The organism is Cellulomonas sp. RIT-PI-Y, assembly GCF_025642745.1.
Classification (GTDB): domain Bacteria; phylum Actinomycetota; class Actinomycetes; order Actinomycetales; family Cellulomonadaceae; genus Cellulomonas.
In genome coordinates, this window is record NZ_JANZKP010000016.1 from 1 (window position 1) to 57,206 (window position 57,206).

The window sequence follows — 57,206 nt, forward strand, 5'->3', positions numbered from 1 at the left end:
CGGTCGTCCCCCTGGCGACCGCGGCCCGTGGGCTCGTCCGGCGGTGTACGACCGCCGACACACCGGGCTGCTAGTCGGGCTGCTGCTCGTGCGCTCCGCGCTGCCCGGTCAGCCCGGTCGGCCCTGCTGCACCCGGCTGTCCCGGCGACGGGTCGACCGCGGCGGTGTGAGCGCCCGTGCCGCGGGAGGCGGCCGCCGACTCCACGTCCGTCGCCAGCGTGCCGAGGTACAGCTCGATCACCTTCGGGTCGTTCATCAGCTGCCGCCCGGGACCGGAGTACGCGTTCGACCCCTGGTCCAGCACGTAGGCCCGATCGCAGATCTGCAGGCAGCGGCGCGCGTTCTGCTCGACGATCACCACGGACACCCCGGCCTTGTTGATCTTGCGGGTCCGGATGAACGTCTCGTCCTGGCGCACCGGCGACAGCCCGGCGGAGGGCTCGTCGAGCAGCAGCACCTTGGGGTCCATCATCAGCGCCCGGGCCATCGCGACCATCTGCCGTTCGCCGCCGGACAGCGATCCCGCGCGCTGGCGTCGCCGCTCCCCGAGCACCGGGAACAGGTCCACGATGAACTCGAAGCGCTCGGCGAACCGCTTGGGCGCCTGGAACAGTCCCATCTCCAGGTTCTCCTGGATCGACAACGACGGGAAGACGTTGTTGGTCTGCGGCACGAAGCCGACCCCGCGCCGGACCAGGGAGTCGGCGCGGTGGTTGGTGATGTCCTCACCGGAGAGCACGACCGTGCCCGACCGGACCGTGACCAGGCCGAACAGCGCCTTGAGCAGGGTGGACTTGCCCGCGCCGTTCGGTCCGATGATCCCGACCAGCTCCCCGGGGTGCACGACCAGGTTGCAGTCGTTGAGGATGTTCACGCCGGGCACGTAGCCGGCGATCAGGTCGGTCGCCGCCAGCAGGGGCTCGCCGGCCGGTGCGCCCCGGTGGACGGTGTCCGCGGTGACCGCGGTGCTGCTCTCGCTCATCGGTTCTGCTCCTTGGCCTCGAGCCGTTCGATCCCGTCCTCGAGCAGGGCGTCGTCGCCCAGATCGGTGTCGTGGTGCGCCCCCAGGTAGGCGTCGATCACCGCCTGGTCCGCCATCACGTCCTCCGGCGGGCCCTCCGCGACGATCCGGCCCTCGGCCATCACGACCACCCAGTCCGAGATGTGCCGGACCATGTGCATGTCGTGCTCGACGAACAGCACCGTGGTGCCGTCCTCGCGCAGGGACTGGATGTGCCCGAGCAGCGACTGGGTCAGGGCCGGGTTCACCCCCGCCATCGGCTCGTCCAGCATCACCATCGTCGGGCGGCTCATCAGGGCCCGGGCCATCTCCAGCAGCTTGCGCTGACCGCCGCTGAGCGACCCGGCGTAGTCGTCGCGCTTCGCGTCCAGCTTGAACCGGGCCAGCAGTTCCTCGGCCTGTTCGGTGATCTCCTTCTCCCGGGCCCGCCACAGCGGCGGGACCAGTGCGGTGAACAGGTTCTCCCCGGGCTGGTGGGTCGCACCGAGCCGCATGTTCTCGATCACGGTCATCCGGCTGAGCGCCTTGGTCAGCTGGAAGGTCCGGACCATGCCGGAGCGCGCGACCCGGGCCGCGGACACCCCGGACAGCGAGCGGTTGTCGAAGGACCAGGTGCCGGTCGACGGCCGGTCGAATCCGGTCAGCAGGTTGAACAGCGTGGTCTTGCCGGCCCCGTTCGGGCCGATCAGCGCCGTGATCGCGCCGCGCTGGACCTCCAGATGGGCGACGTCGACGGCGGTCATGCCGCCGAAGTGCCGGGTCACCTGGTCGGCCACCACGATCGCGTCGGGCTTGATCACCCCGGGTGTGCGCGCCACGTGGGACAGGTCGGCGGTCACCCGGTCGCGTCCGGCGGTGGTGGTCGCGAACGGGACCGGCTCGGGGACGGTGTAGTCAGCGGACATCGATCGCCAGCTCCTTCTTGTCGCCCAGGATGCCTTGAGGTCGGAAGATCACCAGCACCATCAAGGTCACGCCGACGATCACCCACCCGAACTGCTCGATCTGCTCGGTCCGCATGATCGACTCCGGCACGCCCACCCGCATCACGGACTTGATGAACATCAGCGACACCCAGAAGATGATCGACCCGAGCAGCGGGCCGAAGACGGTGGCGGCGCCGCCCAGCAGCAGGATCGTCCAGACGAAGAACGTCATCGGGCGGCCCATCGAGTCCGGCTGGACCGCGCGGGGGAGCACGTAGACGATCCCGGCGAGCGCGCCGATCACCCCGCCGAGGACCAGCGCCTGCATCTTGTACGAGTAGACGTTCTTGCCCAGCGAGCGCACCGCGTCCTCGTCCTCCCGGATGCCCTTGAGCACCCGGCCCCAGGGCGAGCGGATCAGCAGCCAGATCAGCAGGCAGGTCAGCGCGACCAGCCCCCAGCCGACGATCCGGATCCACCACGAGTTCGACGCGTTCATCGAGTACTCGAAGGGTCCGAGCGCCACGGTGCCGTCCGCGAACGGCGAGGCGTCCTGGAAGGTGTGCTTGTAGCTGTTGCCGCGCAGTCCGGAGGAGGCCCCGGTCAGCTCGGTCAGCGCGGTCGAGCGCCCGACCAGCCGGACGATCTCGGCCGCGGCGATGGTGACGATCGCGAGGTAGTCGCCGCGCAGCTTCAGGGTCGGGATGCCCAGCAGCAGTCCGAACAGCGCCGCCGCGGCCAGGGCGACCAGCACGGCGGCCCACAGCGGCCAGCCGGCGATGGTCGAGATCGCGAAGCCGTACGCGCCGATCAGCATGAACCCGGCCTGGCCCATGTTGAGCAGACCGGTGAGCCCGAAGTGCACGTTCAGCCCGATGGCGGCCAAGGCGTAGGCCGCGGTGGTGGGGGCGAAGATCTCGCCCGCCGTGTTGACCAGGATGCGTGTCCAGTCCATGGGGATGCTCCTAACCGATCCGCTCGGCGCGGCCGAGGATGCCCTGCGGACGCAGGAGCAGGACGAGGATGAGGATGAGCAGCGCGCCGGCGTAGCGCATGTCGCTCGGGATGACCAGGTTCGACATCTCGACCACCAGGCCGATCACGATCGATCCGGCCAGCGCGCCGAACGCCTGTCCGAGCCCGCCCAGGGTCACCGCCGCGAACATCAGCAGCAGCAGGGCGCCGCCCATGTTCCAGTTGGTGGCGTTCAAGTACAGGCCCATCAGCACGCCGCCCAGTGCGGCCAGCGACGACCCGAGGACCCAGACCAGCCGGACGATCCGGTCCACGGTGATGCCCGAGGCCGACGCCAGCGCCGGGTTGTCCGACACCGCCCGGGTGGCCCGGCCGATCCGGGTGCCGAGCAGGAACCAGGCCACGGCGGCCAGCACCAGCGCGGACAGCACCAGCGAGACCACCGAGGTCATCGTGATCCGGACCGGCCCGAGGGTCAGCATGGTCGGGTTGGTGGTGACGATCCGCAGCTGCCCGCCGCCCAGGAAGAACTGGTACGTGTACTGCAGCGCCATCGACAGACCGATGGTCACGATCATCTGTTGCGTGATCCCGACCCGGCGCCGGCGCAGCGGATGCCACAGCCCCGCGTCCTGCACCCAGCCGGAGGCTGCGCCGACCAGCACCGCGATCAGCCCGGACACCAGCAGCGGCAGGTGCAGGAGCTGGCAGCCGACGTAGGCCATGATCGCGCCGAGGGTGACCTGCTCGCCGTGCGCGAAGTTGCTCAGCCCGGTCGTGCCGTAGATCAGCGAGAGCCCCACCGACGCCAGAGCCAGCAGGACGCCGAACACGAGTCCGTTGGTCGCCTGCTGCGCCAACCGCGACCAGGAGAAGCTGCCGCTGGCACTGCTGCCCACCGGTGCCCCCACGTCGGAGCTGGCGTCGTCGGAGGGCTCCGAGGCGTCGTCGGTGGCCTGGTCGCCGGGTGCGGTGCCGGCCGGCTCGCCCAGCGGGAACAGCGCCCCGGCCGACGACCCGAGCTCGACGGTGACCGTGCGGGGGTTGCCGGACGGATCGCGCAGCTGCTCGCCGGGCGGCAGCGTGGTGGTGTCCAGAGTGACCGTGTACTGGCCCGCGGCGGTGACCGGAGCGGACCAGCGGCCGTCCGTTCCCGTGCTGGCCTGCACGGTGCCGCCGGGTCCGTCGACCTCGAGCACGACGCCCACGGCGGGCTGGCGGTCGGCGGTGGTGACGGTCCCGTTGATGCAGCCGGTGGCGGCGTCCGCCACGCAGGGTCCGGCGGCGGCCGCCCCGGCCGACGGGGCGGGGACGAGCGTGAACAGTGTGGTGAGGACGAGCACACCGAGGGCGAGCAGCACCCCTGCGGCGGTGGAACGGTCCCTGGTCGCGGCTGAGCGCACCTGGTCCTCCGTCCGGTCGTGGTCGGCAGAATGTCGCGCACGTCCGCCGAGATCGGACGATCGGTTCGGCCGTCCGGGCCTGCGAACCCGGCAGACGCTAGGGACGGCGTGTGTCGAACGCGTTTCGGTCGTGTTGTGCCCGATGAGTTTCTGGTCACGATTCGGATGACCGGATGTGACATCGAGGTTTCCGGCCGGCGGACTAGGCACGGACCCCCGATGTTTGCCATGATGCCGGGGCACCACGCGGGGGGAACCGTTCGGGGCGCGAGGCCACCCCAGCCCCTCGTCGTCCGCGCAGCGCTCTACCCACTCATCGCATCGAGGAGGTCGTGGAACCGTGCGTTCAGCCGCCGTCGTACGTCCCGCCCGTCCGGATGACGTGGAGCGGGTCATCGACCTGTGCCTCGCCGCCCGCGCCGAGTCGCTGCTCGGCTCCCAGCTCTGCACCGACGACCCCGACCGCCTGCGCCACCAGGTCGGCGCGCTGGCCGTCGAGCCGGGCGCCGTCGCCCTGGTCGGCGAGCTGGACGATCAGGTCCAGGGTCTGGTCCTCGCCCGCGTGGTCGGCCCCAGTCTGTTCACCGACGAGGTGTCCGTCGCGATCGAGGCGGTGTACGTCGGCGAGTCCGCCCGTCGTCGCGGCATCGGGCACGCGCTGCTCACCGGGGTGGCCGAGGAGGCCGAACGGGTCGGCGCGGTCGAGGTCTACGCGGTGCCGCTGCCCGGCGCCCGTGGGGTGCTGCGCTTCCTGTCCCGCCTCGGGTTCGCCCCCGCCGCCGCGCACCGCGTGGTGAGCGTGGAGACCCTGCAGCGCAAGCTCTCCGGCGAGCAGTCCGGTCCCCGCGCCCGGGGGATCGACGACCTGGTCGCCCGGCGTCGCGCCGCCCGCGCCGGCCGGGCCGACTCGCGGACCCGTGCCGGACGGGCGGTGGACCCGTCCCGTGCGGCGGGTCAGCCCAGCGGCTTGGTCTCGATCAGCATGCAGGTCAGCCGGGCCGTGCAGAGCCGGCGCCCGCGCGGGTCCTCGACCACCACCTCGTAGGTCGCCAGGGTCCGGCCGCGGTGCAGTGCGGTCGCGGTCCCGACCACCTCGCCGTCGGTCGCCGACCGGTGGTGGGTCACGCCGAGCTCGATGCCGACCGCCTGCCGGCCGAACTCGGCGGCGTGCACGTTCGCGGCGTAGGACCCGAGCGTCTCGGCCAGGGCCGCGGTGGCGCCGCCGTGCAGCAGGCCGAAGGGCTGGGTGTTCCCGGCCACCGGCATCCGGCCCACCGTGCGGTCGGCCCCGACCTCGTCCAACGTCATGCCCATCCGGGTCATCAGAGTGCCCTCGGGGAAGGCGGTCGGGGCGGTGGGCGCGGTGTCAGCCATGACGGATAGGTTGTCACCCGTGACTGCTGCGACGCGACCGCGACTCCTGCTGGTGGACGGCCACTCGATGGCCTACCGCGCCTACTTCGCCCTTCCGGTGGAGAACTTCGCCACGGTGGGCGGGCAGCCGACCAACGCGGTGTTCGGCTTCGCGTCCATGCTGGCCAACCTGCTCCGGGACGAGCAGCCCACCCACGTCGCGGTGGCCTTCGACCTCGGGCGCGTGACCTTCCGCACCGAGCGCTACCCCGAGTACAAGGCCACCCGCGACGCCTCGCCCGAGCCGTTCCGCGGCCAGGTCGACGTGATCCGCCGGCTGCTGGACAGCATGAACATCCCGGTGCTGACCAAGGCCGACTACGAGGCCGACGACATCCTGGCCACGCTGTCCCGGCAGGGTGCGGCCGCGGGCATGGACGTGCTGGTCTGCACCGGCGACCGGGACGCCCTGCAGGTGGTCACCGACGACGTCACCGTGCTCTACCCGGTCCGCGGCGTCTCCGAGCTGGCCCGGATGACCCCGGCAGCCGTCGAGGAGAAGTACGGCGTCCCGCCGGAGCGCTACCCGGACATCGCCGCTCTGGTCGGCGAGACCTCGGACAACCTGCCCGGCGTCCCCGGCGTCGGCCCGAAGACCGCCGCCAAGTGGATCACGACCTACGACGGGCTCGAGGGCGTGATCGCGCAGGCCGGCGACATCAAGGGCAAGGCCGGCGAGTCGCTGCGCGCCCACCTGGACCAGGTCGTGCTGAACCGCGAGCTGAACCGTCTGGTCGACGGCCTGGAGCTCCCGCTGGGCCCGGAGGACCTCGCTCGGCGGCCGTGGGACCGCCCCGCGGTGCTGGAGCTGCTCGAGGAGTTGGAGTTCCGCGGTCAGCTGCGCGAGCGCCTGCTCGCGGTCGCCCCCGGTGACGACGACGACCCGCAGGGCGCGGTGGACGAGCCGCTGGGCGTCGACGGCCCCGAGCTGGTCACCCCGGCCGCCGGTGGGCTGTCCGGCTGGCTCGGCGCGCACGCCGGGCAGCGGATCGGCCTGGACGTCCAGGGCTCGCACGCTCCCTCCGGCGGCGACGCGTGGGGGGTGGCGCTGTCCGCCGGCGGCGAGGCGGTGGCCTACGACCTGCTCCGGATCGACCCCGCCGACGAGTCCGCGCTGGCCGGGTGGCTGGCCGACGCCGCCGCGCCCAAGCTCGTGCACGCCGCGAAGGAGGCCTGGCACGCGCTGGCCGGCCGTGGCCTGGCCCTGGACGGCGTGGTCTTCGACACCGAGCTCGGCGCCTACCTCTGCCAGCCCGAGCGCCGGGGCTACGACCTGGCCGACCTCGCGATGGCCTACCTGCACCGGGAGCTCACCCCCGCGGAGAAGAACGACGACGCCCAGGGTGCGCTCGACCTGGGTCTGGACGGCACCGAGGAGCACGAGCGGGGCGCGGTCCGGGCCGCCGCCGTGCTCGACCTGGCCGACGTGCTGACCGGCGAGCTGGACGACCGCGGTGCCGCCCACCTGCTGGCCGACGTCGAGCTCCCGCTGGAGCAGGTGCTGGCCGGAATGGAGCACCTCGGCATCGCCGTCGACACCGACTACCTGGGCGAGCTGGAGCGGCAGTACGACGCCACTGTCCAGCAGGCCGCCACGGAGGCGTACGCGGCGATCGACCGGGAGGTGAACCTCGGCTCGCCCAAGCAGCTGCAGGAGGTCCTCTTCGACCAGCTCGACATGCCGAAGACCAAGAAGACCAAGACCGGCTACACCACGGACGCCGCGGCCCTGGCCGACCTGTTCGCCAAGACCCAGCACCCGTTCCTGGCCGCCCTGCTCGCGCACCGGGACGCGATCAAGCTCCGGCAGACGGTGGAGGGCCTGCTGCGGTCGGTCGCCCCGGACGGGCGGATCCACACCACCTTCCAGCAGACCATCGCGGCCACCGGTCGGCTGTCCTCCACCGACCCGAATCTGCAGAACATCCCGATCCGCACCGAGGCCGGCCGGCAGATCCGCCGCGCGTTCGTGGTCGGCGCCGGGTACGAGACGCTGCTCACCGCCGACTACTCGCAGATCGAGATGCGGATCATGGCGCACCTGTCCGGCGACGAGGGCCTGATCGAGGCGTTCCGCGGCGGCGAGGACCTGCACAGCTACGTCGGCTCCCGGGTGTTCAACGTCCCGACCGACCAGGTGTCCGGCGCCCAGCGCTCCAAGATCAAGGCGATGAGCTACGGCCTGGCGTACGGGCTGTCCTCCTTCGGCCTGTCCCAGCAGCTCAACATCGCGGTCGGCGAGGCCGCAGCCCTGATGGAGGACTACTTCCACCGGTTCGGCGGGGTGCGCGACTACCTCGGCACCGTCGCCCAGGAGGCCCGCGGGGTCGGCTACACCGCCACCATCCTCGGCCGCCGTCGTTATCTGCCGGACCTGACCAGCGACAACCGGATCCGTCGCGAGTCCGCGGAACGGATGGCCCTGAACGCCCCGATCCAGGGCTCGGCGGCGGACATCATCAAGCTGGCCATGCTCGGCGTGCAGCGCGAGCTCACCGCCCAGGGCCTGAAGAGCCGGATGCTGCTCCAGGTGCACGACGAGCTCGTGCTGGAGGTCGCCGCGGGGGAGCGGGACGCGGTCGAGGCCCTGGTCCGGGAGCAGATGGGTGCGGCGTACACGCTGGACGTCCCGCTGGACGTCTCGGTCGGGGTCGGGACGTCCTGGCACGAGGCCGGCCACTGATCCGCCACTGATCGCCCGCGCCGGGCCGCTGCCGGTCGAGGGTGCACGAAGGACGGCCCGTAGGCCCGCGAGCCCCGCGTCCGTGCACGCTCGCCCGGGTCAGTCCGGCCGGTGCGCAACCAGGATCGCGGTGCCGGGGATCCGCTCCCCGCGCACCCGGCTCCAGCCGCCCCAGGTGCGGTCGTGCCCGGCGGGCCACTCCGGCTCGACCAGCCGGTCCAGCACGAAGCCTGCTCCGACCAGGTCCGCGAGGTGGTCGCCCAGCGTGCGGTGGTACTCCGCGTAGAGCACCCGGCCCGCCGCGTCGAGCTCCACGTAGGGCCGGCGGTCGAAGTACGACCGGTCGGCGGTCAGCCCGCGCTCGGAGGGATCGTCGGGGAACGCCCACCGGATCGGATGCGTCACCGAGCACACCCAGCGCCCGCCCGGTCGCAGCACCCGGAACGCCTCGGCGTGCACCCGCGCGGCGTCCGGCACGAACGGGATCGCCCCGTAGGCGGTGAACACCACGTCGAAGCTCGCGTCCGGGAACGGCAGCGCCCGCGCGTCGGCCTGCACCAGCGGGAAGTCGCCGCCGATCCGCGCCGCGGCCGCCAGCATCGCTCCGGAGACGTCCGTCGCGACCACGGACGCCCCCTGCCCGGCCAGCCAGCGGGAGCACTGCGCCGCCCCGGACCCGACCTCCAGCACCCGTCGTCCGCGCACGTCGCCCAGCAGGCGGGCGTCGGCCTCGCGCAGCCCTTCGGGACACCAGCAGAAGTCGTCGTCGCCGAGGAACGCGCCGTGCTCGTCGAGGTACTCCGCGGCGTTCGCGTCCCACCAGAGCCGACCCGCCCCGGTGGCGGCGGAGTCGGCGACATCGCGGTATCCGGCGTCGGCCATCGGGCCCGGCTGTTCAGGGTTCACCCGGGTGACGGTAGATCACGGCGCGCCGCGCGACCTTCGACCCACCGTGCGTTCACCGGAGCCGGATAGCCTGGTCACGCCCGCGCGCCGCTGCGTCGGGCAATCCTCCCCAAGTTGATGAAGGAGACTTCAGCGTGCGAGTCGGACTGCTCACCGGTGGCGGCGACGTCCCGGGCCTGAACGCCGCGATCCGGGCCGTGGTCAAGCGTGGGGAGGGCGAGTACGGCCACTCCATCATCGGATTCCGGAACGGCTGGCGTGGCGTCGTCGACGGCGACATCATCCCGCTCACCCGCAACCACATCCGCAACGTGCTGCCGGTCGGCGGCACGTTGCTGGGCACGGCGCGCTTCCACCCGCATTCCTCGGACGGCGGCGTCGACGCGGTGCTGTCCACCCTGGAGGCGGAGCGGATCGAGGCCCTGATCTGCATCGGCGGCGACGGCACCCTGCACGCGGCCTCCAAGGTCGCCGAGGCGGGCGTCAAGATCGTGGCCATCCCCAAGACCATCGACAACGACGTCTGGGGCACCGACCGCTCGATCGGCTTCGACACCGCGGTGGAGATCGCGACCGAGGCGATCGACCGGGTGCACACCACGGCCGAGTCGCACAACCGCGTGATGATCGTGGAGGTGATGGGCCGTTCCGCGGGCTGGATCGCCGTGACCGCGGGGATCGCCGGCGGCGCCGAGCTGGTCCTGGCGCCGGAGGAGCCCTTCGACATCGACAAGGTGGTCAAGTTCCTCAAGCACCGCCACCGGGCGCACGCCAACTTCTCGATCGTGGTGGTCGCCGAGGGCGCGATCCCGGCCGAGGGCACCTCGATGTCCTACGAGGCGCCGGTCGGCAAGTTCGGCGAGATCGTGGCCGGCGCGATCGGCGAGCGGGTCAAGCACGAGATCGCCGAGCGCACCGGCTTCGACACCCGGGTCACGGTGCTGGGCCACGTGCAGCGCGGCGGTTCCCCGGTCCCGGCGGACCGGATCCTGGGCAGCCGGTTCGGCGTGGCCGCGATCGACGCGATCAGCCGGGGCGAGACGAACGTGATGACCGCGCTGCGGGGCGAGGACGTCGTGCTGGTCCCGTTGTCGGAGATCGCGGGCAAGGTCAAGCACGTCCCGGCCGATCTGCTGGACGTCGCGCGGGCCCTGGCCTGAGTTTTCCGCTTTGACCCGTTGTCAAATCCGTCGGTAGGATGGTCGACGGTGTCGCGTGCCCGCGCGGTTCGATCCGTGCGCCGCCGACCACCGCATCATCCCCGGACCACCGCCGCCTGGCGGATCGGCCCGATTCCTGTCCGCACAACGTATCTGTCCGCATCGGAGCCCACCCCTACATGAGCATCTCCACCCCCGCCAAGTCCGGCACCCCCCAGGTCGCGATCAACGACATCGGCTCCGCCGAGGACTTCCTCGCCGCTGTCGACGCGACCATCAAGTACTTCAACGATGGCGACATCGTCGAGGGCACGATCGTCAAGGTCGACCGCGACGAGGTCCTGCTGGACATCGGCTACAAGACCGAGGGCGTCATCCCGTCCCGGGAGCTGTCGATCAAGCACGACGTCGACCCCGGTGAGGTCGTCCAGGTCGGCGACGCGGTCGAGGCCCTGGTCCTCCAGAAGGAGGACAAGGAGGGTCGCCTGATCCTGTCCAAGAAGCGCGCCCAGTACGAGCGCGCCTGGGGCACGATCGAGAAGATCAAGGAGGAGGACGGCGTCGTCACCGGCACCGTCATCGAGGTCGTCAAGGGCGGCCTCATCCTCGACATCGGCCTGCGCGGCTTCCTGCCCGCCTCGCTGGTGGAGATGCGTCGTGTCCGCGACCTCGCGCCCTACGTGGGCAAGGAGATCGAGGCGAAGATCATCGAGCTGGACAAGAACCGCAACAACGTGGTCCTGTCCCGCCGCGCCTGGCTCGAGCAGACCCAGTCCGAGGTCCGCTCCACCTTCCTGCAGACCCTGCAGAAGGGCCAGGTCCGCCCCGGTGTCGTGTCCTCCATCGTCAACTTCGGTGCCTTCGTGGACCTGGGTGGCGTCGACGGTCTGGTGCACGTCTCCGAGCTGTCCTGGAAGCACATCGACCACCCGTCCGAGGTCGTCGAGGTCGGCCAGGAGGTCACGGTCGAGGTCCTGGACGTCGACTTCGACCGCGAGCGGGTCTCGCTGTCGCTGAAGGCGACCCAGGAGGACCCGTGGCAGGCCTTCGCCCGGACCCACGCCATCGGCCAGGTCGTCCCGGGCAAGGTCACCAAGCTCGTTCCGTTCGGTGCGTTCGTGCGCGTCGAGGACGGCATCGAGGGCCTGGTGCACATCTCCGAGCTGGCCGTCCGCCACGTGGAGGTCCCGGAGCAGGTCGTGCAGGTCGGCGACGACGTCTTCGTCAAGGTCATCGACATCGACCTGGACCGCCGCCGGATCTCGCTGTCGCTGAAGCAGGCGAACGAGGGCTTCGACCCGACCTCCGAGGACTTCGACCCGGCCCTGTACGGCATGGCCGCGGAGTACGACGAGGAGGGGAACTACAAGTACCCCGAGGGCTTCGACCCGACCACCAACGAGTGGCTCGAGGGCTTCGACACGCAGCGTGAGGCCTGGGAGGGCCAGTACGCGGAGGCGCACTCCCGCTGGGAGGCCCACCGCAAGCAGGTCCTGGACGCGACCAAGGCTGACGCCGAGGCCGCCGCGGGTGAGGTGGCCGGCTCCTCGTCGAGCTCGTCCTCTTCCTCCTCCGCCTCGTCCGCCAGCTCGTACTCCTCGGCTCCGGCCCAGGAGGCCACCGGCACCCTCGCCTCCGACGAGGCGCTGGCTGCTCTGCGGGAGAAGCTGACCGGCAACTGACCGGTTCACGCATCACGGTCCGAGGGGCCGGTCACCTGCGGGTGGCCGGCCCCTCGGCCTGTCTGAGGTGCATGAGAAGATCCTGAACAGTCCCCGAGATCGGCTTCGAGAGGTCCTGTCGTGCCACCCCGCTCCACCCCACGCCGTCCCGCCACGCTGACCGGATCGGTGACCCGGAGGTCCGCCCTCCTGCTCGGCCGGGGGATCTCCTCCCAGCCGGGCACCTATGTCCTGGCGATCGGCACCTCGGCGGCCTTCGGCGCGTTCACCGTGGCGGTCAGCCGGGTGCTGGGCTGGGCGACCGACACCGTGGTGGTCCCCGCCCTGAACGGCGACGCCGACGCCCGCGGACGAATCTGGCTGGCCGGGGGAGCGCTCGCCCTGGTCGCGTTGTCCCTGGCGCTGTCGGTGGCCGGGCGCCGGGTGTTCGCCGGGATCGGCGTCTCCGACCAGCAGGCGATGTGGCGTCGCGGGGTCACCCGGCAGTACCTCAAGCTGCCGATGTCCTGGCACCGCCGTCACCCCACCGGGCAGCTGCTGTCCAACGCGTCCTCCGACGTCGAGGCCGCCACCAACGTGTTCAACCCGCTGCCGTTCGCGCTCGGTGTGGTCGTGATGATCGCGGTCGCCGCGGTCGCCCTGTTCACCACCGACCCGTACCTGGCGGTGGCCGCGCTGATCGTGCTGCCGTTGGCCGTCCTGGCGAACGTGGTCTTCCAGCGCAAGATGTCGCCCGCGGTCACCCGGGCGCAGGAACTCCGCGCGGACGTCGCCGACAACGCCCACGAGTCCTTCGAGGCCGCACTGCTGGTCAAGTCGCTGGGCACCGAGGACCGCGAGGAGCGCCGGTTCGCCGACCGGACCGACCAGCTGCGGGCGGCGAACGTCCGGGTGGGCGTGGTCCGGGCGTACTTCGACCCGGTGATCGACATGCTGCCCAGCCTGGGCTCCGTGCTGGTGCTGATGGTCGGCGTCTGGCGGGCCAGCACCGGCGCGGTCGACACCGGCGACGTGGTCTCCGCCGCGTACCTGCTGACCCTGATGGCGGTGCCCGTGCGGGCGTTCGGCTGGGTGCTCGGCGACCTGCCGCGCGCCCTGGTCGGCCAGGAGCGGCTGGCGCGGGTGGTCGACGCCGAGGGCGAGCTGGCCCTCGGCTTCACGCCGCTGACCCGGACCGCACAGGGCGCCGCCCTGCGGATGACCGGCGTCGGCGTCGAGGTGCCCGGCCCGGCCGGACCGGTGCCGATCCTGCGCGGGGTGGACGTCGACATCGCCCCCGGGCGGGTGGTGGCGCTGGTCGGCTCGACCGGTGCGGGCAAGACCACCCTGGTGTCCCTGGTGCCGCGGCTCTCCGACCCGACCACCGGCCGGATCGAGGTCGACGGGACGGACGTGCGGGACCTGGCCGCGGACGACCTGACCGCCCAGGTGGTGCTGGTCGGGCAGCAGACCTTCATTTTCGAGGACACCGTGCGGGGCAACGTCTCGCTGGCCGATCCCGGCGAGTCCGGCGCGCCCACCGACGACCAGGTGTGGGACGCGCTGCGCCTGGCGCGGGTCGACGGCGTGGTCTGCGACCTGCCCGGCGGCCTGGACGCACCGCTGGGCGAACGCGGATCGAACCTGTCCGGGGGGCAGCGCCAGCGGCTGGCGATCGCCCGGGCGCTGGTCCGGCGGCCGCGACTGCTGATCCTGGACGACGCGACGAGCGCGGTGGACCCGCGGGTGGAGCGGGACATCCTCTCCGGGCTGCGCTCGCACACCGACGGCGCGGGCCCCACCGTGCTCCTGGTCGCCTACCGGATGAGCTCGGTCGCGCTGGCGGACGAGGTGCTGCACCTGGAGGGCGGCCGGGTGGTCGACCACGGCACCCACGGCGAGCTGCTGGCACGCGACCCCGGCTACCGGGCGCTGGCGACCGCGTACGAGCAGGAATCCGAGCGCCGGGCCGAGGCCCGCGCCGACGCACTGGACGACGAGGCGATGGCGGGGGACGAGCGATGAGCGCCCAGGAGCGCGGCCACACGCTGGGCGACACCGAGCAGCTCGGCGTGCTCGGCACCCTGCGACGGGGTGTCCAGGTGTCCCCGCAGCTGGTGCGCGGCATCGGGATCACCCTGCTGCTCGCGGTGCTGGCCGCCGGCGGCAAGGTGGTGGTGCCGATCGCGGTGCAGCAGACGATCGACTCCGGGATCCTCGCCGACGGCGGCCCGGACGTGCACCGGGTGCTGTGGCTCGCGGCGGGCGCCGTGCTGGCCCTGGTGCTCGGCGGCCTGTGCTCCGCGGCGGTCAACATCCGGCTGTTCCGGGCCTCCGAGGCCGGGCTCGCCGAGCTGCGGGTCCGGGCGTTCCGGCACGTGCACGACCTGTCGGTGCTGACCCAGAACACCGAGCGCCGGGGGTCCCTGGTCTCCCGGGTGACCAGCGACGTCGACACCATCTCCCTGTTCGTGCAGTGGGGCGGCATCATGCTGGTGGTCTCGGTGCTGCAGGTCGGCGTGGCGACGGTGCTGATGCTGGTCTACTCCTGGCAGCTCGCCGTGCTGGTCTGGGTCTGCTTCCTGCCGCTGGCCGTCGCCCTGCACCCGCTGCAGAAGAAGGTCAACCGGGCGTACACCCGGGTCCGGGAGCGGGTCGGCGCGATGCTCGGCGCGGTCTCCGAGTCCGTGGTCGGCGCCGAGACCATCCGGGCGTACGGGGTGCAGGCCCGCACCCAGCGCACGATCGACGCCCGGGTCGGCGACACCCGGAACGCCCAGGTCCGGGCCCAGAACACCGTGTCCGTGGTGTTCTCCTCCGGCGTGCTGGTCGCGAACCTGGTGCTGGCCGTCGTCGTGGTGGTCGGCACCCATCTGGGCATCGGCGGCGCGCTGACCGCGGGCAAGCTGCTGGCCTTCCTGTTCCTGGTGCAGTTGTTCACCGGACCGGTGCAGCAGGCCACCGAGGTGCTGAACGAGCTGCAGAACGCGGTGGCGGGCTGGCGCCGGGTGCTCGGCATCATCGACACGCCGGTGCAGGTCGCCGACCCGGGCCCGGCCGGCGTGCCCTCGCCCCGCGGTCCCGCCGAGGTGCGGCTGGACGGCGTGCGGTTCGCCTACCCCAGCGGTCCGACCGTGCTGCACGACGTCGACCTGGAGCTGCCCGCGGGGCGCTCGGTGGCCGTGGTCGGTGCGACCGGCTCCGGCAAGACCACCATCGCCAAGCTGGTCACCCGGCTGATGGACCCGGTGGACGGCGCGGTGCGCCTGGACGGCGTGGACCTGCGGCAGATCCGGACCGAGGACCTGCGCCGACGGGTCGTCATGGTCCCGCAAGAGGGCTTCCTCTTCGACGCGACCCTGGCGGAGAACCTGGCCTACGGGCTGCGCGACGGGGCCGCCCCCGACCGGGGTGCCCTGCTGTCGGCGCTGGACGAGCTGGGGCTGACCGGCTGGGTGAACGAACTGCCCGCCGGGCTGGACACGCCGGTCGGGCAGCGCGGCGAGTCGTTGTCGGCGGGGGAGCGGCAGCTGGTGGCCCTGGCCCGTGCCTACCTCGCGGACGCCGACCTGCTGGTGCTGGACGAGGCCACCTCCGCGGTGGATCCCGCCACCGAGGTCCGGATCGCCCGCGCGCTCGACTCCCTGACCACCGGGCGCTCCACCCTGACCATCGCGCACCGGTTGTCCACCGCCGAGGCCGCCGATCTGGTGGTGGTGGTCGACGCCGGACAGGTGGTCGAGTTCGGCCCGCACGAGGAGCTGGTGGCGGACGACGGGGTGTACGCCTCGATGCACGCCGCCTGGGTCGCGCAGACCCGCTGATCGGCCCATGAAAGGATCACCCGTGTGAACGACAGCACCGCGACTCTCGACCCGACCATCGCCGCGCGTCTCAAGCGCGACGACGCCGGACTGGTCGCCGCCGTGATCCAGCAGCACGACACCGGTGAGGTGCTCATGCTCGGCTGGATGGACGACGAGGCCCTGCACCGCACGCTGACCGGCGGTCGCGTGGTGTTCTGGAGCCGGTCCCGCGGGGAGTACTGGCGCAAGGGCGACACCTCCGGGCACGCCCAGTACGTGAAGTCGGTCGAGCTGGACTGCGACGGCGACGCCCTGCTGGTCCGGGTCGACCAGATCGGCGCGGCCTGCCACACCGGCAGCCGGACGTGCTTCGAGGCCGGGGGCGACCTGGGCGCGATCGTGGGGGAGCGGGCATGACCGCCGTCGAGGTGCCCTGGGGCCGGACCTGGCCGACGCTGGCCGACTTCCGCGAGCTGGCCGCCGAACGCCGGGTGATCCCGGTGGTCCGCCGGCTGCTCGCCGACGACACGACCCCGGTCGGGCTGTACCGCACCCTGGCGCAGGGCCGTCCGGGCACCTTCATCCTGGAGTCCGCGGAACAGGACGGCACCTGGTCGCACTGGTCGTTCGTCGGAGTCCGTTCCCGTGCCACCCTGACCGTCCGCGACGGCCGCGCGACCTGGCTCGGCGACGTGCCCGCCGGGGTGCCCACCGAGGGCGATGTCCTGGACGTCCTCGGCCGCACCCTGGACGTGCTGCGCACCCCCGAGGTCCCCGGGCTGCCGCCGCTGACCGGAGGACTGGTCGGCGCGCTCGGCTGGGACATCGTCCGGCACTGGGAGCCCACCCTGCCCGCTGCCGCCCCCGACGAGCTGGACGTGCCGGAGCTGTCGCTCTGCCTGGCCAGCGACCTCGCGGTCACCGACCACCGCGACGGCTCGGTCTGGCTGGTGGCGAACGCGATCAACTTCGACGGCACCGACGAGCGGGTGGACGAGGCGCACGCCGACGCCGTGGCCCGGTTGGACGCGATGGAGCGGCAGCTGCTGTCCGGTACCGCACCGGCCGTCGCCCAGCTCGCCGAGGACGCCCCGACCCCGGAGCTGGAGTTCCGCACCACGCGGTCCGACTTCGAGGACGCGGTGCGTGCCGGTCAGGTCGCGATCCGGGACGGCGACGTGTTCCAGGTCGTGATCTCCCAGCGCCTGGACCTGGACTGCCCGGCCGACCCGCTGGACGTCTATCGCGTGCTGCGCACCATCAACCCGAGCCCGTACATGTACTACCTGCAGCTGCAGGACGCGTCCGGCCGGGACTTCGCGGTGGTCGGCTCCAGCCCGGAGACCCTGGTCAAGGTGGCCGACGGGCACGTCACGACGTTCCCGATCGCCGGTTCGCGCCCGCGCGGCGCCACCCCCGAAGAGGACCGGCGGCTGCACGACGAGCTGATGGCCGATCCCAAGGAGCGCGCCGAGCACCTGATGCTGGTCGACCTGTCCCGCAACGACATGGTCAAGGTCTGCGTGCCGGCCACCGTCGAGGTCGCCGAGTTCATGCAGGTGCACCGGTACAGCCACATCATGCACATCTGCTCCACCGTGACCGGCGAGCTCCGGGAGGGGGCGACGGCGCTCGGCACGCTCACCGCGACCTTCCCGGCGGGCACGCTCTCCGGTGCGCCCAAGCCCCGCGCGATCGCGCTGATCGACGAGATCGAACCGGCCCGGCGCGGCATCTACGGCGGCACGGTCGGCTACTTCGACTTCGCCGGGAACATGGACATGGCGATCGCGATCCGGACCGCGCTGATCCGGGACGGCCGGGCCAGCGTCCAGGCCGGCGGCGGGATCGTCGCCGACTCGGTGCCGGCCCTGGAGTACGAGGAGTCCCGCAACAAGGCGGCCGCCGCCGTCCGGGCGGTGCAGATCGCCGCCCGGCTGCGGCCGGTGACGCCGTGAACCCCACCCGTCGCGGCCCCTGGGTGCTGCTGCTGCTCGTCCTGGCCGGACTCTGTGGCGCGGTCACCCTGCCGGCCTGGCTCACGGCCACCGCCACCGGCCCGGTGATCGGCACCGTCGCGGTCCGGGTCACCGGCGCAGCGGCGGCGCCGGGCGTGATCGGCGCGTCGCTGGTCCTGGCCGCCGCCGCGATCGCCCTCGGGCTGGTCGGCAGGATCGGTCGTTGGGTGGTCTCCGTGGTGGTCGCCGCGGGCGGTGTGCTGGTGGTGGTCGGCGCCCTGGGCGCCCGTTCCGGTGCGGTGGACCGGGCACGTCAGGCCGCGGCGGACCTCACCGGGGTCGGCGTGCTGGACGGCGACGTCACGGTGACCGCCTGGCCGTGGGCCGCGGTCGGGCTCGGGGTCCTGGTGCTCGTCGCCGCGGTGCTGCTGGTGCGCGCCTCCGCGCACTGGGCCGCGCCTTCCTCCCGGCACGAGCGGGCCGGAGCGGAGTCGACGACCCCGGAGCGGGCCGAACCCGCCGAGGACGACGAGCGGGCCACCTGGGACGCCCTCGGCCGGGGTGACGATCCCACCTGATCGACTGAGCGTTCACTGTGCACGAGATGCCAACACCGGTAGCCTTTCGGGCGATTGTGGTGCTTTGACCACGCACATCAGCCGCGAGGAGACGTGATGTCCACCCCGAACCAGCCGCAGGACCCGTACCAGCCCGGTGACGGCAGCACCGGAGACTCCGGCGCGCCGCAGTACGGCCAGACCCCGTCCTACGGGGAGACCCCCTCCTACGGGCAGGCCCCGGACGCCGGCCAGACGCCGCAGTACGGCCAGTACGGTGCGCCGCAGGACCCGGCGGCGGGTGGCTACCCGCAGTACCCGGCCGGTCAGCCGTACGCGCAGACCCCGATGTACGGCTACCCGAAGAACACCCTCGGCGTCTGGGCCCTGGTGCTCGGCATCGTGAGCCTGGTGATCTGCGCTCCCGCCGGTATCGCCGCGATCATCGTCGGCGGGAACGCCAAGAAGGCGGTCGCGCGCGGCGAGGCGAACAACGGCGGTCTGGCGACCGCGGGTGTCGTGATGGGCTGGATCGGGATCGGCCTGCTGATCCTCGGCATCATCCTCGGCATCACCGGAGCCCTCGGCGACGCCCTCAGCTCCTGACGCCGATGACGGTCGAGCAGCACACGCGGGCGACGGCTCCCTCGGGGGCCGTCGCCCGCCTGCGCTCGGCCCGGGTCCCGCTGCTGTCCGGCGCGGCGGTCGGTGCGGCCGGGCTCGCCCTGGTGCTGCGCGACCCGAACCGGTCCGGGTCGTGGGGCGCCTGCCCGCTGTACGCGCTCACCGGGTGGTACTGCCCGGCGTGCGGCGGACTACGGGCGACGCACGACCTGCTGACCGGGGACCTCGCGGGTGCCTGGGCGATGAACCCGGTCTGGGTCCTGCTCGTCCCGGTCGTCGTCGGCCTCTGGGCGCGCTGGGCCTGGCTGCGGAGCCGGGGTCGGCGGGCAGATCTCGGGATCCAGGACCGGTGGTACGTCGTCGCCCTGGTCCTGTTGCTGGTCTACGGCGTGGCTCGCAACGTGCCCGCCTGGTCAGGGGTCCTGGCGCCACCCGGGTGATCGTCCCCCGGTGGCCCGCGAGCGCGCGTTACGGTGACCTCCGACCCACATCCCGGCGCGAGGAGCAGCATGTCCACCCCGTACGACCCGCAGGACGCGAACCGCCCGGCCGATCCGGACGCGGCGGACCGGTCCGAGACGTCCGCGCAGTCGGCGGACGGCGTCCCCGGGCTGTCTCCGGACGTGCCCGCCGTCGACCCGTACGGACAGCAGCCCTCGGCGTCCGCCCCCGACCGGTTCGCCCCGCCGCGGGCCGACGCCGCCGCGCCCGACCGGTTCGCCCCGCCGCAGGCCGACGCCGCGCTCGACCCCTACGGCCGGGCGCAGCCGTCCGGCCAGCCGCAGCAACCCTACGGCGCGGCGCCGGATCGCTACGGTCAGTCCCCGTCCTACGGTGCGGCCCCCGACCCCTACGGCCAGTCCCCGTCCTACGGCGCGGCCCCCGACCCCTACGGCCAGCAGTCCCCGTACGGCGGCTACGGCCAGCAGCCCACCGGCTCGGTCCCGCCCGCGAGTGCCTACGGCCAGCAGCCGTACGGCCAGCCGGCCTACGGTCAGCCCACCTACGGTCAGACCGCGCCGTACGGTCAACCGACGCCCTACGGTCAACCCACCGGCTACGTGGCCCCGGGCTCCTACGCCCCGGTCGTCACCTACCCCAAGAACTCGCTCGCGATCTGGTCGCTGCTGCTCGGCATCATCGGCGTGGTCGCGTTCTGGGCCCTGTGCCCGTTCCTGGCGTCGGCCGGCGCGGTCGTGACCGGGCACCTGAGCCTGAAGGCGGCCGAGCGCGGCGAGTCGAACAATCGTGGAATGGCCGTCTGGGGCCTGGTGCTCGGCTATGTCGGCGCGGCCCTGAGCGTGCTGGTCTTCATCCTGAGCTTCACGCGCGGCTTCCTGGACGCCTGGAACACGTACTGAGCCGACCGTCCGTTAGGGTTGGCGACATTCCGTCAGAAAGGTGCTGGGACACGATGGCCGGTCAGCCGCAGCGAACTGAAAGCCCCCGGGGTGGCGTCGCCGTCACCGCACAGGGTCCGCGGATGGAGGCGCTGCGTCTCCCGCCGGTGGCTCCGCCGACCAACCACGGGCGCACCGTCGCCGCCTGGACGGTCACCTACACGGTGGTCGCCGGGTTCACGGTGGCCGCTCTGGCGATGATCTTCTCCTTGGTCTGGCTGGTCTGGGCCGGTTTGGCCGTGGCGGTGGCCGGCGTGGTCGTGGGCATCGTGCTGCGCGCGGCGGGCTTCGGCCAGGGCGGCAAGCACACGCCGACGCACGGCCACCACTAGTCGCCGCCCGCTCACCAGGTGGGCGGGTGGTCAGCGCATCCGCTCGGCGGCTCTACGATGACGGAGCCGCCGCCGAAGTGGGGAGACGTCCGATGGCAACTGTTCTCGACGACATCGTGGCCGGGGTCCGTGAGGACCTGGCCGTGCGCCAGTCCGCGACGTCCCTGGACGAGCTGAAGGAACGGGCGTCGCACGTCCGCGGTGCGGTGGAGTGCGTCTCCCGGCTCCGGCTGGCCGACGCGGTGACCGTGATCGCGGAGGTCAAGCGATCCAGCCCGAGCAAGGGCGCGCTGGCCACCATCACCGACCCCGCCGCGCTGGCCGCCGAGTACGAGAAGGGCGGCGCGTCCGTCATCTCGGTGCTCACCGAGCAGCGCCGTTTCAAGGGCAGTCTCGCCGACCTGGACAGCGTGCGCGCCGCGGTGGACATCCCGGTGCTGCGCAAGGACTTCGTCGTCACGCCCTACCAGGTGTGGGAGGCGCGGGCGCACGGCGCGGACCTGGTCCTGCTCATCGTGGCCGCGCTGGAGCAGACCGTGCTGACCTCCCTGGTGGAGCGGGTGCACTCGTTGGGCATGACCGCCCTGGTCGAGGTGCACGACTCCGAGGAGGTGCTGCGCGCGGTGGACGCCGGTGCCCGCGTGGTCGGCGTGAACGCCCGCGACCTCAAGACCCTGGAGGTCGACCGCGGCACCTTCGCCAAGGTCGCGCCCTCCATCCCGAGCGACGTGGTCCGGATCGCCGAGTCCGGGGTCCGCGGGCCGCACGACGTCATGGACTACGCCCGGGCCGGTGCCGACGCGGTGCTGGTCGGCGAGGCCCTGGTCACCGACGACGCCCCCCGGCAGTCGGTGGCGGATCTGGTCGCCGCGGGGGCGCACCCGTCGCTCCGCGCCGTCCGCCAGTAAGCACTTCCCGAGAGGATCACCGTGCCCGACGCAGCACCCGGCCGCCCCGAGACCGACCGGACCGCGGCCACCGGTCCGCTCGCCCAGCACGAGGGCCCGTACTTCGGTGAGTTCGGCGGGCGCTTCGTGCCCGAGGCCCTGGTCGCCGCGCTGGACCAGCTGGAGGACGCCTTCGCCAAGGCCAAGGCGGACCCGGATTTCGGCGCCGAGCTGAGCCGACTGCACCGCACCTACACCGGCCGGCCGAGCCCGCTGACCGAGGTGCCGCGGTTCGCCGCGCAGTGTGGTCCGGGTCTCCGGGTCTTTCTGAAGCGCGAGGACCTGAACCACACCGGTTCCCACAAGATCAACAACGTGCTCGGCCAGGCCCTGCTGGTGAAGCGGATGGGCAAGACCCGGGTGATCGCGGAGACCGGCGCCGGTCAGCACGGTGTCGCCACCGCGACGGCCGCCGCGCTCCTCGGCCTGGAGTGCACGGTGTACATGGGGGCGGTCGACGCGGAGCGCCAGTCGCTGAACGTGGCCCGGATGCGGTTGCTCGGCGCCGAGGTGATCCCGGTCGAGATCGGGACCCGCACCCTCAAGGACGCGATCAACGAGGCGCTGCGCGACTGGGTCGCCCACGTGGACAGCACGCACTACCTGCTGGGCACCGCCACCGGCCCGCACCCGTTCCCGAGCATGGTCCGCGACCTGCACTCGATCATCGGTGAGGAGGCCCGCGCGCAGCTCGCCGCCGAGATCGGCCGGTTGCCGGACGCCGCGGTCGCCTGCGTCGGCGGCGGGTCGAACGCGATCGGCCTGTTCAACGCGTTCCTGGACGAGCCGTCGGTCCGGCTGTACGGATTCGAGGCCGGTGGCGCGGGCATCTCCTCCGGCAAGCACGCGGCCCGGTTCAGCGGCGGGTTCCCCGGGGTGCTGCAGGGCACCAAGTCGTACCTGCTGCAGGACGAGGACGGGCAGACCCTGCCCAGCCACTCGGTCTCGGCCGGTCTGGACTACCCGAGCGTCGGCCCCGAGCACGCCTGGCTGCACGACACCGGTCGCGCCGAGTACCTGCCGGTCACCGACGACGAGGCGATGGAGGCGTTCCGGATCCTCTGCCACACCGAGGGGATCATCCCGGCGATCGAGTCCTCGCACGCCCTGGCCGGAGCGATCAAGCTCGGCGAGCAGGCCGCGAGCTGGCGCGACGACGGGCAGGCGCCGGTCATCCTGGTGAACCTGTCCGGCCGGGGGGACAAGGACGTGGCAACCGCCGCCGCGTGGTTCGGCCTGGTCGAGGACAAGCCGGTGGTCGACGCCGACGAGGGAGAGCAGCTGTGACGACATCCCAGGACGCGGCGCCGGCCACGGCAGCCACCGCGACCACCCGGAACCGCACGGCCGCCACCCTGGACCGGCTTCGCGACGAGGGACGTGCCGCGCTGGTCGGGTACCTGCCGCTCGGCTACCCCGACGTCGCGGGATCGGTCGCCGCCGCGCGCACCCTGGTCGAGAACGGCGTCGACGTGATCGAGCTCGGCCTGCCGTACTCCGACCCGGTGATGGACGGCCCGACCATCCAGCACGCGGTCGACCGGGCGCTCGCCCAGGGCACCCGGGTCCGGGACGTGTTCGCCGCGGTGGAGCAGATCGCCGCCACCGGCGCGCCCACACTGGTGATGACCTACTGGAACCCGGTGCTGCGCTACGGCGTGGACGTCTTCGCCCGTGACCTGGCCCAGGCCGGTGGCGCGGGCCTGATCACGCCGGACCTGATCCCGGACGAGGGCGCGGACTGGATCGCCGCCTCGACCGCGCACGACCTGGACCGGGTGTTCCTGGTCGCCCCGTCGTCCACCCCCGAGCGGCTGGCCATGACCGCCGCCGCCTGCGAGGGCTTCGTCTACGCCGCCTCCACCATGGGCGTGACGGGAGAGCGCACCAGCGTCGGTGCGCAGGCCGAGCACCTGGTCTCGTCGACCCGTGCCGCCGGGGCCGAGCGGGTCTGCGTCGGCCTCGGAGTGTCCCGTCCGGAGCAGGCCGCGGACATCGCGCGCTACGCGGACGGCGTGATCGTCGGCTCGGCGTTCGTGCGCGCCCTGGACGGCGGACTGAGCGAGCTCGCCGGGGTCGCCGCCGGCCTGGCCGAGGGCGTGCGCCGGTGATCCTCTCGATCCCCAGCCCGTCGCAGTCGGTCTGGTACCTCGGGCCGCTCCCGCTGCGCGCCTACGCCCTGGCCATCCTCGCCGGGATCGTGGTCGCGGTGCTGCTCACCCAGCGGCGGTGGAAGGAGCGCGGCGGGGACCCGGACGAGGTGCTGGAGATCGTGTTCTGGGCGGTGCCGTTCGGCATCGTCGGCGGGCGGCTGTACCACGTGATCACCAGCCCGGACGCGTACTTCGGGGCCGGGGGAGACCCGTGGAAGGCGTTCGCGATCTGGGAGGGCGGGCTCGGCATCTGGGGTGCGGTCGCCCTCGGCGCGGTCGGCGCGTACATCGGCTGCCGCCGGATGAAGGTCAGCTTCCCGGTGTTCGCCGACGCGCTGGCACCCGGTCTGCTGATCGCCCAGGCGATCGGGCGACTGGGCAACTGGTTCAACCAGGAGCTGTTCGGCGGCCCGACCACCCTGCCCTGGGGGCTGGAGATCGACGCGGCACACCTGCCCGCCGGTTACGCCGAGGGCACCCTGTTCCACCCGACCTTCCTGTACGAGCTGCTGTGGAACCTGGCCGGTGCGGCGCTGATCATCTGGCTGGACCGTCGGCTGCGGCTCGGCCACGGGCGGGCGTTCTGGCTGTACGTGGTCGTCTACACCACCGGACGGCTCTGGATCGAGCTGGTCCGGATCGACCCGGCGCACACCATCGCGGGCCTGCGGGTCAACGTGTGGATGTCGATCCTGCTCGGCCTCGGCGCGCTGGTAGCGTTCATGGTGGTCGGACGCCGTCACCCCGGACGCGAGACCAGCACCCGCCTGCCGGGCTCGGAGATCGAGGACCCCGTGCAGGACGAGGACACCGAATCGCCGGTGGACGCCTCCGAACAGGACGCACCGGCCTCCGGCACCCCCGCTGCGGAGCAGTAGCCGTACGCATTTGAGACGATGTGATTCCTGCCCGTTACGGGCATGTATCGTCTCCCCACCCCGGGCCGACGACGTCCCACCCCCACAGGTATCGACGTGGCCCGCCCCCGGGCCGTGAGGACGGTGCAGATGCCCGCGTCACCGATCAACGCCCCGACGGCAACCGGTCTGTACGACCCGGCTGCCGAGCACGACGCGTGCGGATTCGCCTTCGTGGCGACCCTGCGCGGCACGCCCGGGCGCGACATCGTGGACGCCGGACTGACGGCGTTGCTCAACCTGGACCACCGCGGTGCGGTCGGTGCGGAGGAGAACAGCGGCGACGGCGCCGGCATCCTGACCCAGATCCCGGACGCGTTCCTGCGTGACGTGGTCGACGCCGAGCTGCCGCCCGCCGGCCGGTACGCGATCGGCATGGCCTACCTCCCGACGGACGCCACCGAGCGCGCCGCCACCGAGCGCGCGGTCGAGGCGATCGCCGCGGAGGAGAAGCTCGACGTGCTGGCCTGGCGCGACGTGCAGGTCACCGCCGACCTGGTCGGCCCCAGCGCCCGGGCGTCGATGCCGTTCTTCCGCCAGCTGGTGGTCGCCGACCCCTCGCGCGAGCTGGCCGGTGTGGACCTGGACCGGCGGGCGTTCCGGCTGCGCAAGCGGGCCGAGCGCGAGCTGGACCTCTACTTCTCCTCGCTGTCCGCGCGCACGCTCGCCTACAAGGGGATGCTCACCACCGGTCAGCTGGAGCCGTTCTTCACCGATCTCTCGGACCCGCGGTACGCCAGCGAGATCGCCCTGGTGCACTCCCGCTTCTCCACCAACACCTTCCCGTCCTGGCCCCTGGCCCAGCCGCTGCGCCTGATCGCGCACAACGGCGAGATCAACACGGTCAAGGGCAACCGGAACTGGGTCGCCGCGCGCGAGGGCACGCTGCGCAGCGAGGCCCTGGGCGACCTCAGCCCGCTGCTGCCGGTGTGTACCCCCGGCGGGTCGGACTCCGCGTCCTTCGACGAGGTGCTGGAGCTGCTGCACCTGTCCGGCCGCAGCCTGCCGCACGCGGTGATGATGATGATCCCGGAGGCGTGGGAGAACCACGCCCAGATGGACCCCGCCCGCCGCGCGTTCTACGAGTACCACGCCACCCTGATGGAGCCCTGGGACGGCCCGGCGGCGATCACCTTCACCGACGGCACCCTGATCGGCTCGGTGCAGGACCGCAACGGCCTGCGTCCCGGGCGGTTCTGGGTGACCGAGGACGGCCTGGTCGTGATGGCCTCCGAGGCGGGGGTGCTCGACCTGGACCCGGCGACCGTCGTCCGCAAGGGTCGGCTCGAGCCCGGCAAGATGTTCCTGGTCGACACCGGCAAGGGCCGGATCGTCGAGGATGACGAGGTCAAGGCCCAGCTCGCCGCGCAGAAGCCCTACGCGCGCTGGGTGGCCGAGAACTCGGTCTACCTGGATCAGCTGCCCGAGCGCGAGCACATCGCGCACTCCGCGGCGAGCGTCCGGCGCCGGCAGCGCGCCTTCGGGTACACCGAGGAAGAGCTCAAGATCCTGCTGTCCCCGATGGGGGCCACTGGTGCGGAGCCGCTCGGCGCGATGGGATCGGACACCCCGATGGCCGTGCTCTCCGCCCGGCCGCGGCTGCTGTTCGACTACTTCACCCAGATGTTCGCCCAGGTGACCAATCCGCCGCTGGACGCGATCCGCGAGGAGCTGGTCACCAGCATCGGCGGCGCGATCGGCCCGGAGCCCAACCTCCTGGAGGACGGCCCGCAGCACGCCCGCAAGCTGGTGCTGCCGTTCCCGGTGCTGGACAACGACGGCCTGGCCAAGATCGTCAAGGTGCACAAGGACCCGGCGATGGCCGGCATCTTCCGCAGCACGATCGTCCGTGGCCTGTACCCGGTCTCGGGTGGCGGCGAGGCGCTGGAACTGCGGCTGAGCGAGATCTTCGCCGAGGTGGACCGCGCGGTCGAGGACGGCGTGAGCTTCATCGTGCTGTCCGACCGGGACGGTGACGCCGACCGCGCGCCGATCCCGTCCCTGCTGCTGCTGTCCGCGGTGCACCACCACCTGCTGCGCCGGCACACCCGTACCCAGGTGTCGCTGGTCGTCGAGGCCGGGGACGTCCGCGAGGTGCACCACGTCGCGCTCCTGATCGGCTACGGCGCGGCGGCGGTGAACCCGTACCTGGCGATGGAGACCGTCGAGGATCTGGCCCGATCCGGCTTCCTGCCCGGTGTCGCGCCGGAGAAGGCGGTCGCCAACCTGATCAAGGGCCTCGGCAAGGGTGTGCTGAAGGTGATGTCCAAGATGGGCATCTCGACCATCGCCTCCTACCGCGGCGCCCAGGTGTTCGAGGCGATCGGCCTGTCGCACGCGCTGGTCGACCGGTACTTCACCGGCACCACCAGCCGTCTGGGCGGGATCGGCCTGGACGTGATCGCCGCCGAGGTCGCCGCCCGGCACGCCGACGCCTACCCGGCCTCCGGCAACCGGCAGCCGCACCGCCGCCTGGCCACCGGTGGCGAGTACCAGTGGCGCCGCGACGGCGAGGACCACCTGTTCGACCCGGAGACCGTGTTCCGGCTCCAGCACTCCACCCGGACCCGGCAGATGGACGTCTTCCGGCAGTACACCCACCGGGTCAACGAGCAGTCCGAGCGGTTGATGACCCTGCGCGGGCTGCTGAGGTTCCGCGACGGCGAGCGTGCCCCGGTCCCGGTGGACGAGGTCGAGTCGATCGCGGACATCGTCAAGCGGTTCTCCACCGGAGCGATGTCCTACGGGTCGATCAGCCAGGAGGCGCACGAGACGCTGGCGGTCGCGATGAACCAGCTCGGCGCCAAGTCGAACACCGGCGAGGGCGGTGAGGACCCGGAGCGTCTGCACGACCCGGTCCGCCGTTCGGCGATCAAGCAGATCGCCTCCGGCCGGTTCGGCGTGACCAGCGAGTACCTGACCTTCGCCGACGACATCCAGATCAAGCTCGCCCAGGGCGCCAAGCCCGGTGAGGGCGGTCAGCTGCCCGGTCCCAAGGTCTACCCGTGGGTGGCCAAGACCCGGCACTCGACCCCCGGCGTCGGCCTGATCTCCCCGCCGCCGCACCACGACATCTACTCGATCGAGGATCTGGCCCAGCTGATCCACGACGCGAAGAACGCGAACCCGTCGGCCCGGATCCACACCAAGCTGGTCTCCGAGTTCGGGGTCGGCACCATCGCGGCCGGTGTGGCCAAGGCGCACTCCGACGTGGTGCTGATCTCCGGTCACGACGGAGGGACCGGCGCCAGCCCGCTCACCTCGCTCAAGCACGCGGGCACCCCGTGGGAGATCGGCCTGGCCGAGACCCAGCAGACCCTGGTGCTCAACGACCTGCGTGACCGGGTGGTCGTCCAGGTGGACGGGCAGCTCAAGACCGGTCGCGACGTGGTGATCGGCGCGCTGCTGGGCGCCGAGGAGTTCGGCTTCGCCACCGCGCCGCTGGTGGTATCCGGCTGCATCATGATGCGGGTGTGCCACCAGGACACCTGTCCGGTCGGCGTGGCCACCCAGAACCCGGAGCTGCGTGCGCGGTTCACCGGCAAGGCCGAGTTCGTGGTGACCTTCTTCGAGTTCATCGCGCAGGAGGTCCGGGAGATCCTGGCCGAGCTGGGCTTCCGCAGCATCGAGGAGGCCGTCGGCCACGTCGAGCTGCTGGACACCCGCGCGGCCGTGAACCACTGGAAGGCACAGGGCCTGGACCTGTCCCCGGTGCTGGCCGTCCCGGAGCCGCTGCCCGGATCGGCCCTGCACCACGTGCAGGACCAGGACCACGGTCTGGACCGCGCGCTGGACAACCAGTTCATCGCGCTGGCCACCCCGGCCCTGGAGGACGCCCGCCCGGTCGTCATCGAGCTGCCGGTCCGCAACGTCAACCGCACGGTCGGCACCATGCTCGGCCACGAGGTCACCAAGCGGTACGGCGGCGTGGGCCTGCCGGACGGCACGATCGACGTCCGCCTGACCGGCTCCGGCGGCCAGTCCTTCGGGGCGTTCCTGCCGAAGGGCATCACCCTGCGGCTGGAGGGCGACGCCAACGACTACGTCGGCAAGGGCCTGTCCGGTGGCCGGATCGTGGTCCGCCCGCACCGGTCGGCCGCGCTGGCCGGTGCGCACAACGTGATCGCGGGCAACGTGATCGGCTACGGCGCCACCTCCGGCGAGCTGTTCGCCTCGGGCCTGACCGGTGAGCGGTTCGCGGTCCGGAACTCCGGCGCGACCCTGGTCACCGAGGGCGTGGGCGACCACGGCTGCGAGTACATGACCGGCGGCACCGTGCTGGTGCTCGGCCGGACCGGGCGGAACTTCGCCGCGGGCATGTCCGGCGGGTCGGCCTACGTGCTCGACCTCAAGCCGGAGCGGGTCAACGTCCAGGCGATGGCCGCGGGCGAGCTCGCCCTCACGGCGCTGGACGACGAGGACGCGGCCCTGGTGGCCGACCTGATCCGCCGCCACCGGGAGCTGACCGGATCGCAGATCGCCGGTGAGCTGCTCGCCGGCGGCGACACCCTGACCGACGAGGTCCGCGCCCGGTTCACCCGGGTGCAGCCGGTCGAGTACGCCCGGGTCCGGGCCGCGCTCGCCCAGGCGGAGGCCGATGGACTCGACCCCAGCGCCCCGGGCGTGTGGGAGGGCATCTTGGAGGTGGCACGTGGCTGACCCCCGTGGGTTCCTGAAGGTCCGGGAGCGCGAACTGCCCCCGAACCGCCCGGTCGAACTGCGCCTGATGGACTGGCGCGAGGTGCACGACCACCTGTCCGTGGCCGAGGACAAGCAGTCCGCGACGCTGATCCACCAGCAGGCCGGTCGGTGCATGGACTGCGGCGTCCCGTTCTGCCACAACGGCTGCCCGCTGGGGAACCTGATCCCGGAGTGGAACGACCTGGTCTGGCGCGGGCAGTGGGCCGAGGCGATCGAGCGGCTGCACGCCACGAACAACTTCCCGGAGTTCACCGGCCGGATCTGCCCGGCGCCCTGCGAGTCGGCGTGCGTGCTGGGGATCAACCAGCCCGCGGTGACGATCAAGAACGTCGAGGTCACCATCGTCGACGAGGCCTTCGACCGCGGCCTGGTCACCCCCCAGGTGCCGCAGCGCCTGACCGGGCACACGGTCGCGGTGGTCGGCTCCGGCCCCGCCGGTCTGGCCGCCGCCCAGCAGCTGACCCGGGCCGGGCACACCGTCGCGGTCTACGAGCGCGACGACGAGATCGGTGGACTGCTCCGCTACGGCGTGCCGGACTTCAAGCTGGAGAAGCGGCACATCGACCGGCGGCTGGAGCAGATGACCGCCGAGGGCACCCGGTTCCGGCCGGGTGTCGCGATCGGCACCGACATCACCTGGGCCCAGCTGCGGGCGCGGTACGACGCCGTGGTCATCGCCACCGGGTCCACCGTGCCGCGGGAGCTGCCGCTGCCCGGTCGCGAGCTGGACGGCATCCACCCGGCGATGGACTACCTGCACCAGTCGAACGCGCTGGTCGCGGGCAAGGTCGTCGCCGACCCGATCGACGCCGCGGGCAAGCACGTCATCGTGATCGGCGGCGGGGACACCGGCTCGGACTGCCTGGGGACCGCCCTGCGGCAGGGTGCCGCGTCGGTCACCACGCTGGCGATCGGCAAGCAGCCGGCCACCGAACGCCCGGCGAACCAGCCCTGGCCGACCGATCCGGTCGTGTTCGAGGTCTCCTCCTCGCACGAAGAGGGCGGAGAGCGCGTGTTCCTGGCCTCCACCGTGGCCTTCGAGGGCACCGACGGGCAGGTCACGTCGCTGCGGCTGGCCACCACGGAGTACCTGCCGGACGGCCGCCGGGTGCCGACCCCGGGCACCGAGCGGGAGATCCCGGCCGACCTGGTGCTGATCGCGATGGGCTTCACCGGTCCGGAGACCGAGCACCTGGTCGCGCAGACCGGGGTCGACCTCACCGGCCGCGGCACCGTGAAGCGCGCCGACGACTTCTCGACCGGCGAGCCGGGCGTGTTCGTCGCCGGGGACGCGGGCCGTGGGCAGTCGCTGATCGTGTGGGCGATCGCCGAGGGCCGGGCCGCCGCCGCCGCGGTCGACCGCTACCTCACCGGCGCCACCGAGCTGCCCGCCCCGGTCACCGCGGGCACCACCGCGCTGCGCGCCTGAACCCGATCACGACACCGCCCGTCCGGACGTCCGGACGGGCGGGGTCGCCTCTCTCGACGTCGAGAGACTGAGCCCTAGGTCCCTGTCCGCGGGTGCCGGGACGGGTTCGGTGCCCCGGATCGGGTGGGATCGGTCTCACGACGGCGGTGCGGGGGAGGGCAAAGGCCCCCGGGGCACGTAGACTGAGCTACGGCTTGGTGCGTCCCGGTCGCGGACCCAAGGACAGCCGGCCTGAACGGCGAGGACACCTTCGTCCCCGAACCGCCCACCACGAAAGGCCTAGGCTGTTACCCATGCGTAGAGCGAAGATCGTCTGCACCATCGGCCCCGCGACGGAGTCCGCCGAGCAGATCCAGGCTCTGGTCGACGCCGGTATGGACGTCGCCCGAATCAACCGGAGCCACGGTGACGCCGAGGCCCACGCCAAGGTGTACGAGAACGTCCGCGCCGCCGCCCAGGCCTCGGGTCGCTCCGTCGCCGTGCTGGTCGACCTCCAGGGTCCGAAGATCCGGCTCGGCCGGTTCGTCGAGGGCAAGCACTACCTGGCCGAGGGTGACACCTTCACCATCACCACCGAGGACGTGCCCGGCACCAAGGAGCTGGTCTCCACCACGCACAAGGGCCTGCCGAACGACGCCCGCGTCGGCGACCCGCTGCTGATCGACGACGGCCGCGTGCTGGTCCGCGTCACCGCGGTCGAGGGCCCCCGGGTCGTCACCCGCGTCGAGGTGGCCGGTCCGGTCTCCAACAACAAGGGCATCAACCTGCCCGGTGTCGCGGTCTCCGTGCCCGCGATGTCCGAGAAGGACGAGACCGACCTGCGCTGGGCGCTGCAGATCGGCGCCGACATCATCGCGCTGTCCTTCGTCCGGAACGCCGCCGACTACGACGACGTCCGCCGGATCATGGAGGAGGAGGGCCGGGTCGTCCCGGTCATCGCCAAGGTCGAGAAGCCGCAGGCGGTCGAGAACCTGCCGGAGATCGTCGACGCCTTCGACGGCATCATGGTCGCCCGCGGTGACCTGGGCGTCGAGCTGCCGCTGGAGCAGGTCCCGCTGGTGCAGAAGCGCGCCGTGGAGCTGGCCCGCCGCAACGCCAAGCCGGTCATCGTCGCCACCCAGGTGCTCGAGTCCATGACCAACAACCCGCGCCCGACCCGCGCCGAGACCTCCGACTGCGCCAACGCGGTGCTCGACGGTGCCGACGCGGTCATGCTGTCCGGTGAGACCTCGGTCGGCGAGTACCCGATCGAGACCGTGCGCACCATGGCGCGGATCATCGAGGCCACCGAGGAGCTGGGCCGCGAGCGGATCGCCCCGCTGGGCTCCACCCCGCACACCCGCGGTGGCGCGATCACCCGGGCCGCCGCCGAGGTCGGTGAGGCGCTGGGCGTGAAGTACCTGGTGACCTTCACCCAGTCCGGCGACTCCGCCCGCCGGATGTCCCGGCTGCGCTCGGCTATCCCGCTGCTGGCCTTCACCCCGGACTCCGCGGTCCGCAACCGGCTGTCGCTGACCTGGGGCACCCAGACCTACGAGGTCCCCTCGGTCGAGCACACCGACGACATGGTCAAGCAGGTCGAGCAGACCCTGCGCGCCCAGGGACTGGCCGAGGCGGGCGACTACGTCGTCGTCGTGGCCGGCACCCCGGTCGGCGTGGTCGGCTCCACCAACACCGTGGTGGTGCACAAGATCGGTGACGAGGCCTCCGGCCGGGTCGCCTGATCTCGTCGTCGCACCGTCGAGGGGCCCCGTGGCAGTCGCCGCGGGGCCCCTCGCACGTCCGGGTGACGGGACGCAAGCCCCTGGCGCGGCACAGCCGGTGGTGATTCAGTGGCGGGCATGTCCTCCACCGCACGAGTCCTGCGTACCCTCACCGTCGGGGCGGCCCTGACCGCCGGCTACGTCCTCGCCCGGCAGCGCGCGCTCCGGCTCGGCGCGACCCAGGTCGAACGCTCGGTCGGCCTGCCCGGCGACGAGCTGCTGCCCGACGCGGACCTGGTCGCCACCCGCGCGATCACCGTCCGGGCCCCTGCCTCCGCGGTGTATCCGTGGCTGCTCCAGCTGGGTCAGGGCCGCGGCGGCTTCTACAGCTACGACGCGCTCGAGAACGCGTTCGGCCTCGACATCCACTCCGTGGACCGGATCGACCCGGGGCTGCAGGAGCTGGCCGTCGGCGACCCGGTGCGACTGGCCGAGCCGGTGGAGCTCACCGTGGCCCGCCTCGATCCCGACCACGCCGTCGTGCTGCACGGTGACGGTCCGTCGCTCCCGGACGAGGACGTGCCGCCCTTCGACTTCGTCTGGTCCTTCGTGCTGCGTCCCGGGCCGCTGCCCGACACCACGCGGCTGGTGGTGCGTGAGCGCTACGCCTATCTGGAGCCGTGGGCGCGCGTGGCGGTCGAGGGCGCGTCCTGGGTCAGCACCCTGATGACCGAGCGCATGCTGCGCGGCATCCGCGACCGCGCCGAGCTGCACGGCTGACCTCCCGTCAGCACCCGACCCGACCCGCACCGCGGATGCCACCGGCGCCGAGAAGCCACGTCCCGTCGGGCATATCGCCCGACCGCCGGCACGGCGCGGCTTCTCGGTGTCGGCGCGCAGGTTCGGGAACTCGGCGTTCGCGGGCGCGCGGCGGAGGCGGCGGCGGACCGGACGTCGAGCAGCGGACGTCGGTGCCGGGGGATAGCGTCGAGCGCATGAACGGGATCGATGTGCTGACCGAGGGCTTCGGCCGACTGGACGACCTGGTGCGGACCGCGGTGTCCGGCCTCGACGAGCGACAGCTGGCCGAGCGGATCGGCCCGCAGGCGAACACCGTGGCCTGGCTGGTGTGGCATCTCGCGCGCGAGCAGGACGCGCAGATCGCCGCGCTGGACGACACCGCGGAGGTCTGGACCGCGGACGGATGGGCCGACCGGTTCGCGCTGCCGTTGGACCCGGCGGACAACGGGTACGGCAACACCCCGGCCCAGGTGGCCGAGGTGCGCGCGTCCGCCGAGCTGCTGATCGGCTACGCGGACGCGGCGACGGCGGCCTCGGTGGCCTACGTGTCGGGACTGACCGACGACCGGCTGGACGAGGTGATCGACCCGGGCTGGGACCCGCCGGTCACCCGGGGCGTGCGGCTGGTCAGCGTGCTGGACGACGCGATCCAGCACGCCGGGCAGGCCGCCTTCGTGCGGGGGGTCCTGCTCAGCGCGTGAGGTGATCCGGGCGAGCGGCGCGGCTCCGTCGGTCCAGCGGCACCACCAGCGGCGTCCCGGTGACCGGGTCCGGCACCACCCGGCACGGCAGGTCGAACACCCGCTCCACCAGCTCCTCGGTCAGCACCTCGGTCGGGGTGCCCTCGGCGACCACCGCCCCGTCCCGCATCGCGATCAGATGCGTGGCGTACCGGGCCGCGTGCTGCAGGTCGTGCAGCACGGCGACCAGCGTCCGGCCCTGCTCCTCGTGCAGGTCGCGACACAGGTCGAGCACCTCGATCTGGTGGGCGATGTCCAGGAAGGTGGTCGGCTCGTCGAGCAGCAGCAGCGGGGTGTCCTGGGCCAGCACCATGGCCAGCCACACCCGTTGCCGCTGCCCGCCGGAGAGCTCCCCGGCCGGCCGGTCGGCCAGGTCGGCGACGTGCGTGGCGGCCATCGCCCGGCGCACGGCGTCCTCGTCCTCCTGCGCCCACTGCCGCAGCAGGTGCTGGTGCGGGAACCGGCCGCGGGCGACCAGGTCGGCGACGGTGATGCCGTCGGGGGCGGTCGGGGACTGGGGGAGCAGGGCCAGACGACGCGAGGTCTCCTTGGCCGGTCGCGAGCGGATCGGGGCGTCGTCCAGGTAGACCTCGCCGGACCTCGGGCGCATCAGCCGGGCCAGCGACTTGAGCAGAGTGGACTTGCCGCAGGCGTTCGGGCCGACGATCACGGTGAACGAGTCGTCGGGGATGCTCACGCTCAGGGCAGTGGAGATGACCCGCTCGTCGTAGGCGAGGGTGAGGTCCTCGGCGCGGAGACGGTCGGTCATGTGCGGTCCTTCCGGGTGAGCAGCCAGAGCAGGTAGATCCCGCCCAGCAGCCCGGTGGCGATGCCGACCGGCACCGACCAGGCGAAGGGCAGGTTCTGGGAGAGCAGGTCGGCCGCCACCAGCAGGGCGGCGCCGAGGAAGGCGGACGGGATCAGGTGCGCCCCGGTGCCGCCGGTCAGCCGCCGGACCAGCTGTGGCGCGGCGAGGGCGACGAAGGCGATCGGCCCGGCCGCGGCGGTGGCGACCGCGGTCAGCGCGACCCCGAACGCCGTCGCGACGAGCCGGGTGCGCCCGGCCAGCACGCCGAGCTGCATGGCGGTGTCGTCGCCCATCTCCAGCACGTTGAGCCGCCGGGACAGCGCGGCGGTCAGCGGCAGCACGATCGCCAGCACCACCAGCACCGGCACCGCCTGCTCCCAGCGCCGGCCGTTCAGCGAGCCCTGCAACCAGATCTCGGCCTCCAGCGCCTGGTCCAGGTTGGCCCGGGTGAGCAGCAGGGAGTTGGCCGCCTTGAGCAGCGCACCGATCCCGATGCCGACCAGCACGAGCCGGTAGCCGCCGCCGGAGCGCCGGGACGCGGACAGCCCGAAGACGATCGCCGCGGTGACGGCGCCGCCGCCGACCGCCCACACGCCGACCTCCAGCGGGCCGCCGTCGAACCAGGCGATCTGCAGCACCGCGCCGGTCGCGGCACCGGCGGTGAACCCGATCAGGTCGGGGGAGCCGAGCACGTTGCGGGACACCGACTGGAAGATCGCTCCGGCGGTGCCCAGGGCCGCCCCGACCCCGAGTGCGGTGAGCAGCCGGGGCAGCCGGATGCCGAGCACGACCCGGCTGGTGCGGCTGTCGACGTCCCGGCCGAGCAGGGTGTCGAGGATCTCGCCCGCGGACAGCTGGATGGTGCCGCGGCCCATGGCGATCACCCCCAGGGCGAACGCGGCGACCAGCAGGACCAGGCAGACGGTCAGGGTGCGTGGCGACCAGCGCCAGGACAGCTCCCGGACCCGGGTGACCCGCCCGGGCAGCAGGCTCACAGCGCGACCATCCGACGCCGCCGGACCAGCCAGATGAACACCGGGGCGCCGACCACGGCGGCGACGATCCCGGCCTGCACCTCGGAGGGCCGGGCGACCAGGCGCCCGACGACGTCCGCGGCCAGCAGCAGGTTCGCGCCGAGCAGCGCGGACATCGGCACCAGACGCCGGTGGTCCGGACCGGTGAGCAGCCGGGCGACGTGCGGGGCGGCGAGCCCGATGAAGGCCACCGGTCCGGCCCCGGCGGTCGCGCCGCCGGCGAGCAGCACGATGGCGATCCCGGACAGCGCCCAGGTCCGGCCGACCGACGCGCCCAGGGCGGCCCCGGTGTCGGCACCGAGCGCCAGGGCGTTCAGGGACCCGGACAGCGACCAGGCCAGGACGAGTCCCGCGGCCACGATCGGGGTCACCGCGACCAGCACGGACATGCCGCGTCCCTGCAGCGCGCCGACCACCCAGAACCGGAACACGTCGAAGACCTCGGGGTAGTTGATGGTGATCGCGCTGGTGAACGAGCCGAGCACCACGGAGACCGCGGTCCCGGCCAGCACCAGGCGGACCGCCGACCCGCCGCGCAGCCCGCCACGGATCCCGCCGCCGAGGCCGAGCACCAGGGCGGCGGCGATCGCGGAGCCGAGCAGCGCGAAGCCCAGGTACGACCCGGGCGTGGTCAGGCCGAACACGGCGATCGCGGTGACCACCGCCGCGGCGGCACCGGCGTTCACGCCCAGCACGCCGGGGTCGGCCAGCGGGTTCCGGGTGATCGCCTGCATCAGGCAGCCCGCGGCGCCGAGGGCGGCGCCGACCACGACGGCCAGTCCGGTGCGCGGCAGTCGCAGGGTGTGGATGACCAGCTGGGCGTCGTCGGTGGCGTCGTACCGGGTGAGGGCGTGCCACGCGGTCGCGACCGGCAGGGTGCTGGACCCGACCATCAGGCTGAGCAGCGCGAGCACGGCCAGGACGGCGAGCGCGATCGCGAAGGCGGGACCCCACCGTCGCACGCGCGGGCGCGCGACGGTGGGGCGGGCGGCTGTCAGGGTCACGCGGAGGTCAGCCGAACAGCTGCGCGATGGTGTCGGCGATCTCGGTGCCGGAGTAGTAGTCGATCCGGAAGGAGTCCTCACCGAGCGCGTAGACCTGGCCGCTCTGGACCGCGGGCGCGTTCGCGAGCACCGGCTCGGCCTGCAGCGCCTCGGCCTTGTCGTCGCCGCCGGAGATGATCAGCACGGTGTCGGCGGTCAGCGCCTGAACGGTGTTCTCCAGCGAGACGAAGGCGAAGTCGTTGCGTGCCTGGTCGCTGGTGTCGAGCGAGTCGTCCGCACCGACCACGTCGAAGCCGAGGGCGGTCAGCAGCGTGCCGTGTGAGCCGTCGGGCTTCGCGAAGGCGGTGTCGCCGCTGGATCCGTTGAAGACCACCGCGTTGACCGTGCCCTCCGGCACGGTGATCGAGTCGGCGACCTCGGCGACGTGGGCGTCGAACGCGTCGATGGTCGCCTGCGCCTCGTCCTCCATGCCGATGGCCGCGCCCAGCTCGGTGGCGACGTCCTGCCAGTCGGAGGTGGAGTAGTCGATGCCGATGGTCGGCGCGATGTCGCTCAGTGCGTCGTACTGGTCGGCGGTGGAGTCGGCACCGGTGGTGGACACGACGATCAGGTCCGGGTCGGCCGCGATCACGGCCTCCTCGTCGAACTCCAGGTTCTGGTAGAGCACCTCGACGTCGCGGTCCACGGCGACATCGGCCCACCAGTCGAAGAAGCCGGTGTCCTGGTTGGCGGCCGCCGGGGTGGTGGCGGCGGAGGCGACCACGGGTGCGTCCATCGACAGCAGGATGCCGGTCAGCGTCACCGAGGTGGACACGATCCGCAGCGGCTCGGCGTCGATCTCGGTGGAGCCCAGCTCGTGCTCGACGGTACGCGGCCAGGCGCCCTCGTCGGAGGAGGCGGCGGTGGAGTCGGTGCCCGTGGTGCTCGCGCTGTCGTCGGAAGCGGAGTCCGAGGAGCAGGCGGCGGCGGTCAGAGCGACCAGGGCGGCGACGGCGACGGCGCCCAGGCGGCGGGTGTGGAACATGACCATCCTTCGTTCGACGAGGACCCTTGACGGGTCAGGTGGTAGGTAAGGCTAACCTATGCTTGTGTGGCAGCCGACAACCCCGACCATCGGACGACGATCCGCCGCCGAGGAGCTCCGTGTGCTCCCTGACCTGGCCCCGGGCCTGAAACCGGGGTCCGACGCCTGGTGGGCGCGCGTGACCGAGGACGGCACCCCGTTGTCGTTCTCGGCGGGTCTGCGCCAGGAGGACGGCACGCGCACCGGCGTCCCGACCCTGCTGTTCCTGGCCCGGGAGTCCGAGCACCCGACGGTCTACCTGGACCTAAACGGCATGACCGACCGCACCGATCCGAGCGTCGGCACCATGACGGCGGTCTCCGGGACGGACCTCCACCTGGCCGCGTTCGGCGTGCACCCGGACTACCTCGGGTCGTACACGCTGATCCCGGTGGCCGGTCCGCTGGTCTCGCCCGCTCCGCGCAACACCCCGGAGGCGCGGGCCTGGTGGCTCGGCGTGCTGTCCCGGTCCCGCACCGACCCCCACGCCCGGGGCCGGCGCTTCACCGGGTCGCTCGGCGGGCACAGCGCGGTGGCCCGGCTCGGTGACGCACCCGCCCCGCCGCCGTCGACACCCAACGTCCCGGAGGAGCTGACCTGGCACCGTCCGGACGGCGTCGACCAGCGGATCTGGCTGTGGACCCCCGCCGCGGAGCAGGTCGGTCTGGCCCTCCTCTTCGACGGCCACATGTGGTCCGACCGGCTGCCGGTCGCGCCCGTCCTCGCGGACCTGCACCGGCGGGACGCGATCCCGCCGACCGCCGCCGTCCTGATCGACCCGATCGACCCCGCGCACCGCTCGGCCGATCTGGCGGGGGAGGACGACTACCTGGACCACCTGGTCACCGACTTGTTGCCGATGGTCGAGGCCGAGCTGCTCGTCCGCGGCCACCGCCGCGTGGCCGAGCCGGAGCGGACGGTGGCCGCCGGACAGTCCTTCGGCGGGCTGGCGTCCTTCCGGCTGGCCGCCCGGCATCCCGATGTGGTCGGCGCCGTGGTCAGCCAGTCCGGGTCGTTCTGGTGGCCGAGCACCGACGAGGACGCGCCCCGCGCCGTGCTGGACTGGTTGCGTGCGCAACCGGTCCGTGACACCCGCACCGTGATCCAGGTCGGCGCCTACGAGGGACTGCTCAGTGCGACCAACCACGACCTGGCCGCGTTGATCGCCGAGCGCGGCGAGCACCTGGCGTTCCGGGAGGTGCACGGCGGGCACGACTGGGCCTGGTGGTCCGAACACCTGGCCGACGCCCTCATCGCCGCACTCCGCCCCTGAGCCCCCTCCCGCCGAGTGCGAAGAAGTCGTCGCCCGAATCGCCCGAACCGCGTCAGGTTCTTCGCACTCGGCGGGGGCGGGCAGACTGGCCGGTGTGCGAGTGGAGGCAGTGAGCCCGGAGCAGGTCCGGGCGCGGTTGGTGGCCCGGGTGGGGGAGCTGCCCGCGGTCCGGCCCCGGGTGCTGATCGACGGCTGGGGCGTCACCGACCCGGCGGCCCTGGCGACCGATCTGATCTCACCGCTGCGCGCCGCCGGCCGGCCCGCCGTCCTGGTCCGGGCCGACGACTTCCTGCGACCAGCGTCGGTGCGGTGGGAGTTCGGCCGGGACGACCCGGATGCGCTGCTGGATCTCGCGTTGGACTCGGGCGCACTGATCCGCGAGGTCCTCGACCCCTGGGAGGCCGGCGCCGACTACCTGCCCGCCCTGTGGGACGCGGCACAGGACCGCTCGGCCCGCCGTCGTCGGGAACCGGTCCCCGACGACGGCGTCCTGCTGCTGGCCGGGGAGCTCCTGCTCGGTCGCTGGCTGCCCGTCGACCTGAGCGTGCACCTGGCGCTGCGCCCGGACATGCTCGCCCGTCGGCTGCCCGCCGGACAGCAGTGGCTGCTTCCCGCGGACGCGCGCTACCGCGAGGAGGCCGACCCGGAGTCGGCGGCGGACGTGGTGGTCCGGGTCGACCACGCGGAGCGGCCGGGCTGGGTCACCGAGCGCTGAGGTCTCAGTACAGCTCCACGATCGTCAGCACGTCGTCGTCCACCTCGAACTCGCCGGCCTCGATCAGCTCGTTCGCCCGCGCCAGGTAGCCGCCCAGGCTGGTGGCCAGCGGCTCGTCCAGCTCCGGGTCCTCCGGTCGCACGAACACCTGGCCCACGGTTCCCTTCTCGCCCGGGTCCAGGTCGATCAGCAGCGCGTCGCCGTCCACGGACATCACCGGGATCCAGTCCCGCGACCAGCCGGACCACCGGTACCAGGACGGCTGCGGCTCCGGTGCCCCGGCCTCGCGATCGGAGAGCTCACGGTGGAAGCGCACCAGCTCGTCGATCGAGCAAAAGCTCAGGTGGTTGATCATCCCGTGCACGCCCGACGGGTCGTTCTGACCGTTGGCGACCGCCAGCAGCTCGAGCAGCTCCGACGGGGTGCGACCGTCCAGCACCTCGTCCAGGTGCTCCAGCTCCTCGGCGGTGGCGGGCGGGTTGAAGGTGGCGGCGGACTCCGGGGCCAGGCGCTCCAGGTGGGCGCGCAGGCGGCGGAACTCGGTGCTGACGTCAGGGGTGCTCACCCGAGGAGTATGCCCGGCCCGGCAACGACGCAGGCGCCCGACCCACGGTGGGTCGGGCGCCTGCGATGGAGCGGATGACGGGATTCGAACCCGCGACCCTCACCTTGGCAAGGTGATGCTCTACCACTGAGCCACATCCGCATGTGCACCCCGTGAGGTGCGGGGACAACTCTAGCCGATGGGGCGGGGTGGTCGGTGCACCGGGCCGGGGACGGGGTTCGGGCGGTTGTCGGCACCCAGGCGCACGACAAAGGCCCCAGCTCATCGAGCCGGGGCCTTGTTGGTGGGCGATACTGGGATCGAACCAGTGACCTCTTCCGTGTCAGGGAAGCGCGCTACCGCTGCGCCAATCGCCCAGTGCAAACCACTGGAAATACGAGGTGGAGACGGGATTCGAACCCGTGTATACGGCTTTGCAGGCCGCTGCCTCGCCTCTCGGCCACTCCACCCTGAGACCTCAGTCCTCAGCAGCTGTCGCCAGCTGGCCAGGAGTGTCTGCCTCCGAGCGGATGACGGGATTCGAACCCGCGACCCTCACCTTGGCAAGGTGATGCTCTACCACTGAGCCACATCCGCATTGCGCCTGCTGTCCCGACCGCTTTCGCCGGGCTGGCTGGTGCGTCCTGAACTGTACGCGAACTTTCGACTGGGAGTCCAATCCGTGTCCGCCGACCGCGGTGTTCCCCGTGATCACGGCGTTGTCCGGGGTCGGCAGGGTCTTGCGGGCGGGTTCGTGGTCGGGGCGATCCGTCCCGCTACCGTGTGCGGGTGCGGACGGACGGCTGGGCGCGGATGGGCGGGCGCGAGCTCCGGGGTGTCCTGGAGTCGGTGCCGGATGTCGTCGCGGAGCCCGAGCGTCTGCGCGTCCCTGGTCACTGGGCGCTGGTGGGGGAGTTCGACGGGCCGGTGCGGGCCTGGCGGTTCGCCGACGTAGCGCCGGTCGCGCCGAGTGCCGGCGTCTGGCGGGCACCCGGGCCGTGGACCGGCTCGCTGGACCGCGCGGGCTACGTCGACGGGGTGCGCCGGGTCCGGGACGCGATCCGCGAGGGCGAGGTCTACCAGGCGAATCTCTGCCGCGTGCTGTCGGCGCCGCTGCCCGGGGAGCCGGATGCGGCCGCTCTGGCCGACCGGCTTGCGGCGGGCAATCCCGCGCCCTACGCCGGGGCGATCCAGGTCCCCGGGCAGTGGGTGGTCAGCGCCTCGCCGGAGCTGTTCCTGCGGATCGAGGGCGACCGGGTGCGGTCGGCGCCGATCAAGGGCACCGCGCGCACCGCCGACGGCCTGACCGCCAAGGACCGGGCCGAGAACGTGATGATCACCGACCTGGTGCGCAACGACCTGCAGCGGGTGTGCCTGCCGGGCACGGTCCGCGTGGAGGAGCTGCTCGCGGTCGAGGAGCACCCGGGTCTGGTGCACCTGGTGTCGACGGTGGCGGGGGAACTGCGCACCGACGACTGGGCCGAGCTGCTCACCGCCACGTTCCCGCCCGGCTCGGTGTCCGGCGCGCCCAAGTCGTCGGCGTTGCGGGTGATCGCCGAGCTGGAGACCGCCCCGCGTGGGCCGTACTGCGGGCTGATCGGCTGGGCCGAGGTCGGTGCTGACGGGTCGCTGCGTGCGGAGCTGGCGGTGGGCATCCGCACGTTCTGGTGGGCGGACGACGTCCTGCGGTTCGGCACCGGCGCCGGGATCACCTGGGGCAGCGACCCCGAGGGCGAGTGGGACGAGACCGAGCTCAAGGCCGCCCGGCTGATCGGGCTGGCCTCGACCGAGGGGCAGCGATGATCGTCTGGGCGCACGGCAGACTGATCGATCCGGCGGACCCGGTGTACCCGGTGGCCGATCCGGTGCCGGCCCTCGGGCTCGGGCTGTTCGAGACCTGCGCGGTGCGGGACGGGGTGGTGCTCGCCCTGGACCGGCATCTGGCGCGGCTGGCGCGGTCCTCGGCGGCACTGGGGCTGCCGCTCGACCTGCCGGCGGTCCAGGACGCCGTGGCGGCGGTGCTCGCGGCATCCGGTGACGCCGGAGCGGGGTCCGGCTCCGGTCGGCTGCGGATCACCTGCGGATCGCCCGGCGGACCGGTCGTGGTCGCACAGCCAGCGCCTGACCGTCCGGCGCCGTCCGTCCGGCGCAGCCCGTGGGTCCGCAACGAGCGTTCCCCGCTGGCCGGGCACAAGTCCACCTCCTACGCCGCCGACGCCCTGGCGCTGGCGGAGGCTGCCCGGCACGGTGCGGACGAGGCGCTGCTGGCGGACACCCGGGGCCGGCTGAGCGAGGGCACCACCACGAACGTCTGGGTGGAGATCGACGGCACCCTTCTCACGCCGACACTGGACTGCGGCTGCCTGCCGGGGATCATGCGCGAACGGGTGCTGGAGTGGTCGGCGGCCGCGGGGTTGCCGGTGCGGGAAGCCGAGCTGCCGTGGTCCGTGCTCGACCGGGTCGTCGACGGCGAAGCCGGCCTGGCGGTCAGCAGTTCGCTGCGCGGCCTCGTGCCGGCGGTCGCCGTGGACGGCCGGCCGGTGGTGCGGACCCCGGTGATCGGCGCCGTCCAGGAGTTGGTGCGGCGACGACTCGCGCAGTAGGTCACCCGGCGGTCACCCGCACGCACAGGACGATGACCGACAGCGCGGCGAGTGCGAAGTCGACCCGGGCGACCCGGGCGAGGGGAGCTCCGCCCGCTCTGCCCGTACTCCACCACAGCACGAAGTACCCGGCCGTCGACATCGCCGAGACCGAGAGGGCCGCGATCTGGAGCGCCGGGACGAAGACGGCCACCAGCGCCAATGCCCCGACGAGACCGAACAACACCGCGCGATGCCGCATGAGCAGGAGCACACCGGGGTCATCGATCGTGACCCCGTAGAGTCGCGCCAGACCCGAGCGGCCGAGGACGCCGATCACTGGAAGGGCGTGGGCGACCGCACTCGCGAGCAGGGCGAGGGTGGTGAGGACAGTGGCCAGCATGTGGCGACGCTAAACCGCACCGGGCGCCGCCTGAGTGCAGTACCCAGTCGAAAGGTGTGCCGCCACTCAGGCGGTGAGCAGCGCCGCGATCAACGCGGTCAGCTCGCCTTCCATCCGGTCGCTCTCGGCGCCGATCGCCACCAGGTCCTCGGTGCGCGTGATGAAGTGCTCCACCGCGTCCGCCGGGGCGGCCAGCAGCGCGGAGCCCTCGATGCCGGTGAGGGAGATCAGGACGAACAGCGGGTCCTCGTCGCGCCAGACCTGCACGTCGCCGTTCCCGGCCGGGTCGTCGGCGTCCGCGAGCATGCCCTGGACCAGCAGGTCCCGGCCGATCAGCCACACCGAAGTGGACTGCGGACTGCTGAACACCGCCCGGACGGTGTAGGGGTCGCTGGCGCGGTAGGAGAGCTCGGCGGTCACCGGCAGCACGCTGGCGTCGGAGCTGATCAACTGCATCGCGACCGACTCGACCACGTCGTCACTGTGCTGGGCCATGGCGTCACCCCCTTTCGATGTCGATCCATCATGGCAGCCCTGACGGTGCCAGGCCGAGCGCAGACGCGCACTTTCACCCGGTGCGGCGAGTGCTTCACCCCGTCCGATTCCTCAACCGGCGACGAACTACGCAGAGGTGCGCGGCCGTGATCAGGCCGGACGCCGTGCCGGTTTTCGGTTTGGGTGCTTCGGACTGTATGGTCTTCCCAGCACCGGGCGATTGGCGCAGTGGTAGCGCGCTTCGTTCACACCGAAGAGGTCACTGGTTCGAACCCAGTATCGCCCACCCGTGCACGAAGGCCCCGGATCCCGTGGATCCGGGGCCTTCGTCGTGTCAGCCGGGGAACGGGGTCCGGGTCGGTAGCATCGGGGGTGGCCAGGCGCGCGAGGCGTCCGGTGTTCCGAAGCCGAGGAGATCCATCCGTGTCCGAGCACCTCACCCTCACCGTCGACGGCAGCCCGACCACCGCCGCGACCGGGACCACGGGGGCGGACCTGTTCTCCGACCGCAGGGACGTGGTCGTGGTCCGGGTGGACGGCGACCTGTGGGACCTGTCGCGTGCGCTGCCCGAGGGCGCGACCGTCGAGTCCGTGACCCTCGACTCCCCGGACGGCCTGAGCGTGCTCCGGCACTCCGCCGCCCACGTGCTGGCGCAGGCGGTGCAGGAGGTCAACCCGACCGCCAAGCTGGGCATCGGCCCGCCGGTGGTCGACGGCTTCTACTACGACTTCGACGTGGAGACCCCGTTCACCCCGGAGGACCTGCGCAAGCTGGAGAAGGTGATGGGCCGGATCGTCAAGGAGGGCCAGACCTTCCGCCGGGTCGAGGTCACCGACGACGAGGCGCGCGCCCTGGCCGCCGGCGAGCCGTACAAGCAGGAGCTGATCGGGCTGAAGTCCAGCGCCGACTCGGCGGCCGAGGGGGCCTCGGTCGAGGTCGGCGACGGCGGGTTGACCTACTACCAGAACGTGCGCGGCGCGGGCCGGGAGACCGAGACCGTGGTCTGGCAGGACCTGTGCCGCGGCCCGCACCTGCCCAGCACCAAGCTGCTCGGCAACGGCTTCCAGCTCACCCGGTCGGCGGCCGCCTATTGGCGCGGGTCGGAGAAGAACCCGCAGCTGCAGCGGATCTACGGCACCGCGTGGCCGACCAAGGACGAGCTGAAGGCGTACCTGGACCGGATCGCCGAGGCCGAGCGCCGCGACCACCGTCGGCTGGGCAACGAGCTGGACCTGTTCTCCTTCCCGGACGCGATCGGCTCCGGGCTGGCGGTGTTCCACCCCAAGGGCGGCATCATCCGGATGGAGATGGAGGAGTACTCGCGGCGCAAGCACGTCGAGGCGGGCTACTCCTTCGTCAACTCCCCGCACATCACCAAGCAGCAGCTGTTCGAGATCTCCGGGCACCTGGACTGGTATGCGGACGGCATGTACCCCCCGATGCAGCTGGACGAGGAGCGGGACGCCGACGGCAACGTCACCAAGCAGGGGCAGAACTACTACCTCAAGCCGATGAACTGCCCGATGCACAACCTGATCTTCGACTCCCGGGGCCGGTCGTACCGGGAGCTGCCGCTGCGGCTGTTCGAGTTCGGCACCGTCTACCGCTACGAGAAGTCCGGTGTGGTGCACGGCATGACCCGCGCCCGCGGCTTCACCCAGGACGACGCGCACATCTACTGCACCCGCGAGCAGATGAAGGAGGAGCTGACCAGCCTGCTCACCTTCGTGCTCGACCTGCTCAAGGACTACGGGCTCGACGACTTCTATCTGGAGCTCTCCACCCGGAACCCGGAGAAGTCCGTCGGTGAGGACTCCGCGTGGGAGGAGGCCACCGAGACCCTGCGCCAGGTGGCGACCGAGTCCGGCCTGGAGCTGGTCCCGGACCCGGGCGGCGCGGCGTTCTACGGCCCGAAGATCTCGGTGCAGGCCAAGGACGCGATCGGTCGGACCTGGCAGATGTCGACCATCCAGCTGGACTTCAACCTGCCGGAGCGGTTCGAGCTGGAGTACACCGCGCCCGACGGCACCCGGCAGCGGCCGGTGATGATCCACCGCGCGCTGTTCGGGTCGATCGAGCGGTTCTTCGCGGTGCTGACCGAGCACTACGCCGGGGCGTTCCCGGCCTGGCTGGCGCCGGTCCAGGTGCTCGCGGTGCCGGTGGCCGACGCCTTCGACGAGTACCTGACCGAGGTGGTCGCCCAGCTGCGCGCCCAGGGCATCCGGGCCGAGGTCGACCGCTCGGACGACCGGTTCGGCAAGAAGATCCGCAACGCCGCCACCCAGAAGATCCCGTTTGTGCTGATCGCCGGCGGCGAGGACGCAGAGGCCGGGGCGGTGTCCTTCCGGTTCCGGGACGGCAGTCAGGAGAACGGCGTCCCCGTGGCCGACGCGGTGCAGCGGATCGTGACCGCGGTCCGCGAGCACGCCCAGGTCTGAGCCGTGGGAGTCGAGGACGCCGCCGATCTGGCGGGCACCCCGGACGGCTTCGGTCGTCTGTGGGTGCCGCACCGGATGGCGTACATCGGCGGCGAGAACAAGGACGGCTGCCCGTTCTGCCGCGCACCCGGGCTCTCCGACGCCGACGGCCTGATCGTCGCGCGGGGGACCACCGCCTTCGTGCTGCTGAACCTGTACCCGTACAACGGCGGCCACGTCCTGGTCTGCCCGTACCGGCACGTCGCCGACTACACCGAACTGACCACGGACGAGGTCGCCGAGATCGCTGAGCTGACCCGGACCGCGATGACCGTGCTGCGCGAGGTCTCCGGCCCGGCCGGTTTCAACCTGGGGATGAACCAGGGAGCGATCGCCGGGGCGGGGATCGCCGCGCACCTGCACCAGCACGTCGTCCCCCGCTGGGCCGGCGACGCGAACTTCCTGCCGATCGTCGGTCAGACCCGGGCGCTGCCCGAGCTGCTGGCGGACACCCGGGACCGGCTCGCCGCCGCGTGGCCGGGCCGAGAGGACGACTGATGGACCGCCTACGGGGATTCGCCACCCGGTTCTTCACCCCGGTGGCCGACCGACTGCTGCGCTGGGGCGTGTCCCCGGACGCGGTGACCATCACCGGCACCGTGGTCGTGGTGCTGGCCGCCCTCCTGCTGCTGCCCACCGGCCACCTGCTGGCGGGCAGCCTGGTGATCACCGTCTTCGTCCTCACCGACTCGCTGGACGGCGTGATGGCCCGCCGGGCGGGGCGGTCGGGCACCTGGGGCGCGTTCCTGGACTCGACCCTGGACCGGTTCGCCGACGCCGCGATCTTCCTCGGTCTGACGCTGTGGTTCGCCGGCCGGGACGACGCGATCGGCGACTGGGGGCTCGGCCTCGCGCTGGCCTGCCTGGTGCTCGGGTCGATCGTGCCCTACGCCCGGGCCCGTGCCGAAGGGCTGGGCATGACCGCCAAGGTGGGGATCGCCGAGCGCGCCGACCGGCTGGTCGCGGTGCTGGTGGCAGTCTTCCTGGTCGGCGTGGGCCTGCCCGCCGTGGTGCTGATCGTCGTCCTCGGCCTGCTGGCCGTCGCGTCCCTGATCACCGTGGTGCAGCGGATGGCGACCGTCCGCGCCCAGTCGAGGGAGCAGGGGGCATGAGGCGTCCGGACGTCGCCCAGATCTACGCCACCGCCTGGCGGATCACCGGCAGGCTGCCCGACGGGCTGGTCCGCGGCACCTTTCGGCTGGTCGCGGACCTGACCTGGCTGCGCCGCGGGGAGGGCGTCCGCCGGCTGGAGTCGAACCTGCACCGGGTGCGCCCCGAGTTGGACCCGCAGGCGCTGCGGCGGCTGTCCCTGGCCGGGATGCGGTCGTACATGCGGTACTTCGGCGAGGCGTTCGCGCTGGTCGGGGTCAGCCCGGAACGGATCGACGCCCGGGTCCGGATGGACGGCGACCTGTCCGCCCTCGATCGGATGCGGGACGGCGAGATGGTCGTGATGGCGCTCGGCCACCTGGGCAACTGGGACCTCGCCGGCGCGTGGGCCACCCGCAATCTCGGTCGCACGCTGACCGTCGCCGAACGGTTGAAGCCCGAGGCGCTGTTCCAGGAGTTCCTGGCGTTCCGGGAGCGCCTGGGCCTGGAGATCATCGCGCTGTCCGGCGGCGGTGGCGGAGTGTTCCGGGAGCTGGTGCGCGGCATCCGCAAGGAGGGCGGCGGCCTGGTGCCGCTGCTGGCCGACCGCGACCTGACCTCGCGCGGGGTGGAGGTCGACCTGTTCGGCGAGCGCGCCCGGGTGGCCGCAGGTCCGGCGGCGTTGGCGATCTCGACCGGTGCACCGTTGTGCGCCGCGGTGATCCGGTATGAGCGGCTGCACGGCGAACGGCGCCGGGCCGCGGGCACCCCCTGGGGCATCGTGGTGGAGTTCTCCCCGGTGCTCACCCCCGACCCCGATCTGCCGAAGAAGGAGCGCGTCCCCGCGCTCACCCAGCAGTGGGTCGATCAGCTGGCCCTCGGCATCCGGCGGTACCCGCAGGACTGGCACATGCTGCAGCGGGTGTTCGTGGCCGATCTCGACCCCGAGCGCTACGCCCGCACCCTCGCGGAGGCCGGGGAGTGACCGCCGCCCTCGACGCGCTGCGTGCCCCCGACCGTCCGCTGCGGGTCGGTATCGTCTGCCCGTACTCCTTCGACGCGCCGGGCGGGGTCCAGTTCCACGTGCGCGACCTGGCCGAGGCGCTGATCGCCCGCGGGCACACCGTCGGCGTGCTCGCCCCGGCCGACGACGACACCCCGATCCCGGACTACATGACCTCCGCCGGACGGGCGGTGCCGGTGCGCTACAACGGATCGGTGGCTCGGCTGGCCTTCGGCCCGCTGACCGCCGCCCGGGTCCGGCGCTGGCTGGAGGCCGGGCAGTTCGACGTCCTGCACCTGCACGAGCCGATGAGCCCGTCGCTGTCCATGCTGGCGCTCTGGATCGCCGACGGGCCGGTGGTGGCGACCTTCCACTCCTCGCAGCAGCGGTCCCGGTCGTTGCAGGTCGCCTACCCGCTGGTCCGGCAGTCGCTGGAGAAGATCAGCGCCCGGATCGCGGTGTCCGAGGACGCGCGACGCACCCTGGTGGACCATCTGGGCGGCGACGCGGTGGTGATCCCGAACGGCGTGTACGTCCAGCACTTCGCGGACGCGCCCACCGACCCGCGCTGGACCGGCACCCCGGAGCGCCCGACGGTGGCGTTCCTCGGCCGGCTGGACGAGTCGCGCAAGGGATTGCCGGTGCTGCTGGCGGCGGTGCCCGCGGTGCGCAGGGCCTTCCCCGGCGTGCGGTTCCTGATCGCGGGCCGTGGCGACACGGGTCCGGACGAGGTGCGCGAGGTGATCGGGGACGACGCCGACGCGGTCGAGTTCCTCGGCGGGGTCAGTGACGAGGAGAAGGCCGCGCTGTTCCGCTCGGTCGATGTCTACGTCGCCCCGCAGACCGGCGGCGAGTCCTTCGGGATCGTGCTGGTCGAGGCGATGAGCGCGCACACCCCGGTGGTGGCGAGCGACCTCGGCGCGTTCCGGAGAGTGCTCGACGACGGCGCGGCGGGGGAGCTGTTCCGCACCGGGGACGGTGACGACCTGGCCCGGGCGCTGGTCGGTCTGCTCGGCGACCCGGCCCGGCGTGCCGAGCTGGCCGACCGCGGGTCCGCCGCGGTGACCCGGTACGACTGGTCGACCGTGACGCACCAGATCCTCACCGTGTTCGAGATGGCCGTGGAGAGCGGCCACGCGCCGGTGGGCGAGGACCCGTCCTCGGTGCGCGGCCGCCTGCGGCGCTGGCGGGGTGACGACCAATGACGTGGAGCGAGATCGCGGTCGTGGTGGTGACGGTCGTCCTGCTGATCGTCTGGTGGCTGTGGGTCACCGCGAACCGGATCGACCGGCTGCACCGCAAGGTCGCCGCCTCGCGTGCGGTGGTCGACACCCAGCTGCTGCGCCGGGCGTCCGCCGCGTCCACCCTGTCCGCCTCCGGGCTGCTCGACCCGGTCAGCTCGGTGCTGATCGGCGAGGCGGCCTGGGCGTCGATCAGCGCCGGGCGGCCGGACACCGGGGGGATCGCACCGCTGCCCGCCGGGATCGCCGCCCCCGCACCGGAGGCGGATCGCGGCCGGCTGGAGAGCGAGCTGTCCGCCACGCTGCGTGAGGTCCTGGACGACCCCGCGGAGGTGGCCGAGGTCCGGGAGGAACCCGGTGGCGCCGACCTGCTCGACGCGCTGGGCGACGCCTGGTACCGGGTGCAGCTGGCCCGGCGGTTCCACAACGAGGCCGTGGCCCAGGCGCAGCGGATGCGCCGGGGCTGGGCGGTCCGCACCTTCCGGCTGGCCGGTCGCGCGCCGATGCCGCAGACCCTGGAGCTGGACGACGCCTGGCCCTCGGCGCTGGGGGCCGCCGGTACCCCGCCGGAGTCCGCCTCCGCCTGAGATGGACAGGGACCCGGGCCGTCGCCGCTCGGGATTACGATGGCCGGACGCAAGCCGCTGACACCCCGATGAACTGCGAGGGCACCGTGACCGACAGCACCACCACCCCCACCTCCAGCGATGCCGTGGTCGGCACCGCCCGGGTGAAGCGCGGCATGGCCGAGATGCTCAAGGGCGGCGTGATCATGGACGTGGTCACGGCCGAGCAGGCCAAGATCGCCGAGGACGCCGGTGCGGTGGCCGTGATGGCACTGGAGCGGGTCCCCGCCGACATCCGCGCCCAGGGTGGCGTGGCCCGGATGAGCGACCCGGACCTGATCGACGGCATCGTCGAGGCGGTGTCCATCCCGGTGATGGCCAAGGCGCGGATCGGTCACTTCGTCGAGGCGCAGGTGCTGCAGGCGCTCGGGGTCGACTACATCGACGAGTCCGAGGTGCTCACCCCGGCCGACTACGCGCACCACATCGACAAGTGGCAGTTCACGGTGCCCTTCGTCTGCGGTGCGACCAACCTGGGCGAGGCGCTGCGCCGGATCACCGAGGGCGCGGCCATGATCCGGTCCAAGGGCGAGGCCGGCACCGGTGACGTGTCGAACGCCACCACGCACATGCGCACCCTCCGGGACGAGATCCGTCGGCTGTCCTCGCTGCCGGAGGACGAGCTCTTCCTGGCCGCCAAGGAGCTGCAGGCGCCCTACGAGCTGGTCGCGGAGATCGCCAGGAACGGCAAGCTGCCCGTCGTGCTGTTCACCGCGGGCGGGATCGCCACCCCGGCGGACGCCGCGATGATGATGCAGCTCGGTGCCGAGGGCGTGTTCGTCGGCTCGGGCATCTTCAAGTCCGGCAACCCGGCCGAGCGGGCCGCCGCGATCGTCAAGGCCACCACCTTCTACGACGACCCGGACGTGATCGCGAACGTCTCCCGCGGCCTGGGTGAGGCGATGGTCGGGATCAACGTCGACGACGTCCCGGTGCCGCACCGCCTGGCCGAGCGCGGCTGGTGAGCTCACCGGACCCCGGCGTCGGCCCGTCGATCCCCGTGGGGAGCGGCGGGCCGGTCCCGTCCCTGGGCCCGGACTGGCAGCCCGGACCCGACGGGCTGCCCTACCGTCGCGCGGCCCGGGTGCTGCTGCTGGACGAGGACGACCGGCTGCTGCTGGTCCGCGGACACGACGTCGACCAGCCGGAGCGCAGCTGGTGGTTCACGGTCGGCGGCGGCCTGGAGCCGGGGGAGTCGCCCCGGGAGGGTGCGGTGCGGGAGGTCTTCGAGGAGACCGGGCTGCGGCTCGATCCCGCGACCCTGCACGGCCCGGTGCTGACCCGGTCGGCGATCTTCGACTTCGTGGCGCAGCGCTGCCGCCAGGACGAGGAGATCTTCCTGGCCCGGATCCCCGGCGACGCAGTGCTGGGCACCGACGGGTGGACCGAGCTGGAGGTCGCCGTGCTGGACGAGATGCGCTGGTGGACGCTCGACGACCTGGCCGATGTCCGGATCGAGGTCTTCCCGGAGGGGCTCGCGGACCTGGTGCGTCCGCTGGTGCCCGGGTGGGACGGGATCACCCGGCACCTCGGTCTGCAGTACGACTGAACCGTACTGGTCGGTAACAAGTCGGGGTATCGTCGCCGGGTGCCGATCTCGACCTCTCCCGCGACCCGTATCCACCGCTCCGGCATCCGGACCCTGATGGAGCTCGCCATGCGCGACCCGGAGGCGATCCGGCTGGAGATCGGCGAGCCGGACGCCACCACCCCGGCGCACGTGATCGCGGCCGCGCACCGGGACGCGGCGGCCGGGCACACCGCCTACACCTCCAGCACCGGGGAGCCCGAGCTCCGAGCCGCCCTGGCCGAGAAGGTCCGCCGGGTGAACGGCCTGGACGTCGGTGCCGACGACGTCGTGGTGTCGCACGGCGCCATGCACGGCCTCGCGATGGCGATCAACGCGCTGGCCGGTCCGGGCGAGCAGATCCTGCTGCCGGATCCGGAGTTCCCGAACTGGCGGATGGCCGCGGTGGCCGCGAACGTCGAGGTCGGTACGTATCCGGCGCGGGCCGAGAACGGCTTCGTGCCGACCCTGGCCGACATCGAGGCCGCGATCACCCCGGCGACCAGGATCCTGGTGGTCTGCTCGCCGAACAACCCGACCGGGGCGATGTACCCCGCGGAGCTGCTGGCCGGTGTGGTCGAGCTGGCTCGGCGGTACGACCTGTGGGTGTTCTCGGACGAGTGCTACGAGGCGATCACCTTCGGCGCTCCGCACGTCAGCCCGGCGAGCTTCGACACCGACGACCGGGTGATCACCTTCTTCAGCTTCTCCAAGACCTACGCCATGACCGGCTGGCGGATCGGCTACGCCGTCTCGCGCAACGCGCACGTGATCGACCTGCTGGGCCAGGTCGCCGAGGCCACCGTCGCCTGCCCGTCCTCGGTGGGACAGCGGGCCGCCCTCGCCGCCGTCACCGGGCCGCAGGACGAGGTCGCCGTCGCCGTCGACTCCTACCGGGCCCGCCGGGACGCCGCGGTGGCGCTGCTGACCGAGCGTGGGATCGGCTGCGTCCGGCCGGAGGGCGCGTTCTACCTGATGGTCGACGTCTCGGGGGCGACCGGCGATTCCGAGGCCTTCGCGCTGCGGCTGCTGGACGAGCGGCACGTGTCGGTGTCGCCCGGCAGCGCCTTCGGTCCCGGCGGCGAGGGCATGGTCCGGGTCTCGCTGGCCGCCGAGCGCACCGGCCTGCTCGAGGGTCTCGACCGGCTCGCCGACCAGATCGACTCCTGGTCCGCCCTCGAGGTCCCGGACGCGGAGCCCGCCCAGGCCTGACCCGCCCGCGCCGAGTGCGCAGAAGTTGTCGCTCGAATCGCCCGAACCGGCTCGGTTTCTCCGTACTCGGCCGCTCGACCGGCGGGTTTGCGGGGATTCGTAGGATGTTCGGGTGACTGTGACGATCGGTGTGCTCGCTCTGCAGGGCGACGTGCGCGAACACCTGGCCGCTGTGACCGCCTCCGGTGCGACGGCGGTGCCGGTGCGCCGCGCCGCCGAGCTGGACGCGGTGGACGGGCTGGTGCTGCCGGGTGGGGAGTCGACCACGATCGACAAGCTGCTGCGTGCCTTCGACCTGGACGGTCCGATCCGGGACCGGCTGGCCGCGGGGATGCCCGCCTACGGCTCCTGCGCCGGGATGATCCTGCTCGCGGACCGGATCGAGGGCGGGATCGACGGGCAGCGCACCCTGGGCGGACTGGACGTGACCGTGCGCCGGAACGCCTTCGGGCGGCAGGTCGACTCCTTCGAGACCGACCTGCGGATCGAGGGCATCCCGGAGTCCGGGACCGACCCGGTGCACGCCGTGTTCATCCGCGCGCCGTGGGTCCAGGAGATCGGTCCGGCGGCCACGGCACTCGCACGCGTCGAATCCGGGCCCGCCGCCGGTAGGATCGTCGCGGTGCGCCAGGGCTCGTTGCTCGCCACGTCCTTCCATCCGGAGGTGACCGGCGACACGCGGGTGCACCGCTTGTTCGTGGAGATGGTCCGCGAAGAGAGACTGGGATCGAAGGGATAGGTCACCGATGTCGGGGCACTCCAAGTGGGCCACCACCAAGCACAAGAAGGCGGCGATCGACGCCAAGCGCGGCAAGCTCTTCGCCAAGCTGATCAAGAACATCGAGGTCGCGGCGCGCGTCGGTGGTGGCGACCCCGCGGGCAACCCGACCCTGGTCGACGCCATCCAGAAGGCGAAGAAGTCCTCGGTCCCGAACGACAACATCGACCGTGCGGTCAAGCGCGGCTCCGGCCTGGAGGCCGGCGGCGCCGACTACCAGACGATCATGTACGAGGGCTACGGCCCCGGCGGCGTCGCGGTGCTGGTCGAGTGCCTCACCGACAACCGGAACCGGGCCGCCTCCGACGTGCGGGTGGCCTTCACCCGTAACGGCGGGCAGATGGCCGACCCCGGTTCGGTGGCCTACGTCTTCTCCCGCAAGGGCGTCGTCATGGTCCCGACCGAGGGCACCGACGAGGACACCGTCACGATGGCGGTGCTCGACGCCGGTGCCGAGGACGTCACCCCGATGGGCGACTTCTTCGAGGTGCTGAGCGAGGCGACCGACCTGGTGGCGGTGCGCACGGCGCTGCAGGAGGCCGGGATCGACTACGACTCCGCCGACTCGGTGTTCTACCCGTCCACCCAGGTCGAGGTGGACGTCGAGGGCGCGCGCAAGATCCTGCGCCTGATCGACGCGCTGGAGGACTCGGACGACGTGCAGAACGTCTTCACCAACTTCGACGCCTCGGACGAGGTGATGGCCGCCCTCGACGAGGAGTGAGCCGATCGTCGACGCCCCGCTGCACCGTGCGGTGCGGCGGGGCGTCGCCATGTCCGGGCCCGTGGCTGAGAGACTGCGTGCCATGCGCGTCCTCGGCATCGATCCCGGTCTGACCCGCTGCGGCCTCGGCGTCGTGGACGGGCTGTCCGGTCGACGGGTCCGGATGGTGGCGGTGGGGGTGGCCCGCTCCGGCCCGGAGGAGGACATCGACCAGCGGCTGCTGCGGATCGGCGACCAGATCGACGTCTGGCTGGAGGAGCACGCCCCGGACACGGTGGCGATCGAGCGGATCTTCGCCCACGACAACCTGGACTCGGTGATCGGCGTCGCCCAGGTCACCGGCATCGCCATGCTGTCCGCGGCGCGGCGCCGGATCCCGGTCGCGCTGCACTCACCGAGCGAGGTGAAGGCGGCTGTCACCGGCAACGGCCGCGCCGACAAGCCGCAGGTGCAGCACATGGTCACCCGGCTGCTCCAGCTGACCGAGGTCCCCAAGCCTGCGGACGCTGCCGACGCACTGGCGATCGCGATCACCCATCTGTGGCGGCCCGGGGGAGCGGTGGGCGGACCGCAGCGCGCCCCCGGATCGATGACCGCGGCCCAGCGGGCCTGGGCGGAGGCGGAGCAGAAGGCCCGCCGGGTCCGCGCCTGAGCGCTGCGTGTCGTTCGTACACCTGTTCGCACCCGTGGCAGACTGCCCGGCAGTGGACCTGTTCGTGGACGGAAGGAACCCGGTGTGATCGCCTCGGTGCGCGGGACGGTGCTGACGGTGCGGCTGGACGCCGCGGTGGTCGAGGTCGGTGGGGTCGGGATGCTGGTCCAGGCCACGCCGACCACGCTGGCCGGGCTGCGGGTGGGGCACGAGGCGCGGCTCGCGACCTCGATGGTGGTCCGGGAGGACTCGCTCACCCTGTTCGGATTCGGCGACGACGACGAGCGCGACGTGTTCGAGGTGCTGCAGTCGGTGTCCGGCGTCGGTCCCCGGCTGGCGCTGGCCATGCTCGCGGTGCACACCCCGGACGGTCTGCGGCGCGCGGTCGCGACCGAGGACCTGGCCGCGCTGAAGCGGGTGCCGGGCATCGGCCAGAAGGGTGCCCAGCGGATCGTGCTGGAGCTCGGCGACCGACTCGGCGTCCCGACCGGCGACGGACTCGGCGGCGCCCACGCCCCGGCGAGGCCCACGGACCGGCGGGACGAGGTGGTCGAGGCGCTGGTCGGTCTGGGCTGGAACCTGAAGATCGCCCAGGACGCGGTGGACGCGGTGCTCGCCGACGGTGACGGCACCGTCGGGGCCGCCGACACCGCCGGAGTGCTGCGGGCCGCGCTGCGCGGCCTGGGGGCGCACCGTGGCTGAGGACGAGCTGGTGCCCGAGGACGACGGCGGTCAGTCGCTGGTCCGCTCGGGCGCCGACGACGTGGAGCGTGCGGCGGAGGCGGCGCTGCGGCCCCGGCATCTGGACGAGTTCGTCGGCCAGCCGGTGGTGCGCGAGCAGCTGTCGCTGGTGCTGCAGTCCGCGCTGTCCCGCGGCCGGACCCCGGACCACGTGCTGCTGTCCGGCCCGCCCGGGCTGGGCAAGACCACGCTGGCCATGATCATCGCGGCGGAGCTCGGCGCCTCGCTGCGGGTGTCCAGCGGCCCCGCGATCCAGCACGCCGGGGACCTGGCGGCGATCCTGTCCTCCCTGGAGGAGGGCGAGGTGCTGTTCCTGGACGAGATCCACCGCCTCGCCCGCCCCGCGGAGGAGCTGCTCTACGTCGCGATGGAGGACTTCCGGGTCGACGTGGTGGTGGGCAAGGGCGCCGGTGCCAGCGCGATCCCGCTGGCGCTGCCCCCGTTCACCGTGGTCGGCGCGACCACCCGGGCCGGTCTGCTGCCGGCCCCGTTGCGCGACCGGTTCGGCTTCACCGGGCACCTGGACTTCTACGCCGACGGCGAGCTGCAGCGGGTGCTGATGCGCTCCGCCGGCCTGCTGGGCGTCCCGCTTGACGTCGAGGCCGCCGCGGAGATCGCCTCGCGGTCCCGCGGGACCCCCCGGATCGCGAACCGGCTGCTGCGCCGGGTGCGCGACTGGGCGGAGGTGCGCGGCGACGGCCGGTTGAGCCTGGCCGCGGCCCGGGCGGCGCTGGAGGTCTACGAGGTCGACCACCGCGGCCTGGACCGTCTGGACCGGTCGGTGCTCACCGCGCTGTGCAGCCGGTTCGGCGGCGGACCGGTGGGACTGACCACCCTGGCGGTCGCGGTGGGCGAGGAACCGGAGACCGTGGAGACCGTCGCCGAGCCGTTCCTGTTCCGCGAGGGCCTGATCGCACGCACCCCGCGTGGCCGGGTCGCGACCGCGGACGGTTGGGCG

The 57,206-nt window shown here is 72.5% G+C and carries 53 protein-coding genes and 5 tRNA genes (1 of these 58 running past the window's edge); 41 read left to right on the top strand and 17 right to left on the bottom strand.

Going from position 1 to position 57,206, the window contains the following annotated elements:
• Positions 1–70: 70 nt before the first annotated feature.
• The 4 genes from OGL89_RS07135 to OGL89_RS07150 are packed head-to-tail and all read right to left on the bottom strand — an operon-like array spanning position 71 to position 4,325.
• Positions 71–982 carry an ABC transporter ATP-binding protein gene (locus OGL89_RS07135; RefSeq protein WP_263119224.1) on the bottom strand — a complete coding sequence of 304 codons (912 nt, stop codon included), beginning with the start codon at positions 980–982 and terminating at the stop codon, positions 71–73.
• Positions 979–1,926, bottom strand: coding sequence for an ABC transporter ATP-binding protein (locus tag OGL89_RS07140; protein WP_263119225.1), 948 nt, complete (start codon positions 1,924–1,926; stop codon positions 979–981). Before OGL89_RS07140 ends, OGL89_RS07135 begins: the two co-directional genes overlap by 4 nt.
• Positions 1,916–2,902, bottom strand: a complete 987-nt coding sequence (locus tag OGL89_RS07145; protein ID WP_263119226.1) for a branched-chain amino acid ABC transporter permease — start codon at positions 2,900–2,902, stop codon at positions 1,916–1,918. The genes OGL89_RS07140 and OGL89_RS07145 overlap by 11 nt, the downstream gene beginning before the upstream one ends.
• Before the next feature lie 10 nt (positions 2,903–2,912).
• Entirely contained in the window at positions 2,913–4,325 is a 1,413-nt protein-coding gene (locus OGL89_RS07150) for a branched-chain amino acid ABC transporter permease (RefSeq protein WP_263119227.1), read from the bottom strand.
• Between the two features lie 340 nt (positions 4,326–4,665).
• Here OGL89_RS07150 and OGL89_RS07155 point away from each other — a divergent pair, with 340 nt between their 5' ends.
• The gene (locus OGL89_RS07155; RefSeq protein ID WP_263119228.1) at positions 4,666–5,370 is read left to right on the top strand and encodes a GNAT family N-acetyltransferase; all 705 of its coding nucleotides are present in this window, start codon (positions 4,666–4,668) and stop codon (positions 5,368–5,370) included.
• Here OGL89_RS07155 and OGL89_RS07160 read toward each other — a convergent pair.
• Entirely contained in the window at positions 5,280–5,699 is a 420-nt protein-coding gene (locus OGL89_RS07160; protein WP_263119229.1) for a hotdog fold thioesterase, read from the bottom strand. The two genes, OGL89_RS07155 and OGL89_RS07160, sit on opposite strands and share 91 nt — an antisense overlap.
• Here OGL89_RS07160 and polA point away from each other — a divergent pair.
• The gene (gene polA / locus OGL89_RS07165; RefSeq protein ID WP_263119230.1) at positions 5,698–8,421 is read left to right on the top strand and encodes a DNA polymerase I; all 2,724 of its coding nucleotides are present in this window, start codon (positions 5,698–5,700) and stop codon (positions 8,419–8,421) included. The two genes, OGL89_RS07160 and polA, sit on opposite strands and share 2 nt — an antisense overlap.
• Before the next feature lie 99 nt (positions 8,422–8,520).
• Here the strand turns inward: polA and OGL89_RS07170 are convergent, their stop codons facing one another.
• Positions 8,521–9,303 (bottom strand): class I SAM-dependent methyltransferase, encoded by a 783-nt coding sequence (locus OGL89_RS07170; RefSeq protein WP_263119279.1) that lies wholly within the window; start codon positions 9,301–9,303, stop codon positions 8,521–8,523.
• Positions 9,304–9,461: 158 nt separating this feature from the next.
• Between OGL89_RS07170 and OGL89_RS07175 the strand changes: the two genes are divergently transcribed.
• The 20 genes from OGL89_RS07175 to OGL89_RS07270 all read left to right on the top strand — a co-directional run bounded on the left by OGL89_RS07175 (position 9,462) and on the right by OGL89_RS07270 (position 34,177).
• Positions 9,462–10,487: an ATP-dependent 6-phosphofructokinase gene (locus tag OGL89_RS07175; RefSeq protein WP_263119231.1), complete on the top strand. Its 1,026-nt coding sequence runs from the start codon at positions 9,462–9,464 to the stop codon at positions 10,485–10,487.
• 179 nt (positions 10,488–10,666) lie between these two features.
• Complete coding sequence (gene rpsA, locus OGL89_RS07180) at positions 10,667–12,169, top strand: 30S ribosomal protein S1 (protein ID WP_263119232.1); 1,503 nt, start codon at positions 10,667–10,669, stop codon at positions 12,167–12,169.
• 168 nt (positions 12,170–12,337) lie between these two features.
• The gene (locus OGL89_RS07185) at positions 12,338–14,173 is read left to right on the top strand and encodes an ABC transporter ATP-binding protein (protein ID WP_263119233.1); all 1,836 of its coding nucleotides are present in this window, start codon (positions 12,338–12,340) and stop codon (positions 14,171–14,173) included.
• Positions 14,170–15,972, top strand: a complete 1,803-nt coding sequence (locus OGL89_RS07190) for an ABC transporter ATP-binding protein (protein ID WP_263119234.1) — start codon at positions 14,170–14,172, stop codon at positions 15,970–15,972. The genes OGL89_RS07185 and OGL89_RS07190 overlap by 4 nt, the downstream gene beginning before the upstream one ends.
• Before the next feature lie 15 nt (positions 15,973–15,987).
• Entirely contained in the window at positions 15,988–16,371 is a 384-nt protein-coding gene (hisI, locus tag OGL89_RS07195) for a phosphoribosyl-AMP cyclohydrolase (RefSeq protein WP_263119280.1), read from the top strand.
• Positions 16,368–17,912 (top strand): anthranilate synthase component I, encoded by a 1,545-nt coding sequence (locus OGL89_RS07200; RefSeq protein ID WP_263119235.1) that lies wholly within the window; start codon positions 16,368–16,370, stop codon positions 17,910–17,912. Before hisI ends, OGL89_RS07200 begins: the two co-directional genes overlap by 4 nt.
• Positions 17,909–18,490, top strand: coding sequence for a Trp biosynthesis-associated membrane protein (locus tag OGL89_RS07205; RefSeq protein WP_263119236.1), 582 nt, complete (start codon positions 17,909–17,911; stop codon positions 18,488–18,490). Before OGL89_RS07200 ends, OGL89_RS07205 begins: the two co-directional genes overlap by 4 nt.
• 96 nt (positions 18,491–18,586) lie before the next feature.
• Positions 18,587–19,075 (top strand): DUF4190 domain-containing protein, encoded by a 489-nt coding sequence (locus OGL89_RS07210; protein ID WP_263119237.1) that lies wholly within the window; start codon positions 18,587–18,589, stop codon positions 19,073–19,075.
• Positions 19,076–19,080: 5 nt separating this feature from the next.
• Positions 19,081–19,533 carry a DUF2752 domain-containing protein gene (locus tag OGL89_RS07215; protein WP_263119238.1) on the top strand — a complete coding sequence of 151 codons (453 nt, stop codon included), beginning with the start codon at positions 19,081–19,083 and terminating at the stop codon, positions 19,531–19,533.
• A gap of 69 nt (positions 19,534–19,602) precedes the next feature.
• Positions 19,603–20,454 carry a DUF4190 domain-containing protein gene (locus tag OGL89_RS07220; RefSeq protein ID WP_263119239.1) on the top strand — a complete coding sequence of 284 codons (852 nt, stop codon included), beginning with the start codon at positions 19,603–19,605 and terminating at the stop codon, positions 20,452–20,454.
• Between the two features lie 122 nt (positions 20,455–20,576).
• Positions 20,577–20,825 (top strand): HGxxPAAW family protein, encoded by a 249-nt coding sequence (locus OGL89_RS07225; RefSeq protein ID WP_263119240.1) that lies wholly within the window; start codon positions 20,577–20,579, stop codon positions 20,823–20,825.
• Positions 20,826–20,917: 92 nt separating this feature from the next.
• Positions 20,918–21,733: an indole-3-glycerol phosphate synthase TrpC gene (gene trpC, locus OGL89_RS07230; protein WP_263119241.1), complete on the top strand. Its 816-nt coding sequence runs from the start codon at positions 20,918–20,920 to the stop codon at positions 21,731–21,733.
• 21 nt (positions 21,734–21,754) lie between these two features.
• Positions 21,755–23,059 (top strand): tryptophan synthase subunit beta, encoded by a 1,305-nt coding sequence (gene trpB / locus OGL89_RS07235; RefSeq protein WP_263119242.1) that lies wholly within the window; start codon positions 21,755–21,757, stop codon positions 23,057–23,059.
• A gap of 68 nt (positions 23,060–23,127) precedes the next feature.
• Positions 23,128–23,883 (top strand): tryptophan synthase subunit alpha, encoded by a 756-nt coding sequence (gene trpA / locus OGL89_RS07240; protein ID WP_263119281.1) that lies wholly within the window; start codon positions 23,128–23,130, stop codon positions 23,881–23,883.
• Positions 23,880–24,803, top strand: coding sequence for a prolipoprotein diacylglyceryl transferase (lgt, locus tag OGL89_RS07245; RefSeq protein ID WP_263119243.1), 924 nt, complete (start codon positions 23,880–23,882; stop codon positions 24,801–24,803). The genes trpA and lgt overlap by 4 nt, the downstream gene beginning before the upstream one ends.
• 129 nt (positions 24,804–24,932) lie before the next feature.
• On the top strand, positions 24,933–29,501 hold the full coding sequence (gene gltB, locus OGL89_RS07250; protein ID WP_263119244.1) for a glutamate synthase large subunit: 4,569 nt from the start codon (positions 24,933–24,935) through the stop codon (positions 29,499–29,501).
• Entirely contained in the window at positions 29,494–30,972 is a 1,479-nt protein-coding gene (locus OGL89_RS07255; protein ID WP_263119245.1) for a glutamate synthase subunit beta, read from the top strand. The genes gltB and OGL89_RS07255 overlap by 8 nt, the downstream gene beginning before the upstream one ends.
• A 293-nt stretch (positions 30,973–31,265) precedes the next feature.
• Positions 31,266–32,696: a pyruvate kinase gene (gene pyk / locus OGL89_RS07260; protein WP_263119246.1), complete on the top strand. Its 1,431-nt coding sequence runs from the start codon at positions 31,266–31,268 to the stop codon at positions 32,694–32,696.
• Positions 32,697–32,813: 117 nt separating this feature from the next.
• Complete coding sequence (locus tag OGL89_RS07265) at positions 32,814–33,455, top strand: SRPBCC family protein (protein ID WP_263119247.1); 642 nt, start codon at positions 32,814–32,816, stop codon at positions 33,453–33,455.
• 215 nt (positions 33,456–33,670) lie between these two features.
• Positions 33,671–34,177: a DinB family protein gene (locus tag OGL89_RS07270; protein ID WP_263119248.1), complete on the top strand. Its 507-nt coding sequence runs from the start codon at positions 33,671–33,673 to the stop codon at positions 34,175–34,177.
• Here OGL89_RS07270 and OGL89_RS07275 read toward each other — a convergent pair.
• The 4 genes from OGL89_RS07275 to fepB are packed head-to-tail and all read right to left on the bottom strand — an operon-like array spanning position 34,167 to position 38,086.
• Positions 34,167–34,985, bottom strand: a complete 819-nt coding sequence (locus OGL89_RS07275) for an ABC transporter ATP-binding protein (protein WP_263119249.1) — start codon at positions 34,983–34,985, stop codon at positions 34,167–34,169. The two genes, OGL89_RS07270 and OGL89_RS07275, sit on opposite strands and share 11 nt — an antisense overlap.
• On the bottom strand, positions 34,982–36,019 hold the full coding sequence (locus tag OGL89_RS07280) for an iron chelate uptake ABC transporter family permease subunit (protein WP_263119250.1): 1,038 nt from the start codon (positions 36,017–36,019) through the stop codon (positions 34,982–34,984). The genes OGL89_RS07275 and OGL89_RS07280 overlap by 4 nt, the downstream gene beginning before the upstream one ends.
• Positions 36,016–37,062 (bottom strand): iron ABC transporter permease, encoded by a 1,047-nt coding sequence (locus OGL89_RS07285; RefSeq protein WP_263119251.1) that lies wholly within the window; start codon positions 37,060–37,062, stop codon positions 36,016–36,018. Before OGL89_RS07285 ends, OGL89_RS07280 begins: the two co-directional genes overlap by 4 nt.
• Before the next feature lie 7 nt (positions 37,063–37,069).
• A complete protein-coding gene (gene fepB, locus OGL89_RS07290) occupies positions 37,070–38,086 on the bottom strand; it encodes a Fe2+-enterobactin ABC transporter substrate-binding protein (protein WP_263119252.1) in 1,017 nt (338 codons plus the stop codon).
• A gap of 121 nt (positions 38,087–38,207) precedes the next feature.
• On the opposite strand from fepB, the gene fes reads away from it, so the two are divergent.
• Together fes and OGL89_RS07300 are read left to right on the top strand one after the other, a co-directional pair.
• Positions 38,208–39,398 carry an enterochelin esterase gene (fes, locus tag OGL89_RS07295; RefSeq protein WP_263119253.1) on the top strand — a complete coding sequence of 397 codons (1,191 nt, stop codon included), beginning with the start codon at positions 38,208–38,210 and terminating at the stop codon, positions 39,396–39,398.
• Between the two features lie 94 nt (positions 39,399–39,492).
• A complete protein-coding gene (locus tag OGL89_RS07300) occupies positions 39,493–40,113 on the top strand; it encodes a uridine kinase (RefSeq protein ID WP_263119255.1) in 621 nt (206 codons plus the stop codon).
• 4 nt (positions 40,114–40,117) lie between these two features.
• On the opposite strand, the gene OGL89_RS07305 is transcribed toward OGL89_RS07300, so the two are convergent.
• From OGL89_RS07305 to OGL89_RS07325, 5 genes are all read right to left on the bottom strand, one after another.
• Positions 40,118–40,678 (bottom strand): SMI1/KNR4 family protein, encoded by a 561-nt coding sequence (locus OGL89_RS07305; protein WP_263119256.1) that lies wholly within the window; start codon positions 40,676–40,678, stop codon positions 40,118–40,120.
• 66 nt (positions 40,679–40,744) lie between these two features.
• Positions 40,745–40,819 (bottom strand) — tRNA-Gly (locus OGL89_RS07310).
• 140 nt (positions 40,820–40,959) lie between these two features.
• Positions 40,960–41,034: transfer RNA gene (locus OGL89_RS07315), tRNA-Val, on the bottom strand.
• Positions 41,035–41,056: 22 nt separating this feature from the next.
• Positions 41,057–41,127 (bottom strand) — tRNA-Cys (locus tag OGL89_RS07320).
• Positions 41,128–41,182: 55 nt separating this feature from the next.
• Positions 41,183–41,254: transfer RNA gene (locus OGL89_RS07325), tRNA-Gly, on the bottom strand.
• A gap of 216 nt (positions 41,255–41,470) precedes the next feature.
• On the opposite strand from OGL89_RS07325, the gene OGL89_RS07330 reads away from it, so the two are divergent.
• Positions 41,471–42,460 (top strand): anthranilate synthase component I family protein, encoded by a 990-nt coding sequence (locus tag OGL89_RS07330; protein WP_263119282.1) that lies wholly within the window; start codon positions 41,471–41,473, stop codon positions 42,458–42,460.
• Positions 42,457–43,260: an aminotransferase class IV gene (locus OGL89_RS07335; protein WP_263119257.1), complete on the top strand. Its 804-nt coding sequence runs from the start codon at positions 42,457–42,459 to the stop codon at positions 43,258–43,260. Before OGL89_RS07330 ends, OGL89_RS07335 begins: the two co-directional genes overlap by 4 nt.
• A 1-nt stretch (position 43,261) precedes the next feature.
• On the opposite strand, the gene OGL89_RS07340 is transcribed toward OGL89_RS07335, so the two are convergent.
• Entirely contained in the window at positions 43,262–43,642 is a 381-nt protein-coding gene (locus tag OGL89_RS07340; protein WP_263119258.1) for a hypothetical protein, read from the bottom strand.
• A 66-nt stretch (positions 43,643–43,708) separates the two neighbouring features.
• Entirely contained in the window at positions 43,709–44,137 is a 429-nt protein-coding gene (locus tag OGL89_RS07345; RefSeq protein WP_263119259.1) for an SsgA family sporulation/cell division regulator, read from the bottom strand.
• A 214-nt stretch (positions 44,138–44,351) separates the two neighbouring features.
• Here OGL89_RS07345 and OGL89_RS07350 point away from each other — a divergent pair.
• The 15 genes from OGL89_RS07350 to ruvB all read left to right on the top strand — a co-directional run.
• A tRNA-Val gene (locus OGL89_RS07350) sits at positions 44,352–44,423 on the top strand.
• A gap of 137 nt (positions 44,424–44,560) precedes the next feature.
• Complete coding sequence (gene thrS, locus OGL89_RS07355; protein WP_263119260.1) at positions 44,561–46,576, top strand: threonine--tRNA ligase; 2,016 nt, start codon at positions 44,561–44,563, stop codon at positions 46,574–46,576.
• Between the two features lie 3 nt (positions 46,577–46,579).
• A complete protein-coding gene (locus OGL89_RS07360) occupies positions 46,580–47,113 on the top strand; it encodes an HIT domain-containing protein (RefSeq protein ID WP_263119261.1) in 534 nt (177 codons plus the stop codon).
• Positions 47,110–47,727 carry a phosphatidylinositol phosphate synthase gene (gene pgsA / locus OGL89_RS07365; RefSeq protein WP_263119283.1) on the top strand — a complete coding sequence of 206 codons (618 nt, stop codon included), beginning with the start codon at positions 47,110–47,112 and terminating at the stop codon, positions 47,725–47,727. Before OGL89_RS07360 ends, pgsA begins: the two co-directional genes overlap by 4 nt.
• Positions 47,724–48,689, top strand: coding sequence for a phosphatidylinositol mannoside acyltransferase (locus OGL89_RS07370; RefSeq protein WP_263119262.1), 966 nt, complete (start codon positions 47,724–47,726; stop codon positions 48,687–48,689). Before pgsA ends, OGL89_RS07370 begins: the two co-directional genes overlap by 4 nt.
• 38 nt (positions 48,690–48,727) lie before the next feature.
• Complete coding sequence (locus OGL89_RS07375; RefSeq protein ID WP_263119284.1) at positions 48,728–49,912, top strand: glycosyltransferase family 4 protein; 1,185 nt, start codon at positions 48,728–48,730, stop codon at positions 49,910–49,912.
• Positions 49,909–50,535: a hypothetical protein gene (locus OGL89_RS07380; RefSeq protein ID WP_263119263.1), complete on the top strand. Its 627-nt coding sequence runs from the start codon at positions 49,909–49,911 to the stop codon at positions 50,533–50,535. The genes OGL89_RS07375 and OGL89_RS07380 overlap by 4 nt, the downstream gene beginning before the upstream one ends.
• Before the next feature lie 86 nt (positions 50,536–50,621).
• A complete protein-coding gene (gene pdxS / locus OGL89_RS07385) occupies positions 50,622–51,539 on the top strand; it encodes a pyridoxal 5'-phosphate synthase lyase subunit PdxS (RefSeq protein ID WP_263119264.1) in 918 nt (305 codons plus the stop codon).
• Positions 51,536–52,123, top strand: coding sequence for an NUDIX domain-containing protein (locus tag OGL89_RS07390; RefSeq protein WP_263119265.1), 588 nt, complete (start codon positions 51,536–51,538; stop codon positions 52,121–52,123). The genes pdxS and OGL89_RS07390 overlap by 4 nt, the downstream gene beginning before the upstream one ends.
• A 39-nt stretch (positions 52,124–52,162) precedes the next feature.
• Entirely contained in the window at positions 52,163–53,353 is a 1,191-nt protein-coding gene (locus OGL89_RS07395; RefSeq protein ID WP_263119266.1) for a pyridoxal phosphate-dependent aminotransferase, read from the top strand.
• Positions 53,354–53,465: 112 nt separating this feature from the next.
• The gene (gene pdxT / locus OGL89_RS07400) at positions 53,466–54,092 is read left to right on the top strand and encodes a pyridoxal 5'-phosphate synthase glutaminase subunit PdxT (RefSeq protein WP_263119267.1); all 627 of its coding nucleotides are present in this window, start codon (positions 53,466–53,468) and stop codon (positions 54,090–54,092) included.
• Between the two features lie 7 nt (positions 54,093–54,099).
• Positions 54,100–54,855, top strand: a complete 756-nt coding sequence (locus OGL89_RS07405) for a YebC/PmpR family DNA-binding transcriptional regulator (protein WP_263119268.1) — start codon at positions 54,100–54,102, stop codon at positions 54,853–54,855.
• Positions 54,856–54,937: 82 nt separating this feature from the next.
• Entirely contained in the window at positions 54,938–55,507 is a 570-nt protein-coding gene (gene ruvC / locus OGL89_RS07410; protein ID WP_263119269.1) for a crossover junction endodeoxyribonuclease RuvC, read from the top strand.
• Positions 55,508–55,591: 84 nt separating this feature from the next.
• Positions 55,592–56,209, top strand: a complete 618-nt coding sequence (ruvA, locus tag OGL89_RS07415; protein ID WP_263119270.1) for a Holliday junction branch migration protein RuvA — start codon at positions 55,592–55,594, stop codon at positions 56,207–56,209.
• Positions 56,202–57,206 carry the 5' portion of a Holliday junction branch migration DNA helicase RuvB gene (ruvB, locus tag OGL89_RS07420; RefSeq protein ID WP_263119271.1) on the top strand. The gene runs 48 nt beyond the window's last position, so 1,005 of the gene's 1,053 nt are visible here — the first part of the coding sequence; the start codon lies at positions 56,202–56,204; its stop codon lies beyond the right edge, outside the window. The genes ruvA and ruvB overlap by 8 nt, the downstream gene beginning before the upstream one ends.

What these genes read in the sequence shown, in the direction of transcription:
- OGL89_RS07135 (WP_263119224.1), bottom strand. Translation starts at nt 982, where the DNA reads ATGAGCGAGAGCAGCACCGCGGTCACCGCGGACACCGTCCACCGGGGC.
- OGL89_RS07140 (WP_263119225.1), bottom strand. Translation starts at nt 1,926, where the DNA reads ATGTCCGCTGACTACACCGTCCCCGAGCCGGTCCCGTTCGCGACCACC.
- OGL89_RS07145 (WP_263119226.1), bottom strand. Translation starts at nt 2,902, where the DNA reads ATGGACTGGACACGCATCCTGGTCAACACGGCGGGCGAGATCTTCGCC.
- polA (WP_263119230.1), top strand. Translation starts at nt 5,698, where the DNA reads ATGACGGATAGGTTGTCACCCGTGACTGCTGCGACGCGACCGCGACTC.
- OGL89_RS07160 (WP_263119229.1), bottom strand. Translation starts at nt 5,699, where the DNA reads ATGGCTGACACCGCGCCCACCGCCCCGACCGCCTTCCCCGAGGGCACT.
- OGL89_RS07170 (WP_263119279.1), bottom strand. Translation starts at nt 9,303, where the DNA reads ATGGCCGACGCCGGATACCGCGATGTCGCCGACTCCGCCGCCACCGGG.
- rpsA (WP_263119232.1), top strand. Translation starts at nt 10,667, where the DNA reads ATGAGCATCTCCACCCCCGCCAAGTCCGGCACCCCCCAGGTCGCGATC.
- OGL89_RS07190 (WP_263119234.1), top strand. Translation starts at nt 14,170, where the DNA reads ATGAGCGCCCAGGAGCGCGGCCACACGCTGGGCGACACCGAGCAGCTC.
- OGL89_RS07200 (WP_263119235.1), top strand. Translation starts at nt 16,368, where the DNA reads ATGACCGCCGTCGAGGTGCCCTGGGGCCGGACCTGGCCGACGCTGGCC.
- OGL89_RS07210 (WP_263119237.1), top strand. Translation starts at nt 18,587, where the DNA reads ATGTCCACCCCGAACCAGCCGCAGGACCCGTACCAGCCCGGTGACGGC.
- OGL89_RS07215 (WP_263119238.1), top strand. Translation starts at nt 19,081, where the DNA reads ATGACGGTCGAGCAGCACACGCGGGCGACGGCTCCCTCGGGGGCCGTC.
- OGL89_RS07220 (WP_263119239.1), top strand. Translation starts at nt 19,603, where the DNA reads ATGTCCACCCCGTACGACCCGCAGGACGCGAACCGCCCGGCCGATCCG.
- OGL89_RS07225 (WP_263119240.1), top strand. Translation starts at nt 20,577, where the DNA reads ATGGAGGCGCTGCGTCTCCCGCCGGTGGCTCCGCCGACCAACCACGGG.
- trpC (WP_263119241.1), top strand. Translation starts at nt 20,918, where the DNA reads ATGGCAACTGTTCTCGACGACATCGTGGCCGGGGTCCGTGAGGACCTG.
- gltB (WP_263119244.1), top strand. Translation starts at nt 24,933, where the DNA reads ATGCCCGCGTCACCGATCAACGCCCCGACGGCAACCGGTCTGTACGAC.
- pyk (WP_263119246.1), top strand. Translation starts at nt 31,266, where the DNA reads ATGCGTAGAGCGAAGATCGTCTGCACCATCGGCCCCGCGACGGAGTCC.
- OGL89_RS07265 (WP_263119247.1), top strand. Translation starts at nt 32,814, where the DNA reads ATGTCCTCCACCGCACGAGTCCTGCGTACCCTCACCGTCGGGGCGGCC.
- OGL89_RS07270 (WP_263119248.1), top strand. Translation starts at nt 33,671, where the DNA reads ATGAACGGGATCGATGTGCTGACCGAGGGCTTCGGCCGACTGGACGAC.
- OGL89_RS07275 (WP_263119249.1), bottom strand. Translation starts at nt 34,985, where the DNA reads ATGACCGACCGTCTCCGCGCCGAGGACCTCACCCTCGCCTACGACGAG.
- fepB (WP_263119252.1), bottom strand. Translation starts at nt 38,086, where the DNA reads ATGTTCCACACCCGCCGCCTGGGCGCCGTCGCCGTCGCCGCCCTGGTC.
- OGL89_RS07330 (WP_263119282.1), top strand. Translation starts at nt 41,471, where the DNA reads ATGGGCGGGCGCGAGCTCCGGGGTGTCCTGGAGTCGGTGCCGGATGTC.
- OGL89_RS07335 (WP_263119257.1), top strand. Translation starts at nt 42,457, where the DNA reads ATGATCGTCTGGGCGCACGGCAGACTGATCGATCCGGCGGACCCGGTG.
- OGL89_RS07340 (WP_263119258.1), bottom strand. Translation starts at nt 43,642, where the DNA reads ATGCTGGCCACTGTCCTCACCACCCTCGCCCTGCTCGCGAGTGCGGTC.
- OGL89_RS07345 (WP_263119259.1), bottom strand. Translation starts at nt 44,137, where the DNA reads ATGGCCCAGCACAGTGACGACGTGGTCGAGTCGGTCGCGATGCAGTTG.
- OGL89_RS07370 (WP_263119262.1), top strand. Translation starts at nt 47,724, where the DNA reads ATGAGGCGTCCGGACGTCGCCCAGATCTACGCCACCGCCTGGCGGATC.
- OGL89_RS07380 (WP_263119263.1), top strand. Translation starts at nt 49,909, where the DNA reads ATGACGTGGAGCGAGATCGCGGTCGTGGTGGTGACGGTCGTCCTGCTG.
- OGL89_RS07405 (WP_263119268.1), top strand. Translation starts at nt 54,100, where the DNA reads ATGTCGGGGCACTCCAAGTGGGCCACCACCAAGCACAAGAAGGCGGCG.
- ruvC (WP_263119269.1), top strand. Translation starts at nt 54,938, where the DNA reads ATGCGCGTCCTCGGCATCGATCCCGGTCTGACCCGCTGCGGCCTCGGC.